The sequence below is a fragment of the Terriglobales bacterium genome (assembly GCA_035561515.1).
In the GTDB taxonomy this organism is placed as follows: domain Bacteria; phylum Acidobacteriota; class Terriglobia; order Terriglobales; family Acidobacteriaceae; genus DATMXP01.
In genome coordinates this window covers 1-57,671 of record DATMXP010000021.1, presented here as the reverse complement: position 1 = coordinate 57,671, position 57,671 = coordinate 1, and the positions used below count along the sequence as shown (strand labels likewise).

Sequence of the window (57,671 nt, the reverse complement as noted above, 5' to 3'; positions counted from 1 at the left end):
GTTTTCTTGCCATATCGCTTAGGGCACGGATGTCGCTGATGAGCATCATGGGGTTCGTCGGCGTCTCCACCCAGAGTAACTTTGTCTCGGGTCGCATCGCAGCTTCGACGGCTCCGATATCCACTGTGTCCATGACCGTGCCCTTCAATCCCCAAGGTGCAAAGACGTCTTCGAGGAGATGCTTCGTTCCGTAAAAGCCACCGGAGCAGATAACGTGATCTCCAGGCTTGAGTGCCTGGAATACTGCTGCGGTGGCCGCCGAGCCGGAAGAGAACGCGGCAGCTTCAACTCCGGCTTCCAGATGCGCGAGCGCCGATTCCAACTGACTGCGGTTCGGATTCGATGCACGGGTGTAGCTGAACCCCTGCGGGTATTCGCCGTTCACGTGCCGTTCGAAAATCGTGGAAAGAGAGATTGCTTCCGTCACCGGACGCGCGCTTTCGTGCGGGCCTCGTTCGTAGGGATGTACCGATAGCGTTTCGAACTTCATCCTCACCAGTCCTCATGAAAATTAAAGAAGCAGATGAACAAGAGATGTCCCGAACCTCCGGGTGGAAACAAAAAAGCGCGCCACCGAAGCGGCGCGCTCTGAAGAGAACGAACTAGACATTCGTTTTCTTGTGGCATTCCATGCACTTTGTGGGAGCCTTCTTACCCTTGGCGTTTTCTGCCTTGTGGCAATCGATGCAAACGCCAGCGGTGGCGGCCGGGTTGTGGAACGCGGCCTGCGCCTTCGTCTTCATCGGGGCGGCAACGGTGGTGGTGTGGCATTCCTGGCAGTTCTGGTGCGCAGTCTTCAAAGCCTTTTCAGGCTTGCTAGCGTGATGGCAGGTTTCACACTTCGCGCCACGGGCCTCGTGGGCCTTATGGTCGAATTTCACACCGCCCATCGGAGCACCCTTCAATACCACGGTGCCGGGGGCTGTTTCAGCCGCGTAAGCACACACGGCCATGATTACGAGGAGCCCAATAAGTACAGCAAAGATGCGTTGAACGTTCTTCACAGCGCCTCCAAAAATATTTACGGACAACAGCTTTGGCCAAAGCAGAGACTTCGGGAAGTCTCGTGAGGCGGGTTGATTGTAAGACCCTATGATTTCCTCCGATGTGACATACCGCACCTCGCTTTGGGTTATGGTGATTCATTAGAACCGTCGGCCAACACGTACTTCGGAGACCTTGTGCTGATCAACTATTCCTGTTTGCGATTCTTGTTCCCTGCATCGCCTTGCGCAGCAGGCCACTGAACCCCCAAACCGAAAAACTCACTTCGAATCTGGAGACTTCTATAGATCTGCTTTTCGCAAGGCTACCAATGCGAACACATCGGCGGATTCCAAGTTGCTGGACACAAGCAGGGCCCACTGATAGCCGTTGGCCGAAATGGGAACGCTGGTAATGAGTGGTCCGGTTCCGGACCGCAACATTCCAGCGGCGACGGTGTTTCGAGTCGCGAGCACGATGAAGCGGTCAGCACAGGCAAGGATCTGGTCGCACGAAGGGACGAGTGGATTCCGAGCGGTTATTGTCGTCCCATTCTGGTTTGACGCTATTTACGCGCACTCCTATAATTATTCTGCCATTCCGTATCCCGGTTAATTTCTTTCGAGGCCTCTTTCTGGACCGGGGAGGGCCTTCGCCGAAAGCAATACGGAGTTCCCGGAAGGATTTTCCAAGGAGTCCAGAGAAACATCTCATGAAACGCACCCTAGCAAGATTTGTAATGCCCATGGTGCTCTTGTCCGTCACCGCATTTGCTCAGACGGGCAGTGCGGCGCCTGCCACAGCGGCCCCAGCGCAGAACGCGCCTGCCGGCACCCGTATCGGAATCATCAACATTCAGCAGGCCATTGTCCTTACCAATGAGGGCAAACGTGACCTCGAAGCACTCGAGAAGAAATTCGAGCCCCAGCGGACCAATCTCACGAATCTTCAGAAAGAGATCCAGACCATGCAGGATCAGCTGAAGACGCAGGGTGACAAACTGAACGAAGACGCCCGCACCAAACTAGTCCGCGATATCGAAGCAAAGCAGAAGACCTATCAGCGTCAACTCGAAGACGCGCAGGGTGACTACCAGGGACAGCAGGGTGAACTGGTGAACCGCGTTGGTCAAAAGCTGATGCAGGTGATCGATAAGTACGCGAAGGACAACGGATACTCACTGATCGTGGACGTTTCGAGTCCGCAGAGCCCGGTGCTCTGGGCTGCCGCATCGACCGACGTGACGCAGGAAGTGGCGAATGCGTTCAACGCGCAATCTGGCGTTGCGGCTCCGGCGTCTACTCCAGCGGCTCCAAGCGCGTCGCGCCCGAGTGCTGTGAACCGTCCGGCGACCGGCGGTACTACCACTCCGCGCACCACACCGAAATAAAGCTGATACTTCCGAAAGCCCTCGCCACGGCGAGGGCTTTTCTATTCAGGGATGGTGACGCTGTGAGGCGTGGATATCTGAACGGGTGCTGTGCTATATGCGCGGTTTCAAGCGTGGAGGAAAGCTAGTCCTGCCAGGTCCGTGCCATGGAAACGCCGATTGTGGTGATGACTCCGCCGGAGATCAGTTTGCTGGCCATTCAACTTGGCCCTGCGCAGGGGATGATGGTGAGAAGCGTTCCGGCAATCAGAACGATGGAATACGCTGCCAACGCGATACCACCCAGTCGTTGCGCCCAGCGGTGACTCCCTAGTGAAATCACCAGCCAAAGTCCGCAAAGAACGGAAGCAACTGCCGTAATTCCCATCAGTCCATAGGTCACCTTCAGGTGAGAAGTGAGCGCGTCAAACTCACTGAGATTTCCGTTTGCTTCGATCGAAAAGACGCCACCTAAAAACAGGAGCGGCAAGGCCCACCACATTGCACCTCGCCTCGAGCGCTCGGCTGTCGATTCCATAATTAGATAGTAACTGATCCTCGTGTTCTCATGGTTTTCCGGAGTGCGTTGCGATCATCAGTGGAATCGCAGCGAGTGCCGCGATGACGATGAGGAACAGGAACGCAAAGCCCAGAATGGTGTCCGCCCTTCCGTTCACGTGTTTGCCCATCACGTTCTTGTCAGCCGCGACTCGCAGGATGGGGTAGTAGGTGAGAGGCATGATCACCATTCCGAAGATGATGGAAATATCCACGAGTTGGAGTGGACGCACGCCAGTGAGAGCGATGACCAGAGCAAGGACGAACATGGACAACCATGCTGCCGTGTAGATAGGAGCTGATCGTAACTTCTCATTTTTCCCCCATTTGAAGTTGAAGAACTGGCACACGTTGTACGCGCCTGAGAGTGCAGTCTCCACGGCCGCACCCGCGATACAGGCGAGCGTTCCTAGCAATGCAATTACGAGAGCCTTCTGTGCGAAAGGATAGGCGCCTGCGAATACGGAGGTACTCAACAAATCAGGAAAGATTTGGCGCGGCATGAATACGAGCGCACCCAGGATCAGTAGCCCGACAGTGAGCAATGATCCCAATACGGATCCAATGGAAGCCACCATGAAGTTCTCGCCAAGATCTTTCGTGGTCCAATCTTCTTCTATTGCTCCGGAAGAGTAGAAATGTACCTCATACTCCATCAGCATCGCGCTGAAGATTCCGACAGCGAAGTATGCATACAGAAGAGACTCTCTGCCGCTTGAGAATGTCCACTGCGGAACTAGCCCGTGTGCGAGTTGGCCCCAATTCGGTCGAAGCCAAGCGGCCGAAAAAGCGAAGACAATCATCATCAGCCCAGACAGGCCGAACGTTCGCTCGATCCATTGGAATTGGAACAGAAAGACAATCGATGCAAGAATGAAAGAGGAGCCGATCAAAACAGCTCTTTCAGGCCACCCCGTGAGAAGGTGAACGACAATCGTGATACCGCCCAGTTCGGCGGCACATGTGATCAAGTTGAGGAGGTTGGAGGCAATCAGCGTAACAAGTCCCAACTTGAAACCGAGGCGGGTGCGAACAACGGAAAAAACGGGTTCTCGTGCAACAACGGCCACCCGGCCGCACATTTCCATATAGACGATGATTGCTGCTGTTCCAAGGACGATTGCCCAGAGAAGTTTGTAGCCGAACAATGCTCCCGCTTGCGTTGTAAAGACAATCTGTCCTAAGTCGACAAAGCCCCCAGCGCCGTCATGATCCCGAGCGTGATGCCAAGGAGCTTTTTCACAGAGAGTCTTTCGCTTTCTCCAGCGCTCTTCTCGTATTCGCTATCTGCTGCTTCGCAACTCGAAGCTTCTCGGGATCATCTTGCTCTCGACTCGCATACCTTACGGCCGCGACTAGATGATCGAGTTGATCTTGGGACTCTGCCAGGATCTCTTGTGTCGAGAGGGCGGCGATGGATTCATGCGTTTCTTTCGCGGAGCGCGATAACTCATCGAGAAGGTATTGCAGATGTCCTCTCGCGTAGCTCTTCGTGGCTCGCTTCTGGACTACATAATCAATGAACGTCTCGGATTCCGACGCGAAGGAGACAGCTTGCGTCAGAGTGGAACGTAGCTCTTCCGTGCTTAACCTTTTCGGATGAGAACAGGACGTGATCGTGACCACGGCGAATATGACCACGAAGAGCTTTGCACCATTTGCCACTTACATCCAGATGCGAGCAGGAACATACCTGTTGCCGCGAGATCGGTGCAGAAATAGTTGTCGCGGCACTCGTCGGACTGGATTGTGGTGAGTGTGAGCCCAGAGGGTTCGTGAACACCGGAACGTCTGGGCTCCATGCCGCGGATTCACTGTAATGAGTTTCAGGCCTTCACGAACTCTACATCCAAGGTGATCGTGACGTCTTCGCCGACTAGAATTCCGCCGGTCTCAAGGGCCGCATTCCAGGTCAGTCCGTAGTCCTTGCGGTTAATCTTTGTCGTCGCCGAGAGGCCGATTCGGGTGTTACCCCGCGGATCCTTGCCAGGCGTCGTTGGACCTTCGACTTCGAAGACTACTCTGCGCGTAACGCCGTGAATCGTCAGGTCACCTTCGACGGCGAGTTCGTCGTCTTTGCGGCTCACGCGAGTCGACTTGAAGGTCAGCGTGGGGAACTTCTCGACATCGAAGAAGTCAGTGCTCTTCAGGTGCGCGTCGCGCTGCGGTTCGCGCGTGTTGATGGATGCCGCATCAATGCTCGCCTCAATGGATGACCTAGTAATGTCGGCTTCATCCAGCTTCAAAACGCCGGAAACGCCGGTGAACTGGCCTTTCACATTTGAGATCATCATGTGTTTGACCTTGAACTCGGCAACGGAGTGAACAGGGTCAATGTTCCAGGTGGTGGCGACGGTTTGCGGGGCGGTGACTGTGGTCATAATTCAATCCTTCCTTTTACTTCATTTGATGTGTTATGACGATATTCGTTGCAACATATAAATGGAGAAAAAATTTCTAAGCTTCTTTGCGAGCTGCGCGCAGCAGTGTGGACAGCGTATTCAGTCTCTCCCGACCGAGATGCCCGAGCAGCTTGCGATGGGTGTTTTGAACGGGTTCATCGAGCCGGCTGAGAACGTCCAGTCCTTGTTTCGCGATTCGGGTAAGAACCATGCGCCTATCGCGCGTCTCGCGGCTGCGGGAGATAAGACCCCGCTTCTCCATGCGATCAAGCAACCGAGTAATGTCCGGGTCGCGCGTGATCAATCGATTTGCGATCTCACCACATGGCAGCCCATCTGGGGAGCCGCGCAGCACCCGCAGTATGTTGTACTGCGTGGGCGAGAGGTCTTCAGCCTTCAGAACGGCGGATACTTGGCGTGTGAGTTGATCAGATGTACGAAGCAACTCCAGATAGGTCGATTCTTCAACCCTCGCTGCAGCTGACGTCGCCGTGCCTTGCTGACGATCCTTACTCATGTCTAAACGATATATGTTTAAACGAATATTGTCAAGTCTTTATAACAACACAGTCTTGAGGCGCTACTTTGCGGGTACTTCGGCAATCCAAACTCCGTACGGTTCCAACTCGACTGCATTGGCAGAAGACGAAGCATTTTTGCCGGTTGTGGCCAGAACTTTCGCGGACACCGCTTTTACACCCTTGGCAGCGAGATTAAGCTTCGCTTTTTGGTGTGCTCCACTCATATTCAAAACAACAACTACATTCTTGTTTTTGTAACTGCGAAGGAAAGCAAGGACGTTCGGATCGTTCTCCTTGAGTGGAACGTATTTCCCCTCCAGAAGTGCCGGATGCTTGCTGCGCAAGGAAATAATCTTCCGATACCAATTCAAAATCGACGCGGGATCCTTCTGTTCTGCTTCGACGTTGTATTGTGCATATCGCGGGCCAACCGGATTCCATGGTTTCGCCTCGCTGAAGCCGGCATTCTTTGAAGCATTCCATTGCATTGGCGTACGCTCGCCGTCGCGTCCCCTTTTCTGCGGCCAACCCAACCGGCCGATTGGGTCTTGTACATCTTCTCTGCGCTTTGGATCGTTGTTCTCCATGCCGATCTCTTCGCCGTAATAAAGAATCGGGGTTCCACGCAAAGTCAGGTACAGTGCGGCCATGAGCTTTGCGATTTTGTCATTGTCTCGACCGTTGCCGTATCGGTCGTATACGCGCGGGATGTCGTGATTACTCATCACCCACACGGGCCAGCCGCTGACACCGTCGGCCCATGCGATCTGTTTGCGGAACTCGGGTGCGGAGAGTTTATCGACTCTCATAAACATGAAATTCATCGGCAGCTGAATCTCATTCAACGTCGGACCGTAGTACCGGTTCAATTCTTCGATGTTTGACGTCAGAGTCTCGCCGATTAGCACCGAGCCATATTCGTCGGCCACTTTGCGCAGGCGCTGGAGCGCGCCGTGCAGTTCTGGGAGCTTTTTGTTGTAAATCTCCTTGTAGACCTGGTCGCCATATGCATTCTTTTCGTTGTCGACAGGCGGATTGTCCCGGAGGTTAACGTCTTCAAACATCGTGTCGACCGCATCGAGCCGGAAGCCTGCTACTCCGCGCTCGTACCACCAACGCGTCACGTCGAACATGGCCTTTTCCACTTCAGGATTGCGCCAGTTCAGGTCCGGCTGTCCAGCGTAGAAATAGTGGTAATAGTACTGACCGCGCGATGGAACGAATTTCCAGGCCGAGCCCCCAAAGTGGGACGTCCAAGTGTTTGGTGGCTCTCCATTCTTGCCGTCGTGCCAAATGTACCAATCGCTCTTCGGATTGTTCTTTGACGATGCAGACTCGACAAACCACGGATGCTTGTCGGAAGTGTGGTTCACCACTAAATCGAGAATCACGCGCACATTCTTTTGCTTTCCGTGTGTAATGATGCGATCCATATCAGCAAGGCTCCCATACACAGGATCGACGTTCTCGTAATCGGAGACGTCGTACCCGAAATCAACCTGTGGCGAGGGGAACATGGGGGTAATCCAAATGGCGGTCACCCCAAGCCACTGAAGATAATCGAGTTTGGAGTCAATGCCCCGCAGGTCGCCAATACCGTCGTTGTTGGTATCGGCAAAGCTGCGTGGATAGATCTCGTAAAAGACCGCGTGTTGCCACCACTGGTGCCCTTCGGGATCGGCAGACTGCTGCGCGAAAGAGAGGGTAGAAATTGACAACAAAAGGATCGCGATGAAACGGCGCATGCCTGATCTCCGAGTAATGGTGGGGGTGACTGAATGGCCTAATGCTTCTAACGACTCATTCAAGCTGTCGACTTAGCGTTAGAGTCTACTAGCTCCGAATGCGGCACGTATACTCGCAGTTGGTTCGAATGCTCGGCAATCCGTCCTTCACGGAGAATGACTCTCCTTTGCGTAACGATAGTGAAGCATGAACGAGTATGGTAGCTTTTTGAAATTGATTCCATGCACGGTGGAGTTGCCATGTTGAATCGTCGTGACTTTCTTGCCATAGCGTCGGCGGCTGCCGGTGCTGCCCTGATGGACGGTGCACTCCCGGCCTCCGCACAAACCCGCAAGCCCGCCGATGCGGGAGCGTACCCCGACTTGGTTCGGTACGTGAATGTGTTCGTCGGCACCGGAGGTCATGGCCATTGCTACCCGGGGGCAACCGTGCCCTTCGGAGCCGTACAACTCAGCCCCGACACGGGAATTCGCGACTGGGATTGGTCATCGGGCTACCACCACGACGACGCGACATTGATGGGCTTCAGCCATACTCACCTGAGCGGCACGGGTGTCGGTGACATGCTGGATCTGCTGCTCGTACCCCGCACAGGGCCGGTGGTGCTGGAGCCGGGAACGGATCCCGAGGCGCGCAAGAATCCAGAAGGCACTTACCGCTCCCGCTTCTCGCACGAGGATGAAAGGGGTGAACCAGGGTATTACTCCGTTCAAACACAGAGCTCAGGCGGGGCAAAGATCAAGACCGAACTTACGGCAACCGAGCGCACCGGTCTGGCGCGATTCACGTTTCCCGCAGGAGAGCCCGCGTATGTCTTGCTGGATTGGCATCACGCTTACGGAACTGAGAATCCAGTGCAGTCGGCGGAACTCGCGTTGGTCAGCGACACTCTTGCGATGGGAGGTCGCCGCGTTGACAAGTGGGCGCCGAACCGGGAGATCTACTTCGCAACTGAGTTTTCCGTGAAACCGAAGAAGGTGGAAGTTTTCGTCGACGACAAGCTTTCGACCGTTCGAAGCGTAAACGGACGCAACCTGAAGGTCGCCTTCCACTTCGACCCGGGTACTACGGTTCTTGTGAAGACCGGGATATCGATGGTCAGCACGTCGAACGCACTTGGGAACCTTCGCGCCGAACAGCCAGCGTTTGATTTCGAAGCCACACAGAAGGCCGCCCGTGCGATGTGGCAGAAGGAACTCTCGCGAATCGAAGTTGAGGACCCAAGCGAAGAACGCAAGAAGATTTTCTATACCGGCCTGTACCACATGATGTGTGCTCCCACGCTGGCCGACGACTGCAACGGGCAGTATCGCGGCCTGGACAAACAGATACACCAACTCGGACTCGGAGAACAAAACTACAGCACCTACTCGCTGTGGGATACGTATCGAGCGCTGCATCCTTCGTACACGCTGTGGCAGACGGAGAGAATAACACCGATGGTGAACTGTCTCGTCCGCATGGCCGAGCAGAGTATTTACGGATTCCCGATCTGGCCGTTGCAGGATGGTGAGACCTACTGCATGCCCGGGTATCACGCGGCGAGCGTAATGGCCGAAGCATGCGTGAAGAAGGTTCCTGGCATTGATTGGCAACGCGCCTACGCCGGCATGCGCAAGCGCAACATGGAAGACGATTACATGGGTTTGGGGGTGTACCGGCAGATGGGATATATCCCGGCTGGGGACGGAGGCGAGTCGATCGGCAAACTCGTCGAGTACGTCTATTGTGATTGGGCGTGCTCCAAAGTTGCCGAAGCCACTGGTCACGCCGACGATGCGCGCATTCAGCGCAAACGCTCACAAAATTACCGCAACGTGTTTGACCCAGAAACACAGTTCATCCGGCCTAAGCTCAGTGATGGAAAGTGGATCCAGAACTTCGATCCCAAGGCGACCGGCCACGTCCCGCATCGGCGCGACTACACGGAAGCCAATGCATGGCAGTCCACGTTTTTCATTCAGCACGATGTGAAGGGCTACATGCAGCTGTTTGGCGGCCGTGACGCTTTCGCGGCTAAGCTCGACCGCTTATTCGTCGAGGAACCCGGCGTCACGAATGAGGTGGTGGTTGACATGACCGGCAACATTGGCCAATACGTTCATGGCAACGAGCCGAGCCACCACATCGCTTACCTGTACACATGGGCAGGCCGACCGTGGAAAACGCAGGAGCGCGTGCGCGAGATACTCCTCACCCATTACCGGAACAACTTCGACGGCCTCGATGGAAACGAGGACTGCGGTCAGATGTCGGCGTGGTTTGTGATGAGCGCGATGGGTTTGTACGCCGTCGATCCAGTGAGCGCGACCTATGTTCTTTCGGCTCCGCTATTCGAAAAAGTGACCGTTCGGCTCGCAAACGGCCGAAAACTCGTCATTGAGGGCAAGGGAATCGACGGCAAGCCGGAAACGAACCGATACATCCAGTCGGTATCACTTAATGGCAAACAGCAGGACCGGCTTTGGGTGCGCCATGAAGACCTGGTGAAGGGTGCACACCTGGTCTTTACCGTCGGTTCCGCCGCCAACAAAACACTCGGGGTGGATCAGACGAAAATGCCGCCGTCGTTAACCGCGTAAATGAATGTGCTGAAGGGAGCTTGGTCGCAAGCTCCCGCAGGTCGATTAGATAAGGTCCGCTACGCTCGCTGGATTTGCGCATTCTTTTCCTTTGTCCAGCCAACGTCTGGCGATTTTCCGAACGGAGGCGTCGTCGCGCGCGACACCTGTAAGCGTGTAGTACACGTGCCGTTCCGTCCAGCGATTCAAGTCCATGTTCTGAAGGGTTTTCAAAAAGTCGAGTTTCGCGTCGATGATCGGTTGATCGACAATGTAGTGAGAGAACTGGCCGAAATGATACGGGTATATTGAGCCGGGCTCGCGGTCATGGGCTTGGCTATTGATCCAGCCGACGGGCCAGTGGTCCCAACGTATGGCACCCCATCCCCATCCACCAGTGTCTTTAAATGAGTGGTCCACCACCTGGGTGCGTGAGGCTGGAAAGCCGCTTGATTCGCCGAGTATGACGAAGGCGCTCCCCACTTTGAATGGGGCGACCATCGCGAGTCCCTTTGATTTGGAAATTTCGAGCAGTAGGCGGGCATCGCCAACGCGTCTGGACTTTCCTTTGTCGTCCCAAAACTTGCGGTACACCCTGTCGGAGTACGCATCGATTACGGATCCGACAAGGTAATCGCCATGCTCGGTGTCGCGCGAGAACAGGTCGTCCCAACCTAGTTTGGGAGAAGCGATACAGAAGAAGTCGAGTGGCTGGAAACTGTAGCCGTCTGGAACGTCCGGTCGGAGGGTTTCGTACGTAAGGCGCCGCCACACCAATCCGTTCGGATAGGCAACATAGTCTTCGGTCCCCCGAAGCGCAGGTTTTTCGTTGTCGTTCTCGTGTACGCAGATGTAGTTCCATCGCACCCAAACCCGCTGCGGACCGGACTCGACGATGTCAACGAAACTGTTTCGTTGGTTGCGTCCGTTCTGGTTGAACAGTTCCGCCCCGTGATTCGATTCGAAGAACTGGTTGCAGAGTCCTGCGTGTCCGTCGAGTTCGAGCCACGGCGTGTAGCTGGCTTCGTGGCTGAACACAAATCGCTGGTTGTGGTCTTTCCACCTGATCAGGATAGCCTTACGGGGGTTGAGATCTGCATGCGGCGGACTGGGAGTGAAGGGTCCGCTATAGCCAAACGGGGAGAAGTCGTTGACCTCTGCGGCGTGTATACCTTCGATTCGCCTACTACCGAACTCAGCCTCAGAGATTGCCGCCGGTTTCTCGTAGATAGGATCGGGGCACGGAGCGCTACCTGAGCCGGTGGACGACGATCGCGTTGCGCTTCCGGTACTCGAGGCAGCGCCAGCTGCCGCGGTCAGTCCGGTGGCTGTCAGTGCCACTAACGCTTTCCTGCGTGAAATCGACATCAACTCCTCCCATCCGTCTCGTGGGAATCGATTCCAAAACAGTATACGGCACCGGCTTTCGGCAGCGTTGAAGTTGCGTGGAATTTGTCTGACGTGTACCCTGCTTCACGCTGCTGAGTGCTGGAATGGAATCGGTACCAACTGTATGTTGTTCGGTGAGGTTACGCTTCAATGAGACTCAAGCAAGGACCTGTATTCATGATTTGGAATAAGAGACTGCTATCCGCCTATTTGCGAGTCCTGATTATCTCCTGGTTTGTGCTGGTTGGCGCGTTGTCCTTGGCCTCGCCGCAGAGCAAGCCCATTTGGGAGATCGGGCGGGACGACCGGTCGGCCAGGGAGTTCCCGCCACAGCCACGACCAGGTCTCGTGTACAACGCAAGTAACGGCGACTGGAAGAAAGACTGGGCAGCGACGCAAACTTGCGGGAGTCCATACGACATTACGTTCTCTCTGACCACTCCGTCCGGCGGCTATGTCTTACGGATATCTGAGATAACTTACACCCCCATCGTGCCAACCGTGAGCGTTGATGTTAACGGCCATCGAGGTGACTTTTACCTTCGTCCTGAACTGGTTCGCTCCGCCATGGAACCCGATCCCGTACGATTAGCCGAGCTATCCATTGATATCCCCTCAGCCTATCTGAAGGCAGGTGCGAACAGAGTCTCGTTGTCATGCACCGAGCCATCTCGCCGTCACACCGACAAGCGAAATGTTTCAGGCATTCGTTACGACTATATTTCCCTGACAAAGCAGACCTCTAGGGAACCTGCAAGAATTACGGCGAGTCTGCGTCCCACGATTTTCTATCGCCAACGCGAGGGACAACTACTGGAAGTGGTGAATGCCACAGTTCGATTTACGGGGCCTGAAGCAGCACAGAAGGCTGTATTGAAAATGAACGGCCGTTCTTTCGCGGCTGAAGTGAAACCCATGGCGGACTTCGGAGAGCAGTCGATCGATTTCGAGGTTCCGGAGTGGACCGGCGTGGTGACGGCTCAGCTGACGATTGGCTCCTCGGGTGAGAGCGAATTCACGTTTCAAGTCCAACCTGCACGCAAATGGAAGTTGTTCGTGGTGCCGCATACACATCTCGATATCGGCTACACGGACTATCAAGGCAAAGTCTCCGAGGTACAAGCCAGGACACTGCAGGATGTGATGGCAATGGTGCGGGAGCATCCGGAGTTCCGTTTTGCTACCGATGGCTCCTGGAACGTAGAGCAGTTCATGGATACTCGCTCACCCGATCTGCAGGCTAAGTTAGCTGAAGTTGTGAAGAGCGGAAAAATCGGAGTCCCGGCAAACTATGCCAACCTGCTGACTGGGTACTCCTCTCTCGAGACTCTATACCGATCGCTTTACTACTCGAGGTCGCTGGCGAGGACGAGGGGGATCCCCTTCGATTACGCGAGTGTCACCGATGTCCCGAGTTACACGGGAGCGTATCCGTCCATCTTGGCGCGCGCGGGTATTCGATATCTGGTCGCGGCGGGGAATGGCGACCGCGGCCCGGTGCTGCAACACGAAGACTGGGATCTGAAATCACCGTTCTGGTGGGAAGGAACCGGCGGCGGCAAAGTGCTGTTCTGGTACTCCCGCAATTACTCGCAAATCGAATCACTGTTTGGTTTACCACCCGAAATCGAGGGCGGACAGGGTGCTCTGCCGCCCTTCCTGCGACGGTACTCACAGGAGAACTACGCGCCTGATGCGCTTCTGATCTACGGTGCTCAAAGCGAGAACACGCAGATAGAAGCCAGGCTGGGTGGCTTCGCGTCAGAATGGAACCGCGAATACGCCTTCCCAGAATTTCGATACGCCACATTTGCCGACTTCTTGCGCTACATTGACCAGCGCTACGCTTCGAACTTGGCGACCTATAAGGGTGACTTCGGGCCGTACTGGGAAGACGGAATCGGCGCCGATGCTGCAAACACGAAGCAAGACCGCCTGAATCAGCATCGTGCGCTGTCAGTTGACTTCCTTTCGACAGTTGCGCACGCGATGGGACTCGGGTTCCATCCGCCGAAGGCGGAACTCGATGACGCATGGCGAAACATCCAGCTCTATTCCGAGCATACGTGGACGGGCGGCATGTCCGTCACTCAGCCGCACATGCAGCGCGTCGTTGATGAATTGGCGATCAAAGACAATCGCGCAGTTCAGGCGAAATTTCAGTTGGACGATGTTGCTAACCGTGCGATGGCACACGTTACGGATCAGATCCATGTGCCTGCCCTGACACTGGTTGTCTTCAACGGGCTGAACTGGAAACGGAACGTCCTTGTTGAAACCGACCTCCGGAAGAACGAACGCCTGGTGGATATTGCGACCGGCCGCGAAATTCCGGCAGAACTGCTATGGAGACGCGAAGGATTTACTCGTGCGCGTTTTCTAGTCACGGATATACCTCCGGTTGGTTACAAGTGCGTTCAATTCAAGGTGGAATCAGACATTCCCGACGACAGTCGCGTAGACACGCAAGCCACTGTCGAGAACCAGTTCTACCGCGTGACGGTCGATCCCGCGAGTGGCTCGATTCGAAGTATCTTCGACAAGCAGTTACAGCGAGACATCGCAGATGAGAAGAGTCCCTACCGGTTTGGACAGTATGTCTATGTGAGTGGCGGCCATGGTGGCACGACGATCGTTCATCCTGATCCAGCGCTTCCCAAGCCCGATCTCACGGTTCACCCGCCACAGAGCGGCAGGTACCTGGGCGCGAAGAAGACGCCGTGGGGTCATTCCATCCGCCTCGAGAGTTCCAACACGAACACTCGTTCTGTCCAGTTGGAAGTTCTTCTTTTCGATTCGGAAAAGAAGATTGAGTTCAACTACACGGTGGATAAGCAATACACCGAAGAGAAAGAAGGGATCTACTTCGCTTTCCCGATCAACCTGGAGCGCCCGCAATTTGCATACGAAATCCAACAGGGCTGGATCGATCCGGCGAAAAACATGATGAAAGGCGGAAGTCTGGAGTGGTTCACCGTCCAGCACTGGATGGCTGCACACGACAATGGACTGGCCGTCGCAATTGTTCCCGTTGACGCTCCTCTCGCTACTTTTGGCGACATCGTTCGAGGCGAATGGCCGGGGCAGTTTCAGCCGAAGTCGTCCACGATGCTTTCGTATGTGATGAACAACTACTGGCACACGAATTATCAGGCAGGGCAGGGAGGTGTGTTGTCATTCCGGTACGTGTTGACCAGCGCGAAAAGCTTCTCCCCGTCCGCGTTCTCAAGGCTGGGATGGGAAAGCATGGAACCTGCAGAACTCAACCGCGTGATCGTACCGGACAAGATCGGTAACCCGGAACGGCCGTTACCCGCGATGGGGACGAGTTTCCTAGATATCTCGGGTGAGAACGTTATTCTCGCTGCCTGGAAATTGGCAGAAGATGGAAAGGGAACAATCATCCGGTTGCAGGAAACGGCCGGGAGCCAATCCCACGTGACCGTTCGAAGTCCTTTGTGGCCGCTACGCTTCGCGACTCTAACGAATGCCGTTGAAGATGATCAACGTGCAATTGAAGTGCAGTCGAATTCGATTCAGCTTACCCTCAATCCGTACGAGGTTGTCACTGTTCGCCTGCAGCTAGGAGACGCAGGTCAGGCGAAGTGAGGGGTCGAATGCGTGCCGCTCCCCGCAAACTCACGTCCGCGCACGTAGGTCGTAATGAGATTGCCTTTCGCGTCCCAGCGAGTGAGGTTGACGAGGGATCCGGCCGCAAGCGTTGTGCTGGCGTGACTATTCAGCATTGCCGCTGGATTATGTGACGCGAGCCGGATACCGTCGCCGATGCTCGCGCTTGTGAATTCTGCAAAGCGTATCACCGCTTGTTCGAGCGTGAGCACCGAGCCCGCCAGGGTTACTTTACCCTTTGCCAGATCTCGCGTGACTACGGCTCGGCCGTGATGTGCCGTAATCCAATCATTGCCGACTTGGTATTCGCCATCGGCCGCGCCTGCGGCCGGAAGTGCGTCGGTAATAAGTATCGCCCGCTTTGGACCTTTACATCTCCACCAGAGCCGCACTGCCGCCGGTGAGACGTGGACGCCATCGCAGATGAGGTCGGCAAAGAGTCGCTCGTCATCAAGCACGGTGCCCAGTACGCCGGGTTCGCGGTGATCGAAAGCTCGCATTGCGTTGAAGGTGTGAGTGGCAGTTACAGCTCCGGCTTCTATCGCGGACACAGTCTCTTTTGCTGTCGCATGCGTATGGCCGACGGAGCAGGCGACGCCGCGCTGAGAAGCGTGCCTGATGAGTTCGAGAGCAGCGACGGCCTTGTACTCCGACCTTTCGAACGGACCTGCATTCGGTTCTGGCGCGACGGTCATCATCCGAATCTGGCCGTCAGCGGCTGTTTGCATCCGCTCGAAAAGTTCGATACTTGGCGGCTGCAGGTGTTCGGCCGGATGCATGCCTCGCTTTACGTGCGACAAGAATGGCCCCTCGATATGAATCCCCAACGGTACAGCTCCAGTCCTGTCCTTTGCCGTGCGAACCGCCTTCGCCATACGCTCCAGGGCGTGAAGAGTGGAGTCAACTGAAGCTGTTACCGTGGTGGGCAGGAAATGCCCGACGCCATGCTCCGCCAGGAATATCTCGAGTTGGCGCATCTGAGATTCGTCGGCATGCATCACGTCGATGCCTTTGCCACCATGCATGTGCACGTCAATCAGCGCACTGGCAAGCACCGTCGTTTCATCTGCGAGCGACAGCGGGTCACTGCCGATATCGACGAGTCGCCCGTCATCATCAAGGTGGATCACAGGAAACTGGATTTCCGCGTCGGCGGTAATCAGCGTGCGAGCGGTGAGGGTCTTCAACATGCTCAGCATTTCTCGATTGGAATCAATCCCAACCTCGTAGATTGCTCGTGGCTGGCGACGTTGTCAAGCTGCGCAGGGTTGCTGCGCCTATTCGAGGAACAAACGAACATTCCCTTGACAGCCGTATGCATGTAATAGCATCCTTTCCGCTGCTGGAATCGATCCCACCGCGGCTTTCTGCGAAATGTCCGAGAAGGGTTCTATCATCAGCAAGTTACTCCACGAGGACTCATGAAACTTACGCCGGAACTGTTGAGATGCAGCGCTGTCGGAGCGCTCGGTGGTCTTCTGTTTGGCTTTGACACGGCTGTGATTTCAGGTACAACGCAACAGCTCAGTGAGACATTCCAGCTTGTGCCTAAGACGCTCGGCATTACCGTGTCGATCGCTTTATGGGGAACAGTGGCCGGCTGCGCGATTGCCGGAGTGCTCGGGCAGAAACTGGGTGGACGCGGCGCACTTCGGATCATGGCGCTTCTCTACATCATCTCGGCCGTTGGCTGTGCGTTCGCGTGGAACTGGCACGTCTTGCTGATTGCGCGGTTTGTCGGCGGGCTTGGAATTGGTGGGTCATCTGTTCTGGGGCCTGTGTACATCGCGGAGGTTTCACCGGCTAAATGGAGAGGCAGGTTAGTGGGCGTGTTCCAGATCAACATCGTTCTTGGAATTCTGGCCGCATACCTGTCTAACTACATCATCTCAAGTCTGAACATCGGAATGCACGAATGGCGGTGGGAATTCGGCGTTGCCATTGTCCCGGCTGTTCTGTTCTTAGTGATGCTGTACACGATTTCGCAAAGCCCCAGGTGGCTTGCGGCTCGCGGGAAATTTGAAGAAGCTTTGAGCGACCTGCGGAAGCTTGGTTCCGAGAATCCCGAAGGCGAACTGGCCGCGATCAAGGCGTCGCTGGAATCCCCCGGACAGGAACGCGATGTTCCGCTTTTCCAACGAAAGTATGCACTGCCGATTTTTTTAGCGGCATCGATAGGATTCTTCAATCAGATGGCGGGCGTAAACGCCATTCTCTACTATGCCACCGATATCTTCCGCTACGCGGGTTTCAGCCGCCTCTCTGGAAACTTGCAATCCGTGTTGATCGGCTTGATGAACCTCGTCGGCACGTTCATCGGTATGTCGCTGATCGACAAAGCAGGGCGCAAAACGCTCCTCCTCGTCGGATCCGTCGGAACCGGTTTTTGCCTGGCGGGCGTAGCGGCGATCTTCCTGACGCATTCCCATCCGGAACTGCTCGTCTGGTTCCTGATGGCATTCATCTGCTTCTTCGCGGCATCGCAAGGTGCTGTGATCTGGGTTTACATCGCTGAGGTGTTTCCGACGGAGGTCAGGTCTAAAGGGCAGAGCTTGGGAAGTGGTTCCCACTGGATCATGAATGCACTCATTGCATTGGCGTTCCCGGTGATGGCGGCGCGTTCGAACGGTGCGCCGTTTGTTTTGTTCTCCGCCATGATGCTCGTGCAATTGATCGTCGTCTGGCGCTTCTACCCTGAGACGAAGGGACACACGCTGGAAGAACTCCAGATGCAATTGCAACGAACGTAGATCGATGGGCCCGAGCCCACTCAGGCCTACTACGGCAGTTTATCTATTCGGCCGGAACCGCTGGAGTTTTTCCCTCGCCGAATTGCATACCAAAGAAGACCTTCTCGACCAGCATGCAGAAGATGTGTTCCAGGCACAAATGCGCTTCCTGTATGTTCATTGTCACCTTGGAAGGAACTACGATCGAGTAGTCGCAGAGAGGACCCATTTGTCCTCCTCCGTTCCCCGATATTCCAATCGTTTTAACACCCAGCTTGGGGGCGAGCTTTAGTGCCTTCAAGATGTTCTTCGAGTTGCCGGAGGTTGACAGAGCGAAAAAAACGTCGCCTGCTTGCGCGATTGCCTCGAGTTGCCGTTCGAACACGTCTTCGTAGTTGTAGTCGTTTCCGATAGCAGTGAGGATTGACGTGTCGACGGTCAGCGAGATGGCAGGAAGCGCCCGGCGATCGACTGTAAGCCGCGAGACAAATTCCGCGACGAGGTGCTGAGACTCGGCTGCGGAACCACCATTACCGGCCACCATTAACTTGCGCCCATTTCGCATTGCGTCGCCTGCGTACTGCGCCGCTGCGACCAGTGTGGATGAAATGGCCGGGTCGTCGAGAACACTTTGGATCGTTGCGATCGATGATCTCAGTTGACGGTGTATCACTGATTGAAGTGTTTCGTGCGTAGCAGCTTGTTCAGTCGGATTCATAAGTTGTTCCTACAAAGTTACTCGCGGGCTGGTCGGATCACACATGTCCACGACGGCCTCGGCAATCTGTCCCAAGTGAACTCCGTTGGCAAGAACGTCAGCGACAATAGCTCGCCTGTGCCCAAGTTGATAAACGGACCGGGGAATCCTTATCTGGACCGCTTGTTTTCCCAAAGATCTCGGCGCCACTTGTAACTCGAATTGGGAGGGCGTGCTCATCCACCCCTGGGGCAGAGAAAGCGCAATCTGCAGCTTCATCGGTTCAGGCCCGTGATTACGGACGCGGATTTCCAATGAGCACGGTTCGTCAGCGGTTGCAACCGCTTGATACGGATAGATCTGGACCCATGACGGATCGAGTCCGAAGTCGGTGACTTGATTTGCAATTAAGCCGGCGAGAATCTCGTCTTGCCGTTGAACGTTCTTAACGAAGCCCTGAACCATCTGGTCCGTGACCATAAAAGGCTCGCCGTGACCCGGCGCGATCATGTTGGGGCGCATTCGTTGGATATTCTTAATGGAGCGGAGATAATCGCCGATTTTGACGTCGTTCCGATAGATGAGATTGTGGGTCATCCGGTTCGACTTGTCGTAATTGAAGAACGCGTCGCCAGTAAACGCAATGTCCTCGCCATCGATCGAGGTGAACAGCGCCATCTGGTATTCCGTATGACCGGGGGAATGGAACATCGTTAACTCGTACTCTTCCCACTGAAACTTCTCGCCATCACGAAATGTTCGGTCAACTGAGATCGGCTCGGCCAGAATGCACCCGAGGTTACGTCCACGCGGATTCCGGAATATCTCAACCATGTTCTCGTAACACCAGACCCGAGTCTTAAACCTGCGAGACAGATGCGAGATGCCGTTGATGTGGTCGTCATGAATGTGTGTCGGGATCACAACATCGAAATCCTTGACGCCATACTGCGACTGGAGTGCATTCAAGCTGTGTTCCACGAAGCGCATGCGCCCGTACGTGTCCGTAGCATCGCGAAAGCTCGCAAAGAAGTTCCAGCTGGCCGATCCGTAATCGATCAGCATCGCTTTTCCGCTTTTGCTCAGGATCGCGTAGAAGGTTGAAGTCGGAAGCGGATGAGAGATCAGGTGAGGGCTGATCTGGGTGGCCTTAAACTGAAACGTCGGTGTGCCGGTTGGTTTCCAGTAGTGATACCAATCCAACAACTTCGCGCGCAGGCTTTCCATCGCGGAGATCGGTTCCCCGATTGGTTTGCCATGCGATGGACAAAGCAGCGTTGGGCGTAAGGCCAGAAGCTCGGTAATCGAGTACATCGAAAAGTCGACGCCTTCATGCTCCTGGTAGTAGTACTGCAGATCGTAAAGGTTTTGAACCTTTCCATTCGAGTAGATCAGGTCGCCGGAAAATACGCACTGCTGCCCGTCAATCTTAGCCACCAGGCTGATGGAGCCGATGGTGTGTCCCGGCGTTGGCTGCACGAAGATCGAGTGACCCCGCCAATCAAAAGTCTCGTAGTCGTGAAGCAGCTTTGAAACCGGGACGTCAAACGCAAGTGAAAAGAAGTCATTCCGCACCTGGTACAAGTCGAAAACTCGTCGGTTCGCCCAGAACCGTTCTGCGTCCTCGAAGAGATGCCGTTCGTGCGCGGGCACGGCGATGGGGATTCCGCGATCATGAGCCAGCAAATCGCCCTGCGCTTGGTCGCGGTGGTGATGCGTGTGCAGAATGTAATCGATCTTCGACACGCCTACCTCAGCCAGGTGATCGAGGATCTTGCCGGAACCAAAGTCTATGAGGATTCCGTGGTCGCCATTGCGGATCAAGTACACGTTGCACGTATCCGCAAGGAAGAAGAGGTTCTCCGAAATACGTGCAAGCCCTTCCGAAGTTGAAAACTGTGACCTGGCAGTCGATTCAGAAGATGCCGTGGAGACCAGCGGAACCATAGCAGCGGCAGTTGCGCTGCGCAGGAAGTCACGGCGCGATGATGAGTTGTCGCTCATAAAGTGACGGAAGAGTACAGGCGGAAGTTCATCGATTGGAATTTGCCACCCTCAGGCCCCAAATGCCGCTGCTTACAACCAGTATTGGAATCGATACCACCCCAATATCGTGCTCCCCTACATGCAGTGTGTCAATTCCGTGTGATCTGCTCGGGAACAGGAATGAAATCAGCAGGAACCGCGTAATACCAGTTCGACGTCGAACTTGATCGTTTGCTTCAGGGTCTTTTGGGTCGACATCTCTTCAAAAAGCAATTCCGCCGCCCTGGTTGCGATACGAGTGATCGGCTGACGCACCACGCTGATCGGCGGGTCCAAGACGTCAGCCAAATCGAAATCGTCAAAACCCACAATTCCGATCTGGCCTGGAATCTTAATGCCCAGATCTTTCAAACATTTGTAGACGTATATAGTTGTCGTGTTCTTCGTTGAGAAAATTGCGTCAACCCTATCGGCTCCAAGCACGTGCCGCAGCACGGCTGACTGCGTCGAGGTCAAGTCTTCTGCCTCAAGTTCCGCGAGGTATGGCAGGCCTGCTTCGACTACGGCGTCTTTGTGGGCTTTGAATCGGGTTTGGCTTGTTAAAAGCCGGCCGTATCCACCAACACACAGAATCTTTTTGTATCCTCGATCGATTAGATATTCGGTAGCAGCGCGGGCCCCGGCATAGTTGTCGGCCGTGACTGCAGTGAGAGCTGCGTTCTGAATCGGGCGATCGAAACACACGACGGGGAAGGGCGCATTCTCCACGAGGGCGGGAGTGCTTCCGCCTGAGGGAGCAAGTATCAACCCATCTACCCCTCGGCGGATCAGCGCATTCAACTCTCGCTCTTCCTTGCGAGGATCGTTTCCCGATGCCGCGAGCAGCACCAGAGTGTCGTGGTGCCCTGCAACTTCTTCGATGGCCGCGGCTGCCGACGAGAAAAACGGATCAGCCACTGTCGGCACGATCAGGCCGATCGTATTCGAGGGTGCACCTTTGAGGGCACGCGCGGCGTAGCTGGGCTGGTACCCAAGCTCCCTCATTACGGCATGCACGCGGGCAAGTGTTTTGGGGCTAACGTTCTTGCCGCCGTTAATGACTCTGGAAACGGTTCCGGAACCGACCCCGGCGAGGCGCGCCACGTCAGCCAAAGCGGGGGCAGAAGCTTTCTTATGTTTGCGCACTCGGTTCATGCGTGCACAGGTTCCAATGGGTTCATTTTTGTCAACAGTGAGAGTGTCAGAAAACTGACAAATTGGCAATTCGTTCCTTGACACTTTGTTGAACCGACCGTATCCTCCCCTCTGGAATCGATTCCAATAAGCGGTTCAGTTCGGCCGCCTGGAGAAGCTTCAAGGGTAAGCCATGCGAATGATGCGAGTCTTCCAACTGCTGAGTAGGTCAGGTCGTTTCTTCTGCGCGTGCGTTCTCCTTCTCGCTTCAGCGAGTATGTCGGCGGCCGAGCCGGCGGCGCAGAACACGACTGCTAATTCGCCGCAATCATCGACAAATTCCGATGCCGGTGCGGATCAGCTATGGCCGCCAGACGCTGCCAACTTAAGGCTGCACATGGTCGGCAACGCCCACATCGATGCGCCCTGGCTTTGGCCCTTGGCGGAAACAAACGCCGTCGTTCACAGCACTTTTTTGTCCGCGCTCGACCGTCTCAAAGAAGACCCCGATGTGAAGATGACGACCAGTTCGTCACAGTTCTACGAATGGATTGCCGATAGTGATCCCGCCCTGCTGGACAAGGTACGTAAGCGCGTGCAGGAAGGACGATGGGACCTAGTCGGCGGGTGGTGGGTTGAGCCCGATGTGAATATTCCGAATGGCGAGGCGCTCATTCGGCAGGGCCTGTATGGGCAGCGCAGCTTGAAGCGTCTTTTTGGACGCACCGCAACCATCGGCTTCAATCCCGACTCCTTCGGCCACACCGGCAGCATTCCGCAGATCCTCAAATTACAGGGCATGCCTAACTATGTGTTCATGCGGCCCAATGCAACGGAAAAACAACTTCCGTCCAGTCTCTTCTGGTGGCAAGGAATTGACGGAACCAAGGCACTGACCTTCCGCATTCCGCTTGCCTACGACGATCCGGGAGATGTGCGTAATCACATGCTGCGCGAGATTGAACTTCTTCGCGGGCAGTCCGTTCGTAACGCGATGGAGTTCTACGGCATCGGCGACCATGGTGGCGGACCCACGAAAGCGAATATCAGCTCAATTCATCGGATCATGGGTGAGCCGGGTGCGCCGAAACTTCTCTTCAGTACGCCGGACCGATATTTCTCGGAAGTCCGTAAAGCGTCTTTTCTGAATGACCTTCCTGTAGTCACCGGTGATATGCAGCACCATGCAGTCGGCTGCTACACGGCAGGTTCCGATCTAAAGAAGCTGAATCGCTCAACGGAAGTCGCTCTGGTGAACGCCGAAAAGTTCGCGGCGATAGGAAACATCGCTTGGGGAGCCACGTATCCGAAAGACGATCTCACCAAGGCATGGAAGAAAGTTCTTCTGCTGCAGTTTCACGACACCCTGGGTGCAACAACACTCCCTTCCTATTATGACGCTGCGAAAAATGGCTACGCCCGCGCTCAGGATGTTGCCAGTGACGCACTGTATCTGGCGGTACAGAAGCTCGCTTGGCAGGTGCCGACCGTAGATCCCGATTCGAAATACCTTGTCGTCTTTAACCCTCACGCGTGGACGACCAATCTTCGGATTGAGTACGACCTTGGATGGGATCCTAAGAAACCAACAGTTCTCGAAGATGAACGCGGGAAGTCGATTCCGTATCAGTGGGTTCAAGCCACCACAACGGTCACGAACCGAATCGGACTTGCCGCCGAGGTGCAGGTCCCCGCGATGGGATACCGCCAAATCAGGCTCCACAATGTGCCTGCCGTTCCCCAACAGCCCGAATCCGCGTTGCGCGTGAGTGACCGCGAGATGGAGAACGCCCACTTGAAGATCAGTTTCCTCTCGGATGGGACTCTCTCCATGCTCGATAAGGACAACCAAAAAGAAGTTCTTCGTGCGGTGAACAATGGGAATGGGGGAATGCGCGCGGTTGTATTGGATGATCCGAGCGACACCTGGAGCCATCATGTCCGGTCGTACGACCGAGAAGTAGGGAACTTCGCGTTACAGAACATCAAGGTAGTTGAAAGTGGCCCTATTCGTGGACGAGTGAGGGCGAAGTACGCATTCGGCACGTCGCAACTGACGATCGACTACCTGCTATATGCGACCGGCCGCGACTTGGAAGCTCGCGTGACTCTCGACTGGCACGAACACCAAAAGATGCTGAAGTTCGCATTCCCGGTGAACGTGGAGGATCCGAAAGCGACATACGAGATCGCCTATGGCGCCATGGAGCGCAGCACGAACGGAGATGAGGATCCGGGCCAGCGCTGGATTGATGTGAGCGGACGCTCCGGCAGCCAGACCTACGGACTTGCGGTAGTAAACGACGCGAAGTACGGATACAGTGCTAACGGAAGCGAGATGCGCGTCTCAGTCGCTCGCGCCCCGGTATTCGCCCATCACGATCCCCGCACTCTCGATCCCGGAACGGATTACCAGTGGATGGACCAGGGCGTACAGAGCCTGCGGATCCTGCTGATTCCGCACTCGGGCACTTGGCAGCAGGCAGATCCGACTCGCAACGCAGAGAAGTTAGTCACCGAAGTTCCGATTATTTATCAAGGCATTCATCCCGGCACGCGTGCCCTCTCGGACAGTTTCCTTGAGGTCGATGCGCCGGAGGTCATCGTATCGGCCGTTAAACAAGCCGAAGATGGAAACGATGTGATCGTTCGTGCGTACGAGAGTACGGGGGCGGCGAGACGAGTCCGTTTCAATCTCCGGTTTGCGGGCACCACTTGGACCGGAGAGTTCAAGCCATTCGAAATAAAGACTCTGAAGGTGAACCCGCGAACTCGACAGGTGTCGGAAGTAAACGCTCTCGAAGAATAAGTAGAGATTTGAGCGAAGTAGGGGACGGGGGACGGCAAAGCAGGAGGAGCTTAATGCTTGTCGGGGTTGACATTGGCGGGACAAAAACAGCGGTGATCCTCGCTGAAGATCCCAGCCACATACTGTTTCGGGAAGAGTTTCCGACTCTGCCCAAACTTGGGCCAGAACATGCGCTCGCGAAGATCAACGAGCTGATTGAGCTCGCACTGAAACGCCACAGCTCCGGCAAATCGCTCCAGATCGGCGTGAGTTGTGGAGCTCCGCTTGACCCTGTCGCAGGAATCATCCAGTCTCCTCCGAACCTTCCTACCTGGGTCGAAGTTCCCATTAAGGACATCCTCGAAAAACGTTTTGGGGCGCCATGTTTGCTCGAGAACGATGCGAACGCAGGTGCCGTCGCTGAGCACAGATACGGTGCAGGAGCAGGTTGCACCAATCTTGTCTTCCTCACTTTGGGTACGGGGATCGGAGCGGGCCTGATCCTGAACGGAGAGCTTTACCGTGGCTCGACAAACATGGCAGGCGAGGTGGGACATGTCACGCTGACGGAAGGCGGTCCGGTTGGATACGGGAAAGCCGGATCTGTAGAAGGCTGGGCAAGCGGTTGGGGCATGGCCTTGCACGGAGTGGACGTCGTCAAGGCGGCACAGCAGGCCGGTGAGCCAACGGTCCTCGCCGAAGTTGCTGCGTCTGGTCAGTTGACGTCGAAGGATATTGGTCTGGCTGCAATGAACGGCGATGCGGTCGCGCGCCGCATCGTCAAGAACACCGGCGAACGCTTAGGACAAGCGCTTGCGATTCTCGTCGACATTCTGAATCCCGAGAGGATTGTGATCGGCGGTTTGGCATTGAGGCTGGGAAGTCTCCTGTTCGAACCCGCGCTTGCTGAGATGAACCGTCACGCTCTTCCGCAAAGCGCACAATGCTGTACGGTTCTGCCGGCACAACTTGGAGAGCGTATCGGCGATGTCGCCGCGTTATGTGTTGCCGACGGGTTGTCGAGGTCTGCAACTTCGTTGGATGTTTGAATGTTTCACCACCAGTTCAAGTGACTAGATGACGATCCCAAAGCAATCAAAGACGGAAAGGCTGCGCTCACTGTCGAATGCAGATGGGGTCATTGCGGCCCTTGCAATGGATCAGCGCAGAAGTTTACGAAAACTCATTGCAAACGCAGCTTCCGGTCCCTTTGAGGAAATTGCCGACTCCAAGCTGGTTGAGTTCAAAACGGCAGTCACTCAGGTGCTGACTTCGCATGCGAGCGCCATACTCCTGGATCCGGAGTACGGTCTGGAAGCGGCAGAAGCACGCGCAAAGAACTGCGGTCTTCTTCTCGCCTACGAAGCTGACGGATATGAGAACCCGCGCCCGAACAGAATGCTGGCTCTGATGCCGGAACATTCAGTGCGCACCCTACGCGACGCGGGATCGAGCGGCATCAAAATTCTTCTTCATTACTCACCTCTGGATGACGACCGCCCAAACCTCGAAAAGCGAATCCTCATTGAACGCATCGGAAACGAATGCGAAGCGCTAGGCATGCCGTTTTTCCTTGAGCCAGTTCTCTACGATCCGGTACCTGCGGGCAAGGCGCCAATGTCCGATTTCGCATTCGCGAAAGCAAAGCCGGCACTGGTGATTGAACTGATGCGGGAGTTCTCGCGCGACATCTACAAAGTGGACATTTTGAAGGTGGAGTTTCCAGTCGTCCCAACCTATGTGCAAGGGAGCGCTGTCCATCGGGGAGAGACGGCATACACGATGGACGAAGCGTTGGATTCGTTCCGCGCCGCAGACAAGGTCGCGCACTGTCCATACATCTACCTGAGCGCCGGCGTTTCAACTCCGGTGTTTCTCGAGTCTCTCCGGATGGCGAACGAATCCGGCGCCAGGTACTCGGGCGTGCTCTGCGGACGTGCAACATGGCAGGACGGAGTTTCGGTATACGCAACACAAGGAGTAGGAGCGTTCCGCAAGTGGCTCGAGACTCAAGGCGCAGCAAACCTGGAGAGACTCAATCAACTGCTCAGGAGTGCCATTCCTTGGCAGCAGCGGTTGCAACGAGCATGAACGTGGCTGTAAATGGGCGCGCGAATGAGACGAGAGTGACCGCGTCGAAGTATGCGCTGCCGTTGTTGCTTACGACGTCGATGTTCATCAACTACATCGACCGGTCGAACCTCTCGATCGCTGCTCCGCTAATGCAGAAGGACATGGGGTTGACCACCGCGCAAATCGGGGTGCTCTCCTCAGCTTTCTTCTGGACTTACGCGCTATTCCAACTGGTGGGAATCTCCGGGTGGCTGTGTGATCGGTTCCGGGTCACCATGGTGTTTGGGATCAGCGCATTGGTGTGGGGATTGTCAACGCTTGTCACAGGGTTCTTGTCTTCGTTTTGGGCAATTTTCGCGATGCGACTGATCCTTGGGGCGGGCGAATCTTTTGCGTATCCATGCTATTCCAGGATCCTAGCCACCGATGTCCCCCAGACCTCTCGCGGCACTGCGAACGCGTTCCTCGATGCCGCCTCCAAACTTGGGCCGTCCGTGGGAATGTTTCTCGGCGGTATGCTGCTCGTCCGTTTCGACTGGCGCATCTTCTTCGTTGTGCTTGGAGTGATTAGCCTCGCTTGGGTAGTCCCGTGGTTTCTATTCGCGGCCCGTTCTTCGAGTTCGCCGATCAACAAGCCGGTCAGCGGAGGGTCCGTTGCACGCATCCTGTCCAGTCGTTCCGCATGGGGAACATTCGCCGGACACTTTTGCGGTAACTACGTCTGGTTCTTTCTCTTGATATGGCTTCCGTCCTACCTGGTGAAGGATAAAGGTCTATCAACGCAGGCGATGGCAAATGTTGGATCGATTGCGTTTCTGGTGATTGCCATCGGTACACTCTGCGCAGGTTGGCTATCCGACCGATACATTCGGCGAGGAGTTTCGCCGACGATCGTGCGAAAGTCGGTAGTGGTTGGCGGCCTGCTTGGTTCCGCTTCTATTCTGGTTGTTGGATACGTGCAGAGCGCGTCCTTCTCGCTTGCGATGTTGCTGTTCGCATGTTTTGCCTTCGGGACTTACACTTCCAACCACTGGGCCATCACACAGACGATAGCCGGGCCAGCAATGGCTGGGCGGTGGACGGGACTTCAAAATGGTATCGGGAATTTTTCTGGGATCGTTGCCTCGTGGCTCACGGGAGAACTGGCGACCCAAACGGGCTCGTTCCGCACCTCGTTTGTCATGACTGGGTTGATCGCGTTGGCAGGTGCTTGCATGTGGGGAATCGTTGTCGGGCCCGTTCGCGAACTTCCTGTAGACAAGGAATCCTGATGCATTCGGACGATTTAATTCGCTCGATCATAGCCACGGGACGGAGCTTGTTTACTCGTGGGTATGCGTTCGGGACAGCGGGGAACATCAGTTGCAGAGTGGAGGGAAGCATTTACTGCACCGCGACCGGCTGTTCACTCGGCGATCTCTCTGCGGAGGACATTGCCGTGTGTAATATGGACGGAACCGCAACGAGCGCCTGTAAGCCTACGAAGGAACTTCCTCTGCACTTGGCGGCATATCGCTCACGCCCCGAGTGCCATGCGGTCGTGCATCTGCATTCGGGATTCGCGACTGCGGTGAGTTGTTTGAAAGAGCTGAACACCAAGGACGCACTGCCCGCCTTCACTCCGTACTACGCTATGCGTGTACCGTGCCTTCCCGTGATCGCGTATTTTCCTCCCGGTGACGTTCGTCTCGCCACGGAGTTGGAAAAACTAGCTCCGGAGACACCAGCCATGTTGATGCGCAACCATGGCTCCGTCGCACTTGGAAGGAACCTGCTCGAAGCCTCGGCCCTTGCGGAGGAAATTGAAGAAACAGCTCGTCTCTTCTTCATCTTGGGAGAGCGCGGGAAGGCCCTTGGTGCGGCTGAAGTCAGCTACTTACGTAACCGAGGGCGAGCGTGAACCTGACCTTTGCCAGTATCGCGGATGACGACACCGGCGCCAGCGACATCGCAGGTATGCTGGCCAGTCAGAGAATGCGCACCCTCGTCATTCTGGATTCAGCAACGTCCCAGGAGATCCAGCAGTGGGCGCAGGACGCCGATGCGCTGGTGTTCGCAATCGCCTCCAGGGCTCTGCCGCCGCAAGAGGCATACAGAAAGAGCCGTGAAGCGTGTCAGTTGATTCTTCCGTTGAAGCCGCGAACTGTTGCGGTCAAGTACTGCAGCACCTTCGACTCCACTCCCGAGGGCAACATCGGACCGTCCATCGACGCTGCCATGGACGCCCTTGGGCAGCCGTTTACGGTTGCGGTCCCCGCGCTTCCGATCAACGGTCGCACCACATACGTGGGGCATCATTTCGTCGGCACGCAGCTTCTGTCGGAATCGTCGATGCGGAACCACCCGCTGAATCCCATGACGAACTCCAATCTCGTCTCGCATCTGCAATCGCAGACCGGGAGAAAGGTCGGACTCGCTGCTCATCCGGCAGTTCGGAGCGGAGCGCTATCGCTCAGGCACGAACTGAAGGCACTGCAGGAGAGCGGAGTGGAAATCGCGGTGATCGATTGCATCTGCGACAGCGATTTGGAGGTTATCTCCGAAGTCATCGCCGACATGCCATTAATCACCGGCAGCTCGGGATACGCCGTAACGCTCGCTGCTGCATGGCGGCGCCGGGGATTTTGGTCCGAGGGACAACAATCCCGCAGCATTACGAGCGCCGATACGAGGGTCGGCACGCTCATCATCTCCGGAAGTTGCTCAGAAGCCACTCGTGTGCAGAGCAAGTACTTCGAGCATACCGGTGTTCACTCGTATGTCCTCGAGGGAACCGAGTTGGCCTCTGAGGTTTTTGATCGAACGAATCTGGTCGCCGAGGCGGTCGCTCTTCTCAAGTCTGGCAAAGATGTCTTCATCAGAACGAATGCGAAGAGCGTCCATGCTGTTCATCAATGGGCACTCGCACAAGGTTCGAACCCCATTTCTGTAGGAATGAAGATCTCCGCAGGTCTCGGGGCTATCGCCAGAGACATCGTCAGCCACGTTCTTCCTCAAGGAATAGTTGTTGCGGGGGGTGAGACCTCGGGAACCATCTGCCGAACGATCGGGATAAAGGCTCTTAGGATAGGGCGGAACATCGTGCCCGGAGTTCCACTTTGCGCTTCCATCACCACGCCGATCATGCCGGTCGTACTTAAATCAGGCAATTTCGGAGGAGAGGATTTCTTTCTTCAAGCGAGAGAGGCGATCCGCTCTTGTCCTAAACCAGAGGAACAGCCCAGGTAATTATGTCTGCTAAAACTCTTTATGCCATCCATACCGGTCCCGTCCTCGTGGAAGTTATCAAGCCTCTTGTAAAGGAACTTCTGCCCGGCACCAGCCTCGTGAACATCATGGACGACGGGCTCTTATCGGAAGTCCGCGAAGCAGGTCACCTAACGACAGCGGTGACCCGCCGGTTGATCGGATACGGCGTGCTCGCGGCCAGCGCAGGTGCGAGCGCGATCCTGAACTGTTGCTCGTCAGTCGGCGAAGCCGCCGAGATGCTTGCGCGAGTTGTGGACATCCCGGTCGTCAGGATTGACGAAGCGATGGCGGAGCGTGCTGTGGAATCAGGTTCCCGTATCGGAGTGATCGCGACGCTTGCCACTACGTTGGACCCCACCAAGCAACTGATCCTTCGCAAGGCAAAGCTGAGCGGACGCAACATTGAAGTGAAGTCTTATGTCGCCGACTCCGCCTTTGACTCCCTGCTCTCTGGCGATCCCCAAAAGCACGACGCCCTGGTAAATGCTGTCATCGACCGTGCCATCGACGAAAATGAGGTGGTCGTTCTTGCCCAGGGCAGCATGGCACGACTGGTGGCAGTCCGCCAGGACGCTTCCAACGGCCGAATACTCACGAGCCCTCGCACAGGCGTCGAATCGCTTCGCAAGCATCTGCAAATGGAGCATGCATGAGCGACAAAGAGAAGGGCGGCATTATTTGCGCTGGAAGTCTTGTTTACGACATCCTCGTCAAGCCCTTCGGCGAACTCCGCTTCGGAACTACCACGTTCGTGGACAGCATCGAGTACCGCATCGGTGGCAACGCAGCGAACACTGCCCGAGCGCTTGCGATCCTTGGGGTCCCCGTCTATATCTTGGGTGCCGTTGGCTCAGACGCTCAAGCCGATTTCATTCTCGACGGCTTGCGATCGTGCGGCGTCGATAGCAACGGCGTAATCCGTCAATCGAAGCCTACTGCTACGTCGGTAGCGCTAATTGGGGCCGATGGTCAGAGACAATTCCTGCATCGCCTCGGCGCGAGTGAAGATGCGTTCGCACAACCGGTCGCCTTTGCCGGCGATCTTCGAAAAGGCTTCTCTCATCTCCATCTTTCCAGCCTGTTCGTGGTGCCGCATCTCCGGATGAATGGGAGAAAGATTCTGGCCGATGCCAAGCACGCAGGTCTCACAACCTCGTTCGACACGAACTGGGATCCTTACGGCGAATGGATGCAAGCCCTCCAACCTTGTCTCACGCAAATCGACATCTTCTTCATGAATGAAGATGAAGCTCGCATGATTACCGGTCATGTTGAGGCGCACGCTGCTGCTCGCGTCTTATTGGAGGAGGGTGTCTCACTGGTCGTCATCAAACTGGGCCACCGCGGCTGCGCGATCTATGGCCGCGAAGAAGTTGTCTGCCCAGCATTTCCGGTTAACGCCGTCGACACTACCGGCGCAGGCGACTGTTTTGTTGCAGGATTCCTGGCGGCGCACCAACAAGGATTGCCATTGCCTGAAATCGCGCGTTTCGCCAATGCAGTTGGCGCCCTGAGTGTTCAACGGATCGGTGCGGTTGAGGGTGTAATCTCGCGAGATCGCGTGCGCGACTGGATTGCTTCGCAAGGCGAAGCTGTCCGCTCATGAAAACTGTTCCCTAACAGGAAGCACACTGCCACAGGTGACGGATGATGAATCGAAGGGATCTGCTGAAGGGATCGGCTCTGGCACTGGCGGCCACCGCAGCCGCGGCGTCGCCCGTCAAGGAGCCGGCTTCGCCAAAGAGACAAACTTCCCTCACATGGGCTCCGGTGTTCCCGGGTATTTGGAAGGCCACGATCGGCGTTCCTGAGAAGTACACGCCCATTTCGGGCCGAACGATCCCGCCCGCCGAAGGAGCTCTTCGCCGACTCCCAGCCCCACAAGAGGCGTCGATCAAATTACTTGGCGCGAAAGTGGGACCCCTTGGCTGCCTGATAACGTTACCGCTAGCGCCGAACGAGAACATCTTCGGGTTCGGACTACAGTTGCTTTCGTTCGCTCAGCGGGGTAAGAAGAAGACCATTCGCGTTAACGCTGATCCCAAAGTCGATACCGGCGATTCGCACGCTCCTGTTCCGTTCTACGTCAGCACCATAGGTTACGGGATATTCGTGGATTCGTGTCGTCGAGTTAGCTTCAACTGCGACAATGCGCGTCTGCGGCCCACGAAGCCGATCAGCACCACTTCCAACGAGGTGGCAACGCCAGACTCTGTGCGAACCCTTCCTCTTGAGGCTTCCGGAGTTGTCACCGTAGATGTGCCTCGGGCAATGGGTGTCGATGTTTACCTGTTTGCCGGTCCCACGATGATGGACGTCGTACGGCGCTATAACCTCTTCTCCGGGGGCGGAGTGGAGCCTCCAGAGTGGGGCCTCGGATTCTGGTACCGAGCTTATACACGGGACAATGCAAGCGAAATCGTCGAACTTGCGCGCGAACTGCGAGAGCGAAAGATTCCGTGCGACGTCCTCGGCCTAGAACCTGGATGGCAGAGCCATGCGTACTCGTGCTCTTTCGCGTGGCATGCGTCTCGGTTCAGCGACCCCAAGGGCTTCCTCGCCGAACTCCAGAGCCTCGGATATCAAGTCAATCTCTGGGAGCATGCGTTCACTCATCCATCATCGCCGCTGTTTGAAGATCTGTTGCCGCATTCTGCTGACTACGGCGTTTGGGGTGGTCTGGTGCCCGATTTTGTTGATGACGCAGGTCGCAAGGTGTTCGGCGACTATCACGGCAAGAACCTCATCGACGCTGGCATCTCAGGTTTCAAACTCGACGAGTGTGACAACTCCGACTTCACCGGAGGGGGAGGGTGGTCGTTCCAGGACTTCACGCAGTTCCCGTCAGGTCTAGACGGCGAGCAGATGCACCATGTTTTTGGTCTCCGTTATCAAGATGCGATCCTCGATCAATTCAAGAAGCGAAACAAGTCTACATTCGGGCTGGTGCGCTCCAGCGGAGCGCTCGCGAGTCCTTATCCCTTCGTTCTATATAGCGATTTGTACGATCATCGCGACTTTGTGCGCGCGCTCGTGAACTCCGGCTTCAGCGGTCTGCTGTGGTGCCCGGAGGTGCGTGACGCAAACAGCGAACTTGATCTGGTTCGGCGGCTTCAAACCGTCGTCTTCTCGCCGCTCGCGATGGTGAACGCCTGGTACATCAAGAATCCACCGTGGAAGCAGATCGATCAGGAGAGGAACAACGAGGACCAGTTAAGCGAAAACTGGCAGGCCCTCGAAGCGCGATGCAGAAACATCATCGAATGGCGCATGCGGCTTGTGCCATACCTGCGAAGCGCATTTGCTAGATATGCTCTCGACGGCACCCCACCGTTCCGTGCCCTCGTTTTGGATTATCCGAACGATCTCCGCTTACACGGCATCGACTCCGAGTACATGATGGGCGACCGAATGCTGGTCGCTCCTCTCTTCGCTGGGGAAGACGCCCGCGAAGTCGTTCTACCCGAAGGCGTATGGCACGATTTCTGGACCGGTCAGGTGTTCAATGGTGGCAGGTCCTATCAAATACCCGGGTTCCAGGAAGATATTCCAGTGTTCGTGAAAGCCGGGTCGATTCTTCCGTTCGGTGGCGTTGCGCTCACCACAACGTCCAACGCTACGCGGGATTTGACCGTTGCTGTTTATGGCGACGGTTCACTCACGTGGAAACTCGATGGGGATGCTGGTTTAGAACTGCGCCGTTCTTCTTCGAACGGCGTGGATGTCCGCGCAGTTGGCTCCAAACCACACGGTTACCGCATCGTCGCTGTTCAGCACATGGAAGGCTGATTCCATATCTCGCTGGCGTGGGAGGTTCTCCATCTACATGCACATAAGATTGCATTGCTTTTGCTTCGTGGTTTGCTTGATTGCGACCGTACTTGCGGTCGCTCAGGATGAACAGCGCCAGAAAGATGCCTCTGCGCTTATCTCCCGGATGTCGCTCGAAGAAAAAGCTGCTCAGATGCAGGACCACGCGGCAGCGCTCCCGAAGCTGAACATCCCCGAGTATGGCTGGTGGAATGAGGCCTTACATGGCGTCGCTTACGCAGGCAAAGCCACAAACTTCCCACAAGCAATCGGCCTCGCTGCCACTTGGGATACGGAACTCCTGCACGCTATCGGCGAGACAATCTCCATCGAGGCCCGTGCTAAGCACAACGAGGCGATCAGGAGAGGCTCCGACGCGCGTTTCTACGGCCTGACGTTCTGGTCCCCCAACGTGAATATCTTTCGCGATCCCAGGTGGGGAAGAGGACAGGAAACCTACGGCGAAGATCCAGTTTTGACAGGAACGTTAGCCGTAAACTTCGTACGCGGAATGCAGGGCGACAATCCTGATTATCTACGCGTCATCGCAACCCCGAAGCACTTTGCCGTGCACAGTGGACCCGAGCAGCAACGCCATCATTTCAACGGGCGGCCTAGCTCTCGCGATCTTGAGGATACATACCTACCGGCGTTTCGAGCGGCCGTCACCGAGGGACATGCTGGTTCCGTCATGTGTGCCTACAACGCAGTGAACGGAATGCCCGCGTGCGCCAACCCAATTCTGCTGAACGATACTCTTCGTCGCTCGTGGGGCTTCCAGGGGTACGTCGTCTCCGACTGTGGAGCCATCGACGACATCTTCGGCGAGCACAAATTTACGGCAGACGCTCCGACTGCCGTCGCCGCCGCGATCAAGGCGGGCACTGACCTTGACTGCGGCCACATGTATCGATACGTGCCCGCGGCGGTACGTCAGAACCTTCTGACCGAGACTGAAGTCGATCGCTCACTTCAGAGACTCTTCCTCGCGCGCATGCGGCTGGGGATCCTCCAGGGAGCGGAACAAGGTCCATACGCTTCGATTCCAATCAGCGAAGTGGACTCTCCCCGTCACCGCGAGTTGACATTGCGGGCAGCCCGGGAATCCATCGTTCTCCTGAAGAACGCCAAGAACCTGCTGCCACTCTCAGCGTCGATTCGTCGCATCGCGGTGATCGGGCCTGCCGCTGACTATTTGGCTTCCATCAAGGGAAATTACGCTGGAACTCCAACGAATCCCGTGGTGCCTCTTACCGCGATGAGAAAACAGTGGGGAGAGTCGAACATCCGATATGCGCAAGGCTCAGTGTTCGTGGACGGGGCACTCCTGCCCATACCGCGAAATTTGCTTGCACCCGTAGCTTCTCCCGGAAGTGAAGGCCTGACCGGCGAATACTTCAACAATCTCGATTTAAGCGGCAAGCCTGTTCTCGTTCGTACCGATCCTGTTCCAAACTTCGACTTCGTTGATGTGAGCCCAGGACCGGGTGTCGACGCTCAAACCTTCGCAGTTCGGTGGACTGCCTGGTTCATCCCACCGGCACCGGGCAAGTATCGGATCGGTATCCACCTAGGCTTCTGCTACGAGTGCAGGCAACTTGTTGGTTATCGCATGTACCTGGATGACAAACTGGTGCTCGACAGCTCCACAATGCCTTCGCAGGATGCGCAAACCGACGCGAGCATTGCAGTTGAGTTCTCCGACCGCAGTCGGCATCAGATACGAGTCGAGTACACCCGCAGTAAGTCTGGCGGACAGATCGACATCGTATGGCAGCCTCCGGCAGATGCTCTGATTCAGCAAGCACTGGAAGCAGCAGAGAAATCCGACGCCGTCGTCGCCTTTGTCGGACTGTCAACGAACCTGGAAGGCGAGCAGATGAAAGTAGATCTGCCCGGCTTCTCTGGAGGCGACCGCACTTCGCTTGACCTTCCCGCCGCGCAACAGGCTCTGCTGGAACGAATCGCAACAACTGGCAAGCCACTCATCGTTGTGTTGCTGAACGGCAGCGCACTGTCGGTCAATTGGGCAAAAGAACATGCGGACGCCATTCTGGAAGCTTGGTATCCCGGTCAGGAAGGTGGCACTGCGATTGCCGAGACGTTGTCCGGACAGAATAATCCTTCAGGAAAGTTGCCGGTCACATTCTACAAAAATCTGGATGATCTCCCGCCGTTCGACGACTATCGGATGCAGGGAAGAACCTACCGCTTCTACTCCGGCAAGCCGCTGTTTCCGTTTGGCTTCGGACTGAGCTATACGAAGTTTTCATACCTTGATGCGCACATTTCTAGCCGTCGGCTAAAGGCCGGGGAACCATTGGTTGCGAAAGTGCTGGTCAAAAATTCCGGCACCAGAGCTGGCGACGAAGTTGTGCAGATCTACACTCGCCTGCTTACGAAGGATGGTTCGCACCGACCAGCCCTGAAATCCTTCGCCCGCGTTCATCTCAAACCTGGTGAACAGAGGTGGGTTAAGGTCCAGCTCTCACCACGCGACTTGAGCCTCGTGGGGGAAACCGGGGCTCGACAAGTCCTGCCTGGCACATACGAGCTATACGCAGGTGGTTGTCAGCCCGGACCAGATTGTTCTGGCGCCAAGGTGGCACGTTACCAGATCGCCAGTTCGATGACTCTGCAGCCGTAATACTTCCGTTGTGATTCGTTCGCGGACCGAACGCTCACGGAGCAGCCTAGCTGTCGACGATTTGACCGTATCCATTTCATCGCCTTAACCCGACCTGGACGCAAGCAATGGGTTATGGAATCGATTCCGAAAAATTGGCAACAATTAGATAGTTTCTGAAGGCAGAATCCTGAAATTGCTGAAAAATGTGTTGACAGTGCGCAATTATTGGAAGATCGTTGTTGACGCACAAAATTGGAACCGTTTCTAAATATTGCGATTTCGGAGGCTCCCGCAACGTGGGAAACGGTCCTGATGACGAGGAGAAAAATGTCACGAAGGCTTATGCGGAGGATGCTCACGCTTGTGTTCGCAAGCATTCTGGCTACGTGCGGAACGAGCTATTTAGGCGCGCAGGAAACTCGCGCCACTGTGACCGGTCGCATTCAGGACCCCGATGGAGCGGGTATCGCTGCTGCAAAAGTCACGGCGAAGAATACTAATACCGGCGTGGTCACCACGGGTGCTGCAACTGCGGACGGCACTTACACCATCCCATTTCTAATCCCCGGCAATTACGTGATTACCGCTGATGCCCAGGGATTCAAGACCTCCCAGCAGACCAACGTAGTCCTACACGTTGGCGACAAGACCGAAATCAACTTCACGCTTCCTTTGGGTTCAGTCCAGGAAGTTCTCACGGTCAGCGATACGCCGCCGCTGCTCGACACCAGTACAGCTACACGCGACAACCTGATCGAGACTCAGCGCGTCGAGCAACTGCCCCTGGTGGGGCGCAATCCGTTCATGTTGTCGCAACTTGTCCCGGGCGTTCAATTCCAGGGCAACCTGTCATTCCAGCGTCCGTTTGATAACGGTGACAATGCGAACTTCACTATCAATGGCGGTCTTCGTCAGTCGAACTCGTTCCTGATCGATGGCGCGCCCGATGATGCCGTCTCCGATACGGCAGGCGATCGCTCACACGCGAACCTGAACGTTGCGTACATCCCGTCCGTCGATGCAACCCAGGAATTCAAGATCGTAAACAACTTCTACGATGCTCAATACGGCCGTACCGGCGGCGGCATCATCAACGTATCCACGAAGTCAGGTACCAACACTTATCACGGTACCGCTTACGAGTTCTTGCGCCGCTACGGACTGGATGCGAACAGCATTTCGAACAAAGCGGCGGGCTTGCCTCGCTACTCGAGAGATCCGGTTACAAAAGAAAATCTCGGTGGACACACTCTGGATGATTGGGGCGGCGCAATCGGCGGACCGGTCCGTATTCCTGGTGTGTACAACGGCAAGGACAAGACCTTCTTCTTTTTCTCCTACGAGAACTATCACGAAGTTCAGCCCACGCCGGGCCTGACTACCGTGCCGACTCTGGCGGAACGGCAAGGTGATTTCTCGGCTGCAGGTGAGCCGACGATCTACGATCCGTGGAGCACGCGTTTGGATGCAAACGGCAACTGCTGCATCCGCGACCCGTTCCCTGGGAACATAATTCCGTCCGCACGGTTCAATGGAACTGTTGGCCAGAAGCTACTCAATGCCTATCCGGTACCCAACGTAGGCACGAATCTGTTGGTCAACAATTACAGTACCGGCACCAATACGAGCGAAGACCATTTCAAAAACTATCTGATTCGCGTCGATCAGAACTTCGGCAACAGGGAACGGATGTATTTCCGGTATGCCCATGGCCGCAGAAATCAATTTGATCATGGGGCGTTCAATTTCACTGGCCCGCTGTACGACGCACAGGACCCGCTCGCCAGATCGAATGACAGTGCTGTGATCGATAGTGTCACGACACTTTCGAACACGATGATCCTTGACCTTCGCGCGTCACTTGCCCGGTACACGGAGCGAGTAGACCGTTCGACTGTTTTCGGATATGACGTCACTCAGCTTGGCTTCAGTCCTTCTTTCGCGGCGAGCCGTTTTGTTCCTGTGCCTCCGCGCCTTACCCTCAGCAACACGAATATCCCGGATGCCGGTACGCGTAATCCGCGCAGCGGAATCAGCACCGTTATTGGGTTTCAGCCCAGCCTGCAGATGATCTTTGGCAAGCACTCCGTACACGTGGGTGCCGACCTTCGGAATATCGCGTACGCGACCGGTGGCGGTTCGTTCGTCTACGGAGGAGGCCAGTTCACTTTTAATCCGAACTGGACCCAGGCGAACCCAACGGCAAGTCTCAGTGCCTCTTCCGGATCCGCGGTTGCCAGCCTGCTGCTCGGCGTTCCATCGGCTGGCATCATTCAATACACACCAAACCTGCTCTACCGTTGGTGGTATCAGGCCTATTACGTTCAGGACGACATCAGAGTCACGGATCGGCTGACCTTAAACGCCGGTCTTCGCTTTGACGTCGAAGGTTCGCCTTCAGAAGCACAGAACCGGATGAATCGCGGCTTTAACACGACCGATCCGTCACCGCTCGCCGCAGTGGCGAAGTCGGCAAGCGCTTCGGTATGCCCGGCTTGTCAAAACCTGACAGGTGGACTCTACTTCGCCGGAACCGATGGTCAGCCGGCTGGTGCATTCAATACTGACTACAACCACGTGCAGCCACGCATTGGAGCCGCGTATCAGTTGCTCCAAAACACAGTGTTGCGTGGCGGCTACGGCCGGTTCTATTTGCCTGAGGCTGCATTCGGTGCTTCCCAGGGCTTCTCCCAGGACACCGCTTATATCGCGAACAACATCACCGGCGGAACCACCGCAGATCAGTTCCTCCCGCGTGGGAACAATCCCGCGGCACCGCCACTCGCCAATCCTTTCACCACCGTCCTGCAACCCTTGGGTAGTTCGGCTGGACTTTCGACGTTCACAGGGCAGAGCATTATCTTCAACAATCCCGATCGAAAGATTCCGCACGTCGACCAGTGGTCATTTGGAGTGCAGCATCAGCTTCCGTGGCAGATCAAGGTTGATGCCTCGTATGTTGGTAGCCATACCAGCAATATCAACACCAACGACAATCAGGCGGGTGGTGCAAGGAACATCAACGTACTGAGCAACAGCCAGATCGCAGGCATTCGCCAGACTGTCAGCGGCGCACCCACGGGTTCGGGCGGCACCTACCAAACCGCTGCCCAATACCTTGCAACGGCTGTAACGAACCCCTTTGCCGGTCAGATTCCTAACACGAACCTGAACGGCTCGACCGTCTCGCGGCAACAGCTGCTCCTTCCGTATCCGCAGTTCCAGTCCATCGCTTATGGACAGGAATCGGTCGGCCAAACTTGGTACAACGCGTTGCAGCTGCTGGCGGAGAAACGGTATACAAACGGACTCTCGGTTATGGTGTCCTACACCTTCTCGAAAACTGAGGAAGCATTGTCGTTCCTCAATCCTCAAGATCCGGCTCCACACAAGAACATCAGCGGAGTTGATCGCCCGCATCGCCTCGTGATCTCTTCGTTGATGGAACTGCCCTTCGGTCGTGGTCACAGCATGCTTGGGAACGCGAGCCGTCCGGTGGAACTGCTAGTCGGCGGCTGGTCGATCAACATGATTCTTACGGTGCAGTCGGGCACACCTGTTTCGCTGCCTTCGAATGCAAACCTGATCGCAGATCCAACCGGTTCGGTTACGGCAGGCAGGGAGTTCAACACCTGCGTCCAGGCCGCCCCTTCGTTTAGCAGCGCGACCGGCACCTATACCCCTGCAACGCCGTCTTGTACGCCTGCGTGGCAGATCATTAACAGTGCGAATCTGGACTTGCGGACGAGCGGATTTTTTGATGGCAGGATTCGCAACCCAACTTCGCCGATCGCTGATATCTCGCTCATCAAGAGATTCAAGTTCAGCGAACGGTATAACGGCCAGTTCCGGATCGAAACGTTCAACTTTGCCAACACCTGGATTCCTGGTGGTCCGAATATGAACGTTACCAGCTCCGGCTTTGGCAAGTTGCCGACTTCGCAATCCAACCTCAATCGCCAGATCCAACTGGGCTTCAAGTTCGACTTTTAACCAAAAGTCGCAAGCAAGAAAAGGCCGGGCGAAATTGCCCGGCTTCTTCTTTTTTACAGAGTTTTAGCTGATGTAGTTCTTACCCGCGAAGCACACAGCTGCGGCACCCACTATCCCCGAATCGGGTCCGTACTTCGCCTCAGCAAACGCTATCTCGCGAGAATGCGGATTATTGCACCACCGTGCCGTTTGCTCCCCGAGCCTTTCGAACCACCTTGCGATTAATCCGCTCAGTCCTCCTCCAACAACGATCACGTCGGGTTCGATGAAATCAATCATATTGCCAAACCAAATCGCCAGCAGGTTCACTGTTTCTTCCAGGATTCTGGTTGCGAGCGGATCCCCCTGTTCCCACGCGCGAGCTACTGTTTCGCTCCTGACGTCCCCCAGATTACCTTCAACTAGTCGCAGGAGTGCCTCTCCCTCATGTGAAGTCGCCTGAACAGCTTCCTGGGCTCGCCGTGCGATAGCAGGCCCCGCAGCGAACGTTTCAATGCAGCCTGACTTTCCACAATTGCACTTCGGTCCCTGGAAGTTGATGACCATGTGCCCACCCTCGCCTGCCGAGTGCGTGCGGCCCAGGTACAAGCGCCCACCGTACACGATAGCGGTCCCAATTCCGGTGCCGATCGTGGCATACAGCACCATTTTGTGGCTTGCTCCGGCGCCCCAAAGCGCTTCGGCGAGCCCAGCTGCATTCCCGTCATTGTGGACTTCGGTCCGCAATCCATATCTCTCGCGGATGGCCTGCCCGAGCGGATAATTCCGCCAGCATGGGATGTTGTAAGGATTCACGACCGTGCCCGTGGCGAGATCAACCGTTCCCGGAGTGCTCACTCCGATAGCCCTGATTTTCGCCGACGCTTCGGCGAGCACCGAGTCAATTGCGGTGCAAACAGACGACAACGCATCCTCTTCGCTCCCGGTGCTGTTCATCGGAGCGCGAGTCTTAAAGAGCATCTCGCCTTTGGTGTTGACCAACCCCGCAGCCACTTTCGTGCCGCCGATATCAACGCCAAGGAACATTTCGTCATGCTGCGGCATATGGTTTCAGGCCTCGAGCTTCAGATTACGGGAAGTGGGCTCAATCGTGAAATGCAAGAGTCAAGAACTACGACCGCGAGCCATTTTTTCTCGGGTTAGCTCTAAAGTTCTTCGGCTGCTTTTCGAACTCCATGTCCTACCGAGTGTGTTCCACATCACCGACAGCGTTGTGTGGGCGTGAATAAAATGCGCGCCGAATGCGGGCTTATGTCCCATTGAATCGCAGATAATTGGTCAAGAGTCCGCAATCCTAAATCGCACGGGATGGACTAGCGGCCATGAAAACATTTGCTGGACTCTTTCGCCGTTTGCTTCCTCGCAATCCTCAGGCGCCTGCGCTGGACCGTGGCTGGATCATCGCTAACCACAAATTGGTGTCCTTCCACGCGGCGTTCCTTACCTCTTTACTGAGCATTTCCTCTCAAGTTTCAACACGCTCCGAAGTGATTCGGGACATGTTTCTCAGCGTCGAAGTGCTGATCTCTGCGGCAATCTGGTATGCCGGTTGGCATGTCAACATCGCTGTCCACGAGATCGGCCATTACCTTACCGCGGTTCGAACCAATAATCTAAGGCCGGAACTGACCGGGCCTGCCCTCGAAAAGCTCCGTCGGAATCTTTGGGGTCGACTCCGCTGGTACGCAGAGATGTTCGTTAAGATTCCCTATGGGCTCTATCCCGGTGTTAATAAGGAAGCCGGTAATTTTCACCCCAGCGTCAAGACCCAGAACCTTGCTGTCTCTGCCGCAGGCCCGCGTGCCAGCCTTGCATTGTGTCGGTTCACTTTCCTGCCGGGCATTGCACTTGTCATCTACGGAATGATGAGGCCGCATTCGTCGGCTGTGTACATCGGACGTCTATTGTTCACGGTTGGCGTCGTTGCTCTCTTCGACTTTCTAATCGCAGATCTCGGCAAATACAAGGCCTTCAAACAACGTCAGCTGGAAGCTGCAACGAAAGCGGCTGAGGTCAGGTCGGCCGAACCGGTTGCGACGGTCGCAGGCGAGGTCCGAACAGGAAATCCTGTCGAACTGCGCCGAAAGCTTCGCTTACACCGTTTACAGGAGATCAAACTGGCGGACGGTAAGGTCGTGTTCGCGCCCTGGGAGTTCCGTAACTCGATCATGGGCGGACGGCACACGGAAGAAATGGGCGGGAACCTCAGCTTTCAAGAATTCATGTTCCTGCCTCTGACCGCGCAGGACTATATAGAAGCCCAACGCATGATCAACATGCTTCAGGGCCGGGCAATCCAGATCATCCAGGACTCCGAAGGGCTTAACTTCGTGGGAATTGGCCTCGAGGGTGGGATCGTCGGCTCCTACGCGAGAGAGAAACAGGACCTGCTGCCCGAGGAGCGCGCACTGAGGGTGGCCGTACGCGCTATAGAAGAATGCGGTTTCGTGCCCGACCGGGACGTATGCCTGGCACTTGATCCCGCTGCAAGTGAACTCAGCAATGCATACAGAGAAAAGACGGGTGAAAAGGAATCTGTCGGTCAGTATCTATTCTGGCGGTCCGAAGACCAGAAAGTGATGTCGACCGATGAAATGGTCGATCTGTACGTGCGCTGGGTGAAGAAGTACCCGATCGTGTCGATCGAAGATGGTTTCGCGGAAGATGACTATGAGGGCTGGAAGAAGCTAATGAAAGCCCTCGACGACGAAATTCTGATCATCGGAGACGACCTGGTTACGACGAAAGACTCCACGATAAAGAAGTGCGCAGAAGACGGCCTCATCAACACCGCTCTCATCAAAGCCAACCAGATCGGCTCACTGAGTGAAACTTTGCTCGCCACTCGTATTGCGAAAGACAAGGGGCTTGCGCTCGTTGTGTCTCACCGCTCCAAGTCGCCGAACGAGGTGATGGAGGCCGACATCGCGGTTGGGGTAGGTGCCTTGGGTCTGAAATGCGGCGGTGGTTCGAATACCGAGCGATTGGTGAAGTACAGCAGGGTCGTCGAGCTGATCGAAATGGCCAAAAAGGGATCGAGGATCACGCGAGCGATCGATCCGGACATTAGGATCTCAGACATTACAGCACACGAGGAACCGACAAATGCCGGCATTCCGAGTGTTGGAGTCGTGGTGATGCTCGAGAATGGCATGAAGTTCACCGGGTCGACACCGCTTGGCACATCGGCTGGAAGCGACGAGGCCATTCACCTGGTTGATAGCATCATTGAAGCCGGCCCGGTTACGCGAAAGTATCCGGACTTCTTCAAATACAACCCTCGCGACAAAGTCTACAAGTTCTCCGAGTACGCGAACGCTAAGACGGTCGGAGAGATTGGCGGAGACCTAGCGGAACTGTGGCGGAGGGCCAAGCGTTACGGAGGAAAGGGCTGCCTGAATGCTGTCGCGAACGTCACGGAGATTTTGGCTCCCCGTTTCCTTGGACAGAAGATCTCGTCCTTAGGCAGCATTGCCGATGTGGATCGTGAGCTTCTCTTGATGGAACTGGATCTGGCGGTTCAACGTGGAAAGATTCCGCCTGATGCACCGGACGAAGAGAAGATCAAGGTTATGCAACGTAAGGGAAACCTCGGAATGAACGCCGTCCTCTCCCTGTCTCTCGCCTTGGGCCGGTTGGTGGCGGCGAGAGATTCCAAGGAACTCCCGGATGTTTTGCGGGAGTTGGAGATGGCGATAGACAGAGATCACCTGTACGGAGTTAAGGTGCCCGAATTAGCTGCTGCAGGTCGCTAGAACTCGTTTAGACATCATCAGGCCGGGGGACAGGAATGTTGTCTGCCCGGCATATTTTTTCCAGTTCGGCGACTGACCATTGCTTCTGGAAATCAAAAAACTCGGAATAAGGCTGCTGCAATAACTCGATGACCCGGTTCGATTGTGGATCGTTCCAGTCCTGGATCGCGTGCTGTGTCTCGGTAAGCGGGACCCCAGCCAGTTTGATTGAGATGAGGCTCTTCACGTTCGCAGTATTGAGGCGAAGGGGGTCGAGACCTTCCTGCAAGATCTTCTTGCGGGCTTGCAGTAGTTTTCTTTCACCCATGTCATACAAGAGCTGGATGTATTTCTCGAACAGGACCCATTCATTGATGAGTAGTGCGACTTCCGCAGGTGCGAAAGACCTCCAGAATTGAACAGGATAGCGATTTGAGAGGAAACGACCAAGCATGAACGCACCTGCTTCGTACCCGGATAGATGTTCTCGAGAACACTTGGCGAGTGCGCGCTTGAAGAACGTGATCTTTCTTTCGAGCGTTAGCAGATCAAACACGCGGCTCTGGGCCAGGTGGTCTCCGATGTCACTCTTGAAGACGTTCTCGACGTAAACTTGCTCGCGCTCGTCAAACCAGCTATTTACAAGCGCTGTTGCCTCGTCCGGACTGGCGCGCAGTTCCACGTTCACAAGCCGAGTGATTTCGTCGAGGGTGGAAATCGTGCCGATGGTTAAACCTTTGATGAGTTGCTGGTAATAGCGGTAGTTATAGGCAACGGAGTCGAAAGCGGTCTGCTCACCAGGTGAAAAGTCTACCTGTTCGCCCTGCATGTAACGCAGAAGTCGGGCGGCCGTATAATGCGCCTTCCCTTCGTACACGGTTTGGCGGCGCGAAGAAATCGTTATCCAATCGCCTTCTTTCATGATTCTGCCCGCAGAATTGACGAGACACTCGCCTTCGAACTTAACTCCATTCTTCTCCAGGCTGAGCAGCGCAGGGATACCCAAGCTTTGGCAGATGGTGACCACGTGGATGGCAACCGACGTCAGGCTGAGGAGCGCATCCATTTCGTGCATTACAACCGTGTCGGTCGGTATGAACGTTTCCTTGCAGAGACAGACCTTCTCGCCTGCGCCCTTCAACTGCAATGCAGCGTCTGCCGAGAAGCATACCCGGGCCGATACCGCTGATCGTGGAAGAACACTCACGCCGGTGCAGAAAGGGCTCAGGAGCGCGAAAGAGTCTTCCTCAATGCTGTCGCTGGAGAGTTGCTTAATGTGGTAGGGACGGACCAGCTCTGTAACTCGCTTGCGCGAGATGGCGCCGGACTTGTGGAGGTCGATGGCGGCTGCAAGGGCAGCACGACCGGACATGCCCGTTTCGTTCAATTGCAGAAGCGCAAACCATTGGAACCGTTTCGTCGCTTCGACAGCGAATTCGATGGTCACGGGCGATTCGAACTCTCGTTCGAGTTCCGCAAGGTGTGGAGCGAAATGGTAAACGGCGGGGAAGCCTTCCTTGACCTCTTCGCGATGACTGAAGGCAAGCGATTGTACCTCGGTTGTTCCGGTCATGATTTCTTCGCCGAAGATGTCATGCGCCATTTGGAGTTCCACTCCTACGCCTGTCTGCGTATGGCGGCTGCATACCACTCCCGCGTAGGCGGTTTCATCCCGAACGGTGCAAACCATTTTCTGGAGAATCAGCGAAGGAGAATACTGCTGTCCTCGGCCGAGCGTGAGGACAAGTTCCCGGTTCTGTTCAAAGTCTTCATATGACTGGCGAACGAAAAACATGCATTGATGAGGCGCGTCCTCGACGAGTCGCCGGTCGCGCTTTCTTATTTTTGCGAGGAAGCTGTCCACCAAGCCCGAAATTTCCACCAATGTCAGATCACGTGTAGCACCAGGGACACCTTCTCCTTCGCCCAACAGAAGGGAGAGGTTGCCGAGATTATTGAGAAACATTCTCCGGGCGACGCGCGCACCATATCGTTCTTCCAGCGTGGGGAGCGTGGCCTCAGTGATCCCGACGTTCAGGTATGTGTCCATGACACCGGGGATGTAACGCGGTGTGGCGCAGCGGATGACAAACACGAGAGGGTTGGCCGGATCTCCGAGGCCCTGCATGGTCAAGGCTTCCAGTTGGGAGATTGCGTCAGAAAAATGTTGTTCCAAATGCTGCTCTCGATCGAGGTAAGCCTGCGCCGTCATCACGACGAAATCAGGCACCGGGTACCCCTTCTGGCTGAGCTGCAGCAGGATCGAGCCCTTCTGGCTGATTTCTTCTCCTGAGTGTGGATTTGTGCTGGTACACGGAACGGCATACAGAGTCTCTTGGGGAAGGCAGTTTTCGCCTCGAGCGAACCAGGGATGCTTACGGGCCGCCTCATACAGGCCTTGAGCTGCCTGCGAATCTCCACTGCGCGCCTGCAAGATTTGGGAAAGATACTGTCGAGCGGTTTCGAAATCGTCATCACAGAGAAACGGAATATCGATTTCGCTGACGACAAGGTTCCCGATCGTTCCATCTTCGAACTCGATGGAAACTTCCGGCGGAGAATAGCCGGGGGAACGAGTTCGCTGCCCATCCTTTCTCAGATAATGAAAAGCCTCTTTTGAAACCAGACTCCGTTGGTTGAAGTAATTGCCGCGGACCCGGAAATCACGGATCAGAATATCCGTCTGACAAGCCATGGCGACCGTCCTGGTTCGGCGAGTTGTAGAGCAATTGTGCTCGCTTTGAGCGGACCGAACAACGAAAAACAGAATCACCAGGCGTATCTGAACCCGCTTACCTGTTCCACGAATGACAATTCATCCAGTGCCGTGCCAGGCCTGGCTTGACGATTAATACGTACGTACGTATTATCATTCATATGAGCAAACCTTCGCTTCGGGAAGACATCCTCAACGCCGGTCTAAAGATGATGTTCCAGTTCGGGTATCAGGGCGCAAGCGTGCGAGATATCTGTGCCGCAGCCGATGCCCCGCAAGGTTCTTTCACCAACCATTTCCGATCCAAGGAAGCCTTTGCTCGCGAGGTACTCGATCGATACTTCACGCATACGAAGAGTTTGGCGAAAGAGGCGTTGGAGGACAAGTCTCTGACCCCCCGGCAGCGTCTCAAGCGCTATCTCGAAATCATCAGTGGGAGACTCGAGAGCGCAAGATGGAGCCGCGGGTGCCTGATTGGCGACTTCAGTCTGGAAGCCAGTTCTCAGAGCAAGCTCTTGCGCAAGCGCCTTGAAGAAATCTTTCAGGAGTGGCGGGCTCCGTTTGCGGCATGCATTGCCGAGGCTCAGTCCGCCGGCGAGATTGATTCCACGTTCGATCCCACGGACCTCGCCGAATTCCTGTTGGCTTCGTGGGAGGGTGCGATCCTTCGCATGAAAGTTGAGCGCGGGCCGGCCGCTCTCGACCGTTTCAAGAACATCATCTTTGAAACCGTTTTCAAGGACCTGAAATGAAAGTAGTTCCTGATGTTGCATTGCCTCAAGTCTCCGTGTTGGAGTCCTCCATGGCCTATCGCGAAGCGGGAAATGCCAATGCGCCCACTGTTCTCTTCCTGCATGGTAATCCAACTTCGTCCTATATTTGGCGAGACATTATTCCGCTGGTAGCACCGATCGCGCATTGCATCGCACCGGATCTCATTGGCTTCGGCCAGTCCGGTAAGCCCGATATCGAATATCGCTTTTTCGATCACGTTCGCTACCTTGACGCCTTCCTCGAGAAGCTTGGCATCGAGTCGGCATCTGTTGTGGCACAAGATTGGGGCACGGCGCTGGCCTTTCACCTGGCTGCGCGCAGGCCGGCATTCGTTCGTGGCCTTGCGTTTATGGAATTCATCCGCCCCATGCCGACTTGGGATGATTTTCACGTGTCTGCACGCGAAGCTTTTCAGAAGTTCAGAACGCCAGGAGTCGGCGAGAAGATGATTATCGAAGGCAACGCATTCGTTGAGAACGTCCTGCCGGCGGCAACTGTACGCAAGCTTACCGCCGAAGAAATGGCCGTTTATCGGGCGCCTTTTCTTACGCCCGAGTCGCGTCGACCTACGTGGCGCTTCCCGAATGATCTGCCGATCGCGGGAGAGCCGGCGGATGTGTACTCCACGATGGAGGAAGCGCACCGCGCCTTGGCAGCGTCGTCCTATCCGAAGCTGTTTTTTGTAGGAAATCCCGGTGCGCTCGTGTCGCCCACTTTCGCCGAAAGCTTTGCTAACAAGCTCAGGAACTGCAAGCTCGTCCACCTCGGTTCAGGGATTCACTACTTGCAGGAAGACCACCCCAAAGACATTGGTACGAAAATCCAGCTATGGTTGTTGGAAACGGGCATTGCTGTTTCCAATGCGAACCAGGGCCGAACATTGCTTCAATCGGTTGAGACAGGAGAAGACGATTGGAAATCATTTTAATAGACAAGTTCATCGTTCCTGAGGAGTCGAAGCCAGCGTTCTTAGAAGCTGTGCGAAAGAGCGCCAGTTTTCTCAGGACGTTGCCTGGATTCTTGGAAGGCTTCGTCTACGAGAAAACCGATGGCGAGAGCCGCCATAACGTCATAACGACAGCCGTTTGGGAAGACGATGAAGCCTTCCATAATGCGAAGAAAAGCGCCGCTGAGGGGTTCAAGAAGATCGGCTTCCACCCTCAGGAGATCATGAAGAGCCTGAAGATCGAGATGGAAAGGTCCATTTATCGCAGATTCTCTTATTGAGCCACAAAGCTACATCGCTCAAGGAGTGATTTATGGACCGCAGCGGAGCGATTTGCCTGCGAAGACTTCCTCGACAGCATGGGCCATGCCGGTAGCACCAGAAGCATAACGTTGGATGTTTACTCAAAGACGTGGTGGAAGAGCGCGTTGATAAGGTAACGCGCGTGGTAGAAGGAGGGGCAAAACGCTCACTGGAATGATTGGTCGGGGAGAGAGGATTTGACCTCCGACCTCTTCCTTGCCCCTTTTGTACCGAGATGCACCGCGAAATTCTCGAGGCTGATTTCGGCATCAACCACAGTTCGTCACATATAACTGTGACACAGGGTGGATTTCCCGTATCATATGCTCTGAGATGTCAAACCGGTGGCAGAGAATCGCGGCCCTGTTCCTACTGCTTTGGGCGGTAGTGGACATGGGCGTGCCTGCGCTTTGTCAGGCTGACAACGATTTTCCACCCATCCCTCCTTCGATCCAGACGTCTTCGGCTGTTTCTGCTGACGACCACGGAACTTCGATTCCAGCGGTACCCGATGGAGACGAAGACTGCTTCTGCTGCTGTTCCCATGTTTCGCCTACTCCGAATTTTGAATTGGCTGCCGTCTCGACGATCCAACCGGCCGTTCAGCCTGATCCTGTGGTTCGCTTGCTGGAGTTCTCAGAACCTTATTATCACCCTCCTCGCGCCTAGCTCTGCTTCTGTCCTGATCGCCTTGGGATAACCCCAGTTTCGATCTCTACACGGACACTGTTTTTCATTTCAAGCGGACTCGCAGATATGTTCACGAAGAGACGCGTCATCGCGGACGCGGACCATTTTTCATTCAAGTGGTCACCCGTCCTGCTTCGCTTCTTTCAGCTCTTTGTCGGCAGTCAATCGGTGGCGGAAACGCTCATCATCGACACATTAGCTGAGCACATTCGGGCAACGGGCACGAAAGTCGATGATCAGACTGTCGTATCGCTCATGAGGCGAGCGTTAGCGAATGGGATAGCTGCGCAGCCAGGTCCCACTTGCACCAAAGATCAATTGATAAGAGCGCTCACGCAGTTAGGTCACATGCAACGCGCTGCTGTTGTTCTCGTCCGAGGACTTTCCCTAAGCGTCGAGAGAACCTCCAAAATACTTAAGGTCCCTCCCTCGGAAACTCGACGGTTGTTCGTTGTTGGGTTGAGCGAACTGAACAGACTGTTGTCCCGCAGCGAAATGAATGTCTCCGTTCCCAGCCCACGGATAAGCTCAATTTCCAGTTTGAAGGAGTGGTCGAAATGACCTCAAAAGCCCTGCCCATTGCAGGCAGTTTATTAATATTTTTGGCGCTGATTGCGCCTGTCGCTTTGCCAGCTCAAGAGCCTGTTTCAGTGCCGGAACAGCTCACGCTGTCCAATGCTCTACAGATTGCGATGCGTAGCAATCCCACTTTGCTCCGGGATCGCCAGAATCTTGCCATTGCCAATGCAAACGTAAGGCAAGCGAAACAGCGTCCTAATCCGGACTTCGATGCAAACTCCGAAAGCTATCCGTTGTTCGAGTCGAACCCGGGATCGTTCTGGAATAACCAGGAGCTAACGTTTCGAGCCGGACAGACCATTGAGACTGGTGGAAAAAGATCAAAACGCACACAGGTGGCCCAACAAGATCTACGCGCTACTGGTTCAGATATTCAGAACGTTGAACGAGAACTGAGACTGGAAGTAAAGCGCCGTTATTACGCGGTCGTACTTGCGAAGAGCCAGTTATCTCTCGCCCAGGAGATCTTGAAGCAGTTCGATGACGTCATCAGACTGAATGAAGAACGTTTCAAGCAAGGTGAACTGTCTGGTTTGGAGATGAACCGGATTAGAGCGGAAAGATTGCGGTTTTACACCGATGCTCTAGATTCTCGTCTCCAGTTGGTCAATTCAAAAACTGCACTGCTGGAATTGCTTGGGTCTGGAAATCTCACCAGCCAGTTCGATGTAACGGAATCGCTGACTGCCAAACTGCAACCTGTTCAGTTAGCGGAGATGCAGCAACTGGCAATCCAGAGTCGCCCAGATCTTGCCGCTGCTCAACAGCGGCTCGAACGGAATCGTCGAGATCTCGACCTGCAGCGGGCCGAAGCGATTCCCAATGTGACGCCTTCATTTGGCTACAAGCGGGATTTTGGCGTTAATACCGCCGTTTTCGGGATCACTCTGCCATTGCCGATATTCAACCGAAATCAAGCCGGCATCGACAGAGCCACGGCGCAGATTGAGCAGCAGAGATACGAAGTCAGCCGTTCACTGCTTGCGGTTCAGCGGGAGGTACAGCAGGGATACCAGTTGCTGAGCACACAAACCGAACGAGTCAAAGTTCTAGAGCAGGAGTATGTGCCCGCGGCCAGAAAAGCTCACGAGATCGCACAGGAGTCGTACCGCTTGGGTGCGCTCGATCTGATTGGATTGCTCGATGCTGAACGTGTGTATCGCGAGACACTTCGCTCCTACAACCTCGCACTCTATGACTACAACGTAGCCGTCTTCCAACTCCAGGCTTCGGTAGGAAAGGAATTTTAAAGTGAATAGAAAGGCAATCATTGCCGGAATCGTTGTAGTCGTTGCTCTCACCGCCGCGCTATTGCTGATGCGCTCACGAAAGTCGTCATCAGGTGAGCAAGAGGAAAAACACGATCCGAACGTCGTCGAGATCAGCGCCGATGCGCAGAGGAACGGCGGCATCGAGTTTGCAACTACCGTCGAGCGCAAGGTGCAGCAAGTCGTTACGACGACAGGCGTTATCTCTCCCGATGAAGCGCGCGTTTCTCATATCGTTCCGCTCTCACAGGGAGTCGTCGAAGATGTATTCGTGCAGCTTGGAGATCGAGTCCAGAAGGGCCAACCGCTGCTCGTTTACGACAGCATTGAGCTCGGTGAGTCGGTCGGCGAGTACAAGAATTTATTAGGTGGCTTGGACAAAGCAGAGGCACAACAAGAAGTTGCCAAGAGATCCGTCGAACGTGCCAATTCGTTGATTGCCGTGGAAGCGATCTCTCCGAGAGAGCTTGAACTTCGCCGCGCGGAGTATCAACAAGCCACCGCAGAGGTTGAAAGCCGTCGTGCGGAAGTTGCAAGAGCGGAAGAGAAACTGCATCGCTTCGGCATGAGCGATCCGGACATCAAGCGCCTCAATAGCTCCGAACACGCGGTACATCGCACCGCCTCGCACAATACGGTTCGTGCGCCACTGGCGGGCGTGGTTACAACATACGACGTATCGAAGGGCGAGGTTGTCGGTCGCGACAAAGAGCTCTTTACCGTGGTCGATACCAGCACGGTTTGGGCACTTGCGGATGTGTACGAGAAGGACATTCAATACGTTGCCCGTGGTGGCCAATGCGACGTTACTCTCGCGTCCTATCCGGGTGAAGTCTTCACTGGAAAGATTGCCTATCTCAGCGATGCGCTTGATCCGGCATCGCGCACCGCCAAATTACGCTGCGTACTCACGAATCCCGCCGGTCGACTCAAACTCGAGATGTTCGCCACCGTCACGGTTCCCACCAAGGAATCTCGCACTGGCGTCAGCGTGCCCGCGTCAGCAGTGCAGGAGATTAGTGGACAGCCTGTGGTCTTCGTCCAAACGGAGCCGACCAAATTCGAGAAACGAACGATTGAGATTGGCGAGCGGACTCCGGAATTGGTCGAGGTCAAATCCGGAGTGAAATCGGGTGACAAAGTTGTAACGAAGGGCAGCTTCTATGTGAAAAGTGCTCTCATGCGTGAACTCATCGGCGGGGAGGAGTAACAGTGAACCGAATCGTTGAGTTTGCGCTTCACAATAGATTTCTGGTGATCGTTTTTACCTTACTGGTGATTGGTGTGGGTATCTGGGCCATGCAGGTGCTGCCCATCGACGCCGTACCTGATATCACCCCCAACCAAGTCATCGTGCTCACTAATTCCCCCGGACTTGGCCCGCTAGAGATCGAGCGCTTGGTCACCTTCCCGGTCGAGACTGCAATGAGCGGATTGCCTGGCGTTACGGAAATTCGCTCCGTCTCACGTTTTGGCTTGTCTTCGGTAACCATCTTTTTCAAAGAAGGGATGGATATCTACTTCTGCCGCCGACTGGTCATGGAGCGCTTACCGCAAGCGAAAGAAGCAATTCCCGCGGGATTCGGTACACCCGAAATGGGGCCGATCAGCACGGGGTTGGGCGAGATTTACCAGTTCGAAGTTAAGGGACAAGGCAAGTCACTGATGGATTTGCGCAGCATACTCGAGTGGGACATTGCTCCCATCTTGCGGTCGGTCCCTGGCGTTGTCGAGGTGAACAGCTATGGAGGGGAACTAAAAACCTACGAAGTTCAACTCGATGCCAACCGCCTGGTCAGCTACAACATTCCACTCTCGAAGGTGTTCGAAGCGCTCGAGCGCAACAACTTCAATTCGGGCGGCGGGTACATCGAGCACAACCAGGAGCAATACGTGGTTCGCGGCGAAGGTCTGGTTGGATCGCTTGAGGACATTGGCAACATTGTCGTGGGTGCGAGCAAGAATGGTACCCCCGTCTACATAAGGAATTTGGGGAACGTCCAGTTTGCCCCGATGCTTCGCCAGGGTGCAGCCACGCGAGACGGGCGGGGAGAAGTCGTCACTGGCGTGGTGATGATGCTGATTGGCGAAAATTCCCGAGTAGTTGCGAATCAAGTCGACCGGAAGCTGAATGAAATTCAGAAAACATTGCCGGCGGGAGTGACCATCGATACGTATTACGACCGCACTCATCTCGTGCAGAAGACCATCAAGACGGTCGAGAAGAATCTGCTCGAAGGCGCGCTACTCGTGATCGTAGTTCTGCTACTCTTCCTTGGAAACATTCGAGGAGCGCTGATCGTTGCTGCGGCAATTCCATTGTCGATGTTAGCTGCATTTGGCGGCATGGTCTGGTTCGGCATCAGCGGTAACCTGATGAGCCTTGGAGCGATCGACTTCGGCCTCATCGTCGATGGTTCCGTCGTGATGGTTGAGAACATCATCCGCCATCTTTCGGAAGCCAAAGCGAAAGGAGAGAAGAATAGTTTCGCGGTAGTCCTTGATTCGGCGAGAGAGGTAGCCAGACCGGTCTTCTTCGCCGTACTCATCATCATCGTCGTCTATTTCCCAATCCTCACTCTTGAAGGCGTCGAAGGGAAGATGTTCCGCCCGATGGCGTTGACGGTAATCTTCGCTCTCGTTGCTTCGCTGGTGTTTGCTCTGACGCTGATGCCGGTGCTTAGTTCGTTTTTCCTCGCGAAGAACGTCAAAGAAGAAGAGTCCAAGCTCGTCCACAAAGTCAAGGCGCGGTACGTTCCATGGCTGAAGAAAGCGATCGCACGGCCAGGGTTGACCGCAGGAATTGCAGTTGTCGCGCTGACGCTAGGTGTGATCACAACCATTTTCGTGGGTGCCGAGTTCATACCTCGACTGGATGAGGGAACGATCGCCATTCAGAGTTGGCGCCTTCCCAGCGTTGCTCTGTCAGAGTCGGTCCACGGCACAACCATGGCTGAAAAGGTCCTCAGGCAGTTTCCTGAAGTGAAAACCGTGATCTCTCGTACAGGGCGAGCAGAGATCGCGACAGACCCGATGGGCGTTGAGGTGAGTGATATCTACGTCATCCTCAGGCCCCACGATGAGTGGAAGACGGCCTCTACTCGTGAAGGACTAATTGAGGCATTTGACAAAGCGCTTAATGACAACGTACCCGGCAATATCTTCAGCTATTCGCAGCCAATCGAACTGCGAATGCAGGAGTTGATTGCCGGCGTTCGTTCGGACGTTGCGATCACGCTCTACGGCACCGATCTCGACATGCTGCGGCAGAAGGCCGACGAGATTGTCCGAGTGGTGTCTCAGATTAAAGGCGCAGCCGATGTTAAAGCTGAACAAACGGGTGGCTTGCCTTATCTGCGAGTAAATATTCGACGTGATCAAATTGCGCGTTACGGAATAAACACACGTGACGTCCTTGACGCCGTAGAGGCAATTGGTGGCAAAGAGGTTGGGCAGGTGCTTGAAGGCCAAAAACGCTTTGCCCTTCAAGTGCGATTTGAGAAGTCGGATCGCGATGCTGTCGAAAAGATCGGCAACATCAAAGTTGCTGACCCTCAAGGGCGCCTGATTCCAATCAGCCAACTGGCAGAGCTCCGGACGGAAGAAGGCCCTGCACAAATCAGCCGAACGGATATTCATCGCCGAATCAGTGTGGAAGCAAACGTGCGCGGTCGGGACCTGTCAAGCTTCATCAAGGGTGCTCAAGCCGCGGTGGGGGGCAAGATACAACTGCCAACTGGCTATTGGATTGTCTGGGGCGGGCAATTCGAGAATCTGCAACGAGCTACACAGCGGTTGATGATTGTCGTTCCTCTCTCGATGTTCTTGATCTTCATTCTTCTGTACACCACCTTCAATACGATGCGGCCGGCACTATTGATCTTCCTGAACGTGCCGATTGCCGCGAGCGGTGGAGTACTGGCTCTAGCATTGCGCGGGTTGCCACTGAGTATTTCAGCAGGCGTCGGCTTCATCGCCGTTTCTGGAATCGCGGTCTTAAACGGTGTCGTCTTGATCTCCTACATCCTTCAGAGACGCCGAGAGGGTGCGCCCCTCGAAGACGCCGTGACAGAAGGAGCAATCACCCGACTCCGTCCAGTCCTGATGACCGCTCTGGTTGCAAGCCTGGGATTTGTTCCCATGGCAGTCGCGACCAGTGCAGGAGCTGAGGTGCAGAGACCGCTGGCGACTGTGGTTATCGGTGGTCTAGTCACATCAACTCTACTCACACTATTTGTTCTTCCAACCTTGTATCGCTGGTTTGAGGCACGGCGAGAAGAAGTGGAGATTTAGGTGAATCTATGAAAGAGATCAAAGCGATTATCCAGCCCTTTCTGCTATCCAAGGTAGTGGAGGCACTCAAGGAGATCGAGGGCTTGCCTGGTGTAACCGTCTCGGACGTGCGCGGCTTCGGCCGTGCACGTGCCGTCGGATCGCCGAACCCTGTACTCGATGACGGCATCGATTATGTAAAGAAAGCAAAACTGGAAATTGTTGTTGCCGACGAACTTGTTGATCCAGTGTTGCAAATCATTTTGGAAAAAGCTCACACCGGCAATCCCGGCGACGGAAAGATCTTTGTGTCTCCTGTGTCCGAGGTGGTGATGATCCGTTCCGGCGATCGCGGTGAAGGGGCGATCTAGCAAAACGAGGGCTCACTCCGATCACAAACCGACTAGCCACGTAGCCGACAAGAGAGCCCCCGACAAGCCTTCGAGTGGCACTGTTTGCGACTCTTACACATCAATCATCATGTCTAGTATGTCAGCGTGAAATCTGAGCACGTTTCAATGAGGAGTAGTCGCAAGGTGATGCAAAACAGCGCCGATCACCGCTGCCGTAACAAATCCTAGAACGAAGAACAGTTTTTCGCGTCGGGTCATTCGTTAGCATCTTACCCCGTTGACGACGCGTCGTTGCAGAGAATGAATCCAGACTCAGAAGGTGATAACGTCAGTGGTCGACAAGAGACAGAGAAAGAACCGGATGGCGCTCGTGTTTGGGCTTACCACGACATACATGCTCGCCGAAGGCATCACCGGATTTCTCACCGGGAGCTTGGCGCTGGTAGCCGATGCGGGCCACATGCTCACTGATGCGGGAGCTCTCGGCTTAGCACTGCTTGCGATGAGCTATGCTGAACGTCCGGCAACGCACGATAAAACCTTCGGGTTCTATCGAGCAGAGGTTTTGGCAGCCTTTTCGAATGCGGCCATCCTGCTACTGATCTCGATATACATTCTCTACGAAGCGATACGGCGATTTGCTCATCCTCCTGAAATAACCAGCACGCCGATGTTGGTGGTCGCCAGCCTCGGTTTGGTAATAAACCTGGTTGGCATGCGCCTCCTCGCCTCCTCTTCGGACGAGAGTTTTAATGCGAAGGCGGCTTATCTCGAAGTTCTTAGTGACGCACTCGGTTCCATTGGCGTCATCGCTGCAGCCATCATTATGAAGACCACAGGCTGGTACCTGGCCGACCCAATCTTCGGCGCTGCGATCGGTCTATTCATCATTCCTCGCACCATCAAGATGCTCAAAGACACGGCCCATGTGCTGATGGAGGGAACTCCTTCGGATATCAGCCCCGAAGCTGTTCAGCAGGAGATGTTGAAGCTTGCCGGCGTTGTGAAAGTACATGATTTCCATCTTTGGACACTGGCGTCGGGCGTGCATTCCGTCACCTGCCATGTCTGTGTTGAGAATCCAAAACAAGGTATTGGGATCATGACAGAACTCCGCAGGATGTTGAAAGATCAATACGGAATTTCTCATGCGACCATCCAGATTGAAGACCAGGAATGTCGCTACGGTGACCTGGACTTCTGATTCAGGCGTCAGCTTTCTCCAGTGACGTTCGGAATATCGCTGCGACGACAAAGCCCTACTTAGAAGAAGACTAAGGAGCAGTAAGCTTGGTTATGTGAATTCGCACACGGGAGATCACAAGGCGGGAACCCACGCGTTCCGTCGTTTCCGCAACACGTACCTGAAGAACGAAACTGCATGTCCCAAGGGTCTTCGTGACTACTGGTTGGGTCACGCGGGGACGTCGATGGACGATCTCTACGACATGGTGAAAGATAACGCTGCATTTCGGAAGAAGAGGGCTGAGGAGTATGGAATCGGCTTTGAATTGCCTTCGGTACTTCGAATCCGAATATACCGAAATCGCAGTCAAAATCGAAGCGCGCGAAAGCTGCGTAAGATGTTGAAGAGGCGAGAGAAAAGATTGGTCGGCCTTAGAGGACGATTTTAGAACCCTGATGTTTGCCGAAAATTCTCGAACTTGGTTTTCAGCGAGTTACGCGGGATTTTGAAGAATGGTCGGGGAGAGAGGATTTGAACCTCCGACCCCCTGGTCCCGAAACAAA

Annotated in this window: 40 protein-coding genes (1 of these 40 running past the window's edge); 25 read left to right on the top strand and 15 right to left on the bottom strand. The window is 55.2% G+C overall.

Features of this window, described 5'->3' with window-relative positions:
* Both VN577_09345 and VN577_09340 read right to left on the bottom strand, forming a co-directional pair.
* Positions 1-490, bottom strand: the 5' portion of a protein-coding gene (locus tag VN577_09345) for a PLP-dependent transferase (protein ID HWR15022.1). Its footprint begins 638 nt before the window's first position; only the first 490 of its 1,128 coding nucleotides appear in the window; its start codon is at positions 488-490; the stop codon falls past the left edge of the window.
* A 112-nt stretch (positions 491-602) separates the two neighbouring features.
* Positions 603-1,004 carry a cytochrome c3 family protein gene (locus VN577_09340; protein ID HWR15021.1) on the bottom strand — a complete coding sequence of 134 codons (402 nt, stop codon included), beginning with the start codon at positions 1,002-1,004 and terminating at the stop codon, positions 603-605.
* Between the two features lie 394 nt (positions 1,005-1,398).
* Between VN577_09340 and VN577_09335 the strand changes: the two genes are divergently transcribed.
* Positions 1,399-1,599, top strand: a complete 201-nt coding sequence (locus VN577_09335; protein ID HWR15020.1) for a hypothetical protein — start codon at positions 1,399-1,401, stop codon at positions 1,597-1,599.
* Positions 1,600-1,696: 97 nt separating this feature from the next.
* Positions 1,697-2,374, top strand: coding sequence for an OmpH family outer membrane protein (locus tag VN577_09330; protein ID HWR15019.1), 678 nt, complete (start codon positions 1,697-1,699; stop codon positions 2,372-2,374).
* A gap of 199 nt (positions 2,375-2,573) precedes the next feature.
* On the opposite strand, the gene VN577_09325 is transcribed toward VN577_09330, so the two are convergent.
* The 6 genes from VN577_09325 to VN577_09300 form a co-directional block, all read right to left on the bottom strand.
* Positions 2,574-2,855, bottom strand: coding sequence for a hypothetical protein (locus VN577_09325; protein HWR15018.1), 282 nt, complete (start codon positions 2,853-2,855; stop codon positions 2,574-2,576).
* Between the two features lie 64 nt (positions 2,856-2,919).
* Complete coding sequence (locus tag VN577_09320) at positions 2,920-4,086, bottom strand: divalent metal cation transporter (protein ID HWR15017.1); 1,167 nt, start codon at positions 4,084-4,086, stop codon at positions 2,920-2,922.
* Positions 4,087-4,150: 64 nt separating this feature from the next.
* Positions 4,151-4,576 (bottom strand): hypothetical protein, encoded by a 426-nt coding sequence (locus VN577_09315; protein ID HWR15016.1) that lies wholly within the window; start codon positions 4,574-4,576, stop codon positions 4,151-4,153.
* 161 nt (positions 4,577-4,737) lie between these two features.
* A complete protein-coding gene (locus VN577_09310; protein HWR15015.1) occupies positions 4,738-5,292 on the bottom strand; it encodes a YceI family protein in 555 nt (184 codons plus the stop codon).
* Between the two features lie 76 nt (positions 5,293-5,368).
* Entirely contained in the window at positions 5,369-5,830 is a 462-nt protein-coding gene (locus tag VN577_09305; GenBank protein ID HWR15014.1) for a MarR family transcriptional regulator, read from the bottom strand.
* 63 nt (positions 5,831-5,893) lie between these two features.
* Positions 5,894-7,579 carry an alpha-glucosidase gene (locus VN577_09300; GenBank protein HWR15013.1) on the bottom strand — a complete coding sequence of 562 codons (1,686 nt, stop codon included), beginning with the start codon at positions 7,577-7,579 and terminating at the stop codon, positions 5,894-5,896.
* A 240-nt stretch (positions 7,580-7,819) separates the two neighbouring features.
* Here VN577_09300 and VN577_09295 point away from each other — a divergent pair, with 240 nt between their 5' ends.
* Entirely contained in the window at positions 7,820-10,162 is a 2,343-nt protein-coding gene (locus VN577_09295; protein HWR15012.1) for a GH92 family glycosyl hydrolase, read from the top strand.
* Between the two features lie 45 nt (positions 10,163-10,207).
* Here the strand turns inward: VN577_09295 and VN577_09290 are convergent, their stop codons facing one another.
* Entirely contained in the window at positions 10,208-11,509 is a 1,302-nt protein-coding gene (locus VN577_09290; protein HWR15011.1) for a hypothetical protein, read from the bottom strand.
* A 198-nt stretch (positions 11,510-11,707) separates the two neighbouring features.
* Here VN577_09290 and VN577_09285 point away from each other — a divergent pair, with 198 nt between their 5' ends.
* Entirely contained in the window at positions 11,708-15,139 is a 3,432-nt protein-coding gene (locus VN577_09285; GenBank protein HWR15010.1) for a glycoside hydrolase family 38 C-terminal domain-containing protein, read from the top strand.
* Here the strand turns inward: VN577_09285 and nagA are convergent.
* Entirely contained in the window at positions 15,127-16,350 is a 1,224-nt protein-coding gene (nagA, locus tag VN577_09280) for an N-acetylglucosamine-6-phosphate deacetylase (GenBank protein ID HWR15009.1), read from the bottom strand. The genes VN577_09285 and nagA overlap by 13 nt on opposite strands.
* A gap of 177 nt (positions 16,351-16,527) precedes the next feature.
* Here nagA and VN577_09275 point away from each other — a divergent pair, with 177 nt between their 5' ends.
* Positions 16,528-17,910 carry a sugar porter family MFS transporter gene (locus VN577_09275; GenBank protein ID HWR15008.1) on the top strand — a complete coding sequence of 461 codons (1,383 nt, stop codon included), beginning with the start codon at positions 16,528-16,530 and terminating at the stop codon, positions 17,908-17,910.
* 43 nt (positions 17,911-17,953) lie between these two features.
* Here the strand turns inward: VN577_09275 and VN577_09270 are convergent, their stop codons facing one another.
* The 3 genes from VN577_09270 to VN577_09260 all read right to left on the bottom strand — a co-directional run bounded on the left by VN577_09270 (position 17,954) and on the right by VN577_09260 (position 21,766).
* Positions 17,954-18,607 carry a D-sedoheptulose 7-phosphate isomerase gene (locus VN577_09270; GenBank protein ID HWR15007.1) on the bottom strand — a complete coding sequence of 218 codons (654 nt, stop codon included), beginning with the start codon at positions 18,605-18,607 and terminating at the stop codon, positions 17,954-17,956.
* A gap of 9 nt (positions 18,608-18,616) precedes the next feature.
* Positions 18,617-20,590, bottom strand: coding sequence for an MBL fold metallo-hydrolase (locus VN577_09265; protein HWR15006.1), 1,974 nt, complete (start codon positions 20,588-20,590; stop codon positions 18,617-18,619).
* Between the two features lie 168 nt (positions 20,591-20,758).
* A complete protein-coding gene (locus VN577_09260; protein HWR15005.1) occupies positions 20,759-21,766 on the bottom strand; it encodes a LacI family DNA-binding transcriptional regulator in 1,008 nt (335 codons plus the stop codon).
* Between the two features lie 256 nt (positions 21,767-22,022).
* On the opposite strand from VN577_09260, the gene VN577_09255 reads away from it, so the two are divergent.
* The 11 genes from VN577_09255 to VN577_09205 all read left to right on the top strand — a co-directional run bounded on the left by VN577_09255 (position 22,023) and on the right by VN577_09205 (position 40,287).
* The gene (locus VN577_09255; GenBank protein ID HWR15004.1) at positions 22,023-24,554 is read left to right on the top strand and encodes a glycoside hydrolase family 38 C-terminal domain-containing protein; all 2,532 of its coding nucleotides are present in this window, start codon (positions 22,023-22,025) and stop codon (positions 24,552-24,554) included.
* A gap of 53 nt (positions 24,555-24,607) precedes the next feature.
* Complete coding sequence (locus tag VN577_09250) at positions 24,608-25,582, top strand: ROK family protein (protein ID HWR15003.1); 975 nt, start codon at positions 24,608-24,610, stop codon at positions 25,580-25,582.
* 28 nt (positions 25,583-25,610) lie between these two features.
* Positions 25,611-26,624, top strand: coding sequence for a tagatose 1,6-diphosphate aldolase (locus VN577_09245; GenBank protein HWR15002.1), 1,014 nt, complete (start codon positions 25,611-25,613; stop codon positions 26,622-26,624).
* Positions 26,597-27,877 carry an MFS transporter gene (locus tag VN577_09240; protein ID HWR15001.1) on the top strand — a complete coding sequence of 427 codons (1,281 nt, stop codon included), beginning with the start codon at positions 26,597-26,599 and terminating at the stop codon, positions 27,875-27,877. Before VN577_09245 ends, VN577_09240 begins: the two co-directional genes overlap by 28 nt.
* Entirely contained in the window at positions 27,877-28,506 is a 630-nt protein-coding gene (locus tag VN577_09235) for a class II aldolase/adducin family protein (protein HWR15000.1), read from the top strand. The genes VN577_09240 and VN577_09235 overlap by 1 nt, the downstream gene beginning before the upstream one ends.
* Positions 28,503-29,834: a 3-oxo-tetronate kinase gene (gene otnK, locus VN577_09230; GenBank protein ID HWR14999.1), complete on the top strand. Its 1,332-nt coding sequence runs from the start codon at positions 28,503-28,505 to the stop codon at positions 29,832-29,834. Before VN577_09235 ends, otnK begins: the two co-directional genes overlap by 4 nt.
* A gap of 2 nt (positions 29,835-29,836) precedes the next feature.
* A complete protein-coding gene (locus tag VN577_09225) occupies positions 29,837-30,508 on the top strand; it encodes an aspartate/glutamate racemase family protein (protein HWR14998.1) in 672 nt (223 codons plus the stop codon).
* Positions 30,505-31,461 (top strand): carbohydrate kinase family protein, encoded by a 957-nt coding sequence (locus VN577_09220; GenBank protein ID HWR14997.1) that lies wholly within the window; start codon positions 30,505-30,507, stop codon positions 31,459-31,461. Before VN577_09225 ends, VN577_09220 begins: the two co-directional genes overlap by 4 nt.
* A 41-nt stretch (positions 31,462-31,502) precedes the next feature.
* Positions 31,503-33,644 (top strand): TIM-barrel domain-containing protein, encoded by a 2,142-nt coding sequence (locus tag VN577_09215; protein HWR14996.1) that lies wholly within the window; start codon positions 31,503-31,505, stop codon positions 33,642-33,644.
* A 37-nt stretch (positions 33,645-33,681) separates the two neighbouring features.
* A complete protein-coding gene (locus VN577_09210; protein ID HWR14995.1) occupies positions 33,682-36,312 on the top strand; it encodes a glycoside hydrolase family 3 C-terminal domain-containing protein in 2,631 nt (876 codons plus the stop codon).
* 309 nt (positions 36,313-36,621) lie between these two features.
* A complete protein-coding gene (locus VN577_09205; GenBank protein HWR14994.1) occupies positions 36,622-40,287 on the top strand; it encodes a TonB-dependent receptor in 3,666 nt (1,221 codons plus the stop codon).
* 63 nt (positions 40,288-40,350) lie between these two features.
* Here VN577_09205 and VN577_09200 read toward each other — a convergent pair whose 3' ends face one another.
* Positions 40,351-41,331 (bottom strand): ROK family protein, encoded by a 981-nt coding sequence (locus VN577_09200; protein HWR14993.1) that lies wholly within the window; start codon positions 41,329-41,331, stop codon positions 40,351-40,353.
* A gap of 278 nt (positions 41,332-41,609) precedes the next feature.
* On the opposite strand from VN577_09200, the gene VN577_09195 reads away from it, so the two are divergent.
* On the top strand, positions 41,610-44,042 hold the full coding sequence (locus tag VN577_09195) for a hypothetical protein (GenBank protein ID HWR14992.1): 2,433 nt from the start codon (positions 41,610-41,612) through the stop codon (positions 44,040-44,042).
* A gap of 7 nt (positions 44,043-44,049) precedes the next feature.
* Here the strand turns inward: VN577_09195 and VN577_09190 are convergent, their stop codons facing one another.
* Positions 44,050-46,716 carry a hypothetical protein gene (locus tag VN577_09190; protein ID HWR14991.1) on the bottom strand — a complete coding sequence of 889 codons (2,667 nt, stop codon included), beginning with the start codon at positions 46,714-46,716 and terminating at the stop codon, positions 44,050-44,052.
* A gap of 182 nt (positions 46,717-46,898) precedes the next feature.
* Here VN577_09190 and VN577_09185 point away from each other — a divergent pair, with 182 nt between their 5' ends.
* The 8 genes from VN577_09185 to VN577_09150 all read left to right on the top strand — a co-directional run bounded on the left by VN577_09185 (position 46,899) and on the right by VN577_09150 (position 57,126).
* Positions 46,899-47,489, top strand: coding sequence for a TetR family transcriptional regulator C-terminal domain-containing protein (locus tag VN577_09185; GenBank protein ID HWR14990.1), 591 nt, complete (start codon positions 46,899-46,901; stop codon positions 47,487-47,489).
* A complete protein-coding gene (locus VN577_09180; protein ID HWR14989.1) occupies positions 47,486-48,439 on the top strand; it encodes a haloalkane dehalogenase in 954 nt (317 codons plus the stop codon). Before VN577_09185 ends, VN577_09180 begins: the two co-directional genes overlap by 4 nt.
* Complete coding sequence (locus VN577_09175) at positions 48,424-48,738, top strand: antibiotic biosynthesis monooxygenase family protein (GenBank protein HWR14988.1); 315 nt, start codon at positions 48,424-48,426, stop codon at positions 48,736-48,738. Before VN577_09180 ends, VN577_09175 begins: the two co-directional genes overlap by 16 nt.
* A gap of 1,269 nt (positions 48,739-50,007) precedes the next feature.
* Positions 50,008-51,279, top strand: coding sequence for a TolC family protein (locus VN577_09170; GenBank protein ID HWR14987.1), 1,272 nt, complete (start codon positions 50,008-50,010; stop codon positions 51,277-51,279).
* A 1-nt stretch (position 51,280) separates the two neighbouring features.
* Positions 51,281-52,507, top strand: a complete 1,227-nt coding sequence (locus VN577_09165) for an efflux RND transporter periplasmic adaptor subunit (GenBank protein HWR14986.1) — start codon at positions 51,281-51,283, stop codon at positions 52,505-52,507.
* 2 nt (positions 52,508-52,509) lie between these two features.
* Entirely contained in the window at positions 52,510-55,590 is a 3,081-nt protein-coding gene (locus tag VN577_09160) for a CusA/CzcA family heavy metal efflux RND transporter (GenBank protein HWR14985.1), read from the top strand.
* Between the two features lie 8 nt (positions 55,591-55,598).
* Positions 55,599-55,940 (top strand): P-II family nitrogen regulator, encoded by a 342-nt coding sequence (locus tag VN577_09155; protein HWR14984.1) that lies wholly within the window; start codon positions 55,599-55,601, stop codon positions 55,938-55,940.
* A 343-nt stretch (positions 55,941-56,283) separates the two neighbouring features.
* On the top strand, positions 56,284-57,126 hold the full coding sequence (locus tag VN577_09150) for a cation diffusion facilitator family transporter (protein ID HWR14983.1): 843 nt from the start codon (positions 56,284-56,286) through the stop codon (positions 57,124-57,126).
* The last annotated feature ends 545 nt before the right edge of the window (positions 57,127-57,671 follow it).

Coding starts and splice junctions, on each gene's coding strand:
- VN577_09190 (HWR14991.1), bottom strand. CDS start 46,716: ATGGCTTGTCAGACGGATATTCTGATCCGTGATTTCCGGGTCCGCGGC.
- VN577_09300 (HWR15013.1), bottom strand. CDS start 7,579: ATGCGCCGTTTCATCGCGATCCTTTTGTTGTCAATTTCTACCCTCTCT.
- VN577_09255 (HWR15004.1), top strand. CDS start 22,023: ATGTCGGCGGCCGAGCCGGCGGCGCAGAACACGACTGCTAATTCGCCG.
- VN577_09235 (HWR15000.1), top strand. CDS start 27,877: ATGCATTCGGACGATTTAATTCGCTCGATCATAGCCACGGGACGGAGC.
- VN577_09330 (HWR15019.1), top strand. CDS start 1,697: ATGAAACGCACCCTAGCAAGATTTGTAATGCCCATGGTGCTCTTGTCC.
- VN577_09210 (HWR14995.1), top strand. CDS start 33,682: ATGCACATAAGATTGCATTGCTTTTGCTTCGTGGTTTGCTTGATTGCG.
- VN577_09250 (HWR15003.1), top strand. CDS start 24,608: ATGCTTGTCGGGGTTGACATTGGCGGGACAAAAACAGCGGTGATCCTC.
- VN577_09285 (HWR15010.1), top strand. CDS start 11,708: ATGATTTGGAATAAGAGACTGCTATCCGCCTATTTGCGAGTCCTGATT.
- VN577_09290 (HWR15011.1), bottom strand. CDS start 11,509: ATGTCGATTTCACGCAGGAAAGCGTTAGTGGCACTGACAGCCACCGGA.
- VN577_09180 (HWR14989.1), top strand. CDS start 47,486: ATGAAAGTAGTTCCTGATGTTGCATTGCCTCAAGTCTCCGTGTTGGAG.
- VN577_09220 (HWR14997.1), top strand. CDS start 30,505: ATGAGCGACAAAGAGAAGGGCGGCATTATTTGCGCTGGAAGTCTTGTT.
- VN577_09325 (HWR15018.1), bottom strand. CDS start 2,855: ATGTGGTGGGCCTTGCCGCTCCTGTTTTTAGGTGGCGTCTTTTCGATC.
- VN577_09155 (HWR14984.1), top strand. CDS start 55,599: ATGAAAGAGATCAAAGCGATTATCCAGCCCTTTCTGCTATCCAAGGTA.
- VN577_09215 (HWR14996.1), top strand. CDS start 31,503: ATGATGAATCGAAGGGATCTGCTGAAGGGATCGGCTCTGGCACTGGCG.
- VN577_09310 (HWR15015.1), bottom strand. CDS start 5,292: ATGACCACAGTCACCGCCCCGCAAACCGTCGCCACCACCTGGAACATT.
- VN577_09270 (HWR15007.1), bottom strand. CDS start 18,607: ATGAATCCGACTGAACAAGCTGCTACGCACGAAACACTTCAATCAGTG.
- VN577_09225 (HWR14998.1), top strand. CDS start 29,837: ATGTCTGCTAAAACTCTTTATGCCATCCATACCGGTCCCGTCCTCGTG.
- VN577_09295 (HWR15012.1), top strand. CDS start 7,820: ATGTTGAATCGTCGTGACTTTCTTGCCATAGCGTCGGCGGCTGCCGGT.
- VN577_09265 (HWR15006.1), bottom strand. CDS start 20,590: ATGAGCGACAACTCATCATCGCGCCGTGACTTCCTGCGCAGCGCAACT.
- VN577_09195 (HWR14992.1), top strand. CDS start 41,610: ATGAAAACATTTGCTGGACTCTTTCGCCGTTTGCTTCCTCGCAATCCT.
- VN577_09335 (HWR15020.1), top strand. CDS start 1,399: ATGAGTGGTCCGGTTCCGGACCGCAACATTCCAGCGGCGACGGTGTTT.
- nagA (HWR15009.1), bottom strand. CDS start 16,350: ATGTTGAAGACCCTCACCGCTCGCACGCTGATTACCGCCGACGCGGAA.
- VN577_09205 (HWR14994.1), top strand. CDS start 36,622: ATGTCACGAAGGCTTATGCGGAGGATGCTCACGCTTGTGTTCGCAAGC.
- VN577_09170 (HWR14987.1), top strand. CDS start 50,008: ATGACCTCAAAAGCCCTGCCCATTGCAGGCAGTTTATTAATATTTTTG.
- VN577_09305 (HWR15014.1), bottom strand. CDS start 5,830: ATGAGTAAGGATCGTCAGCAAGGCACGGCGACGTCAGCTGCAGCGAGG.
- VN577_09245 (HWR15002.1), top strand. CDS start 25,611: ATGACGATCCCAAAGCAATCAAAGACGGAAAGGCTGCGCTCACTGTCG.
- VN577_09200 (HWR14993.1), bottom strand. CDS start 41,331: ATGCCGCAGCATGACGAAATGTTCCTTGGCGTTGATATCGGCGGCACG.
- VN577_09185 (HWR14990.1), top strand. CDS start 46,899: ATGAGCAAACCTTCGCTTCGGGAAGACATCCTCAACGCCGGTCTAAAG.
- VN577_09260 (HWR15005.1), bottom strand. CDS start 21,766: ATGAACCGAGTGCGCAAACATAAGAAAGCTTCTGCCCCCGCTTTGGCT.
- VN577_09150 (HWR14983.1), top strand. CDS start 56,284: ATGGCGCTCGTGTTTGGGCTTACCACGACATACATGCTCGCCGAAGGC.